Here is a 57,671-nt window from a genome sequence, read left to right on the forward strand (position 1 = left end):
GTTCTGAATTTCTCATTCAAAGCTGTTCAAACACAGCTTATTATTAGAATTTTCAGGGTTTTACATACTGTTCAATCTTCTGTTTTCAAAGTGCTTTTTGTTGTTATCTTTCTCAACAGCAACCCATTTAGTATATCATGTTGCCGTTTCTTTGTCAACAACTTTTTTTATTTTCTTTTTTTGATTTCTTTCACTGTTTTTCGACAGCTGGTATATAATACCATGGTTTTTTTTAACTGTCAACCACTTTTTTCACTGTCTAAGAGAAAAAAATAATCATTTGGATTTGAGCGGAGAAAGAGGGATTTGAACCCTCGCGCCGGTCACCCGACCTACACCCTTAGCAGGGGCGCCTCTTCGGCCTCTTGAGTATTTCTCCGTAGTTCTTAATCTCCATATGATTCGTCTATCAAGTATATCTTTTCCAGACGCATTGACAATTATACAAAATATAATTCGACTTGTCAACCCATTTTTTGATTTATTTCTTCCTGTATTTTATCATGCACCAATTCTGCAATCTGAGTGGTCTTTAACTTCTGATAATCCTCGTAATACAGTGGTTTTAGAAAGCAGACCTCCACCTTCTGTTTTCTGGAGGAATTCTCATCAAAGGGTTTAAAACTGTCAATTAATGCAACTGGTACAATGGGACAGCATGCATTTACCGCACTTTTAAATGTGCCTCCCTTAAATGGCAGCAATTGGTTTCCCTCCCTGCTACGGGTCCCCTCTGCAAAGATAACAAAGTTCTTCTTCTCTTTTACCTCTGCGGTCATTCTGGATATAATATCTAAAGAAGCTTTAATATCCTGGCGGTCTATATAGAAACCATCCAGAGCCTTTACCACTTCCTTAACCAAAATCAGATTGGCGGCCTCTTTTTTAACAACTACGCTTAAAGGTTTCGGACAGGCTTCCATAATTGCCAGCATATCAAATAATCCCTGATGGTTTGGGAAGAGTATAAAACCGTTCTCGGAAGGTATATTCTCAACACCATGGACCATGACTTCCACACGTCCTGATTTATTTACTTTCTTTACTACATTACGAATATATTCATAACGTTCTTTGTGAGGATAATATTCTTCCTTAATCCCCATCTTCCTTATCTTATAATACCATAGGGGTACACGTAAAAAATTTCTTACTACCATATAGAAAATTCGGTTCATGGACTGGTCTATTCCTCTCTGTATTGTGTAAGTGCAGTTTCATATAGATTATTGCCTTCGCTGTCAATTACTACGATTACGGGGAAATCTTTAATTTCCAGACATCTGATTGCCTCTGTTCCCAGATCTTCATATGCAATTACTTTGGATGAAACAATACATTTGGAAAGAAGAGCACCTGCTCCACCTACTGCAGCAAAATAAACAGACTGATTTCTTATAATTGCATCAATAACTTCTTTACTCCTTTTTCCTTTTCCAATCATGGCACCAAGTCCCAGATCCAGAAGCTGTGGAGTATATCGATCCATCCGGCTGGCTGTTGTGGGGCCTGCTGATCCGATGGGGCGCCCTTCTCTTGCGGGAGATGGACCCATATAGTAAATTACATTTCCTTTTATATCGAAAGGAAGATTTTCATTCTTATCAAGAGCTTCTTTCATTCTTTTATGTGCAGCATCTCTGGCTGTGTAGATGGTGCCAGTAAGATAGACGTAATCCCCTGCTTTCAATTTTTGTGCATTTTCGTCACTGACTGGTGCATTTATATGATATTCCATGGTTTTCTCCCTTATATAATCCTATATGATTCGGTGAGCATGCCGGTTTACATGGCAACAAATGTTAACTGCAACAGGAAGACCAGCTATGTGAGTAGGGTAGGTTTCAATATTAACAGCAAGCGCAGTAACGGTTCCACCTAAACCTCCTGGTCCGATTCCCAGTTTATTAACTTTTTCAAGCATCTCTTTTTCCAGTTCTCTTACATATGGAATGGAGGGCTCTTCATTTAAGTCTCTGGTAAGTGCATGCTTTGCCATCTGAGCACATTTTTCAAACGTACCTCCAATACCAACGCCCACAACCATGGGCGGACATGCATTGGGTCCTGCATCCTTTACGGCGGTTAAAATAGATTCTTTTACTCCTTCCAGTCCGTCTGCTGGCTTTAACATAAATATGCGGCTCATATTTTCGCTTCCAAATCCTTTTGGTGCCACAGTTATATCAATCTGATCTCCCGGCACAATCTCATAATGGATGATTGCAGGCGTATTATCCTTTGTATTAATTCGTTCGATAGGTTCAACTACGGATTTTCTTAAATATCCTTCTGTATAGCCTTCCCTCACTCCCTGATTCACTGCATCAGACAATCCAGCTCCTTCTATATGTACATCCTGTCCGATTTTTAAAAATATGACCGCCATTCCAGTATCCTGACAAATGGGAATCAAATCTTCTCTGGCTATGTCTAAGTTCTCCTTCAGCTGACAAAGAATTTGTTTTCCTAATGCCGATTTTTCTTTTTCGGCTGATTGTAAAAATACTTCTTCCATGTCCTTTGACAGGATATGATTTGCTTCTATACACATTTCCTTAATATTCTCTGTTATTTCTTCTGCTCTTATGGTTCTGATCATGATCTCCTCCAGACAAACGGTTACTACCTTTCCTTACTTAATCATATACGAATCAAATGATGAAATCAAGAAAAAAAAAGGGGAATGGCATACACCATTCCCACTAACTTTCTTTCACTATATAATAAGCCGGCTCCGGATTAATTTTTCACGAATATCCTTTATGGTTATCTGCTCCATTCTCTCTCTGCATAACTCATTCAGTTCACCGTAAATTTCATCCATCACTCCCGCCATACCGGAAGCAACCATGCAGGGATTGTTTTCATCTCCTGATTTCCAGGAAGATGATACAAATGCCACATCAAGTGCATCGCTTATTTGTTTCAGACTTATTGTGTCCGGATCACCTATCAGATGATAGCCTCCCTCCAGACCTTCTTTTGTCGCAATAATACCTGCCTTTTTTAACTTCGCCATAACTTTTCTAACGCGGGCAGGATTGGTGCAGACATTGGAAGCCAGTTCTTCGCTGGATGTAGTAATCTTCCTTTGATCCAGATATACCAGTCCGTGAACGGCAACTGCAAATTCACTTGTCATGCTAATCCCCCATTCTACTAAATCTTGCATCATCATCTGTAATAATTGTTGTTTCAGTTTGTATCTTACCAATTTGTATGCTGAATGTCAAGGGCATGAAGGGGAAATAAGGACCTATTCATTCTTATCTTTTATACGGATTATTACTTTTTTTATTACCCTGTCTTCTACTTCAAGAATGGAATAGTGATTTGCATCATCTTCAAGCTCCATGGGAATCTGGGATTTCATAGGAATAAAGCCAAGCAATTCAATTAAATATCCGGACAATGTATCACAGGAACTGTCTATTTTTTCATGAAGAACCTCATCAAGATCGTAGAGAGAAATTCCTCCTAAAGCCCGAAACACAAAAGGTTCCAGTTCTGTAAGCAACGGCTCAGATTCTTCATATTCATCATGAATATCTCCCACAATCTCTTCAATCAGATCTTCCAGAGTGATCAAACCTGAAACCCCTCCGTATTCATCAATTAAAATTGCCATCTTCAGCTTATTTTTCTGCATCTCAAGAAACAGATTATCCGTTTTTTTATTTTCCGGTATATAATACGGTTTTTGAAGGATCGCTCTAATATCAATGGCTTCAGGTTCCATCTTACTCATTTCAATTGAAAAATCCTTCATGGATAATATTCCGATTATATTATCGATATCACCCTCGTAAACAGGAATTCTGGAATGTCTGGTATTTAGAATATCATTCAGGACCTGTTCTACAGGCTGCTCAATATTGATGGTTACCATGTCCTGTCTTGGAGTCATGATCTCTCTTGCTCTTTTATCATCAAAGAGGAAAATAGACTTAATCATTTCCTCCTCTATTTTATTAAATACGCCACTTTCCCTACCGGTCTGCAGCATGGTTCTTATTTCTTCCTCGGAAACTTCTTCTTCCAGATTTTCCGTCTTCATACCAAGTAACTTTAATACACCGTTTGTGGACACAGATAGAAGTTTGATAAATGGACCCAGCACTTTTGAAATCGCATAAATGGGACTGACTGCAAACAGACTGAATTTTTCCGCCTTTTGCAAAGCAATCCTCTTGGGAACCAATTCACCAAAGACCAGATTAAAATAAGAGAGTAGGATGGTTACTGCCACCATAGCTAAACTTTTGCTATAAGGTACTCCAAGTAAGTAAAGCTTCGCCCCCAGAACCTGGGAAATTCCAGTTGCCGCTGAAGCACTTGAAAAGAATCCTGCAAATGTAATTGCTACCTGGATGGTTGATAAAAATCCCGTAGAGTCTTCTGAAAGCTTTTGAATCAAAATTGCTTTTTTGTTTCCGCTGTCTGCTAACATGCGGATCCTGTTTTTATTAACTGATACAACAGCCATTTCTGCCCCTGAAAAAAATGCGTTCATTATGGTAAGGGCTATGAGCAATAAAATCTGTGCGGATATCTGCGCCGCGCCTGGGTCAGTTTCCAAGCTTAATTTCCTCCTTTAATATGGATCAAAGAAAAAGTCTCAGGAAGCAGTAAAATAAAAATTGCTGCAGCCTGAGCCTTTTCACTGTCCTTTATTGTTGATTGGTATTATAAAATAAAGAACAATATTTTGCTATATCGTTTGTGTTAAGATTTATTCTTCGGTCTCTGTTATATCTTCCGTCTCCGGAGCATCTTCCGTTTGAACAGGTTCTTCTACATCCTCAAGATCCAGTTCATCCAAACCTTCTCCTTCAGATTTGCTTCCGTCATCCCGGACTTTTGCAATACTTGCAACCATGATATCGGAATCCTGATCAATGTTCATTAATTTTACACCAGAAGTATTTCTTCCAATAACGGAGATATCATTAACGGAAATTCTGATTACAATTCCTTCTGTCGTGATAAGAAGAAGATCATGATCATCCTGAACCAGCTTGGCTCCTACTATATCACCGGTTTTTTCTGTGATCTTATAACACAGAACACCTTTACCGCCTCTTCTTTGAGGTGTGAATTCTTCAATAGGAGTTCTTTTGCCCATTCCATTTTCAGAAACGATCAAAAGCTTGGGTCCCTGGGAATCCATCTGCATTCCTACTACCTGATCATCATCATTTAACTTCATACCAATTACACCGATGGAGACACGGCCTGTAACACGTACATCCTTTTCATGGAAACGGATACACTGTCCTTTCTTTGTCACCAGGAATATATCATTGGTATCATCAGTAGCTTTTACTTCAATCAGTTCATCATTTTCACGCAGAACAATTGCCTGAAGACCGTTCTTTCTCACATTGGCATATTCCATCATCGGTGTTTTCTTAACCATACCGTTTTTGGTTGCCATAAATAAGAACTTGTCATCATCATATTCTTTCATTGGAATAATGGCTGTAATGTTTTCACCTGGAAGCATCTGAAGAAGATTTACAATGGCAGTCCCCCTGGAGGTCCGGCTTCCTTCCGGTATCATATAAGTCTTTAACCGGTAAACACGTCCTGTATTGGTAAAGAACATGAGATAGTGGTGGGTCGTTGTCATCATCAGATCTTCAATGTAGTCCTGATCAATGGTCTGCATTCCCTTGATACCTCTACCGCCACGATTCTGGTTTTTGAAATTGTCCACGGACATTCTCTTAATGTAACCAAGCTTTGTCATGGCAACGATAGTACTTTCATCAGGAATTAAGTCTTCCATTGACATATCAAACTCATCAAATCCAATGGAGGTTCTTCTATCATCTCCATATTTAGCAGAAATAATACTGATTTCCTCTTTGATTACTCCAAGAAGCTTCTTTTCATCTGCGAGTATGGCCTTTAATTCTGCAATTCTCATTTCCAGTTCTTTGTATTCGTTTTCCAGCTTCTCTCTTTCCAGACCGGTAAGAGCTCTTAAACGCATATCAACGATTGCCTGGGACTGGGGATCACTTAAACCAAACCGGCTCATAAGTTCTGCTTTTGCAATCTGGACATTTTGGGATGCTCTGATGATGTGAATTACTTCATCAATATTATCCAGGGCAATGAGCAATCCTTCCAAGATATGAGCCCGTTCCTCTGCCTTGTTCAAATCGTAACGGGTTCTTCTGGTTACAACCTCTTTCTGGTGCTCCAGGTAATAGTTTAACATCTGTACCAGATTTAACACTTTGGGTTCCAGCACTCCAGACTGATTCTTAACAAGTGCTATCATGATAACGCCAAAAGTATCCTGAAGCTGGGTATGTTTAAGCAGCTGGTTTAAAATTACGTTGGCATTGGCATCGCGGCGAAGTTCTATGCAGATTCTCATACCAGTACGGTCTGATTCATCCCGAAGGTCTGTAATACCATCGATTTTTTTATCTTTTACCAGCTCTGCAATTTTTTCAATCAGTCGGGCTTTATTAACCATGTAAGGAAGCTCCGTAACAATAATACGGCTCTTTCCATTGGGCATAGACTCAATATCACTGACTGCTCTTACACGGATCTTGCCTCTTCCTGTACGGTAAGCTTCTTCTATGCCACGTTTTCCCAGGATGGTTGCACCTGTAGGAAAATCTGGTCCTTTTATAATTTCCAGAATTTCTTCCATGGTAGTTTCTCTATCTTCATCAACCTGATTATCTATGATCTTCAGAACCGCCCCAATGACTTCTCTTAAGTTATGAGGAGGAATATTGGTTGCCATACCTACTGCAATGCCTGACGTACCATTAACCAGAAGATTGGGATAACGGGCTGGAAGCACATCGGGCTCCCTCTCTGTCTCATCAAAGTTCGGACTGAAATCAACGGTATCTTTATTAATATCTGCAAGCATTTCCATGGAGATTTTACTTAAACGGGCTTCTGTATACCTCATGGCAGCTGCGCCGTCTCCATCCACAGAACCGAAGTTTCCGTGCCCGTCTACCAGAGGATATCTGGTGGACCATTCCTGTGCTAAATTTACCAGGGCTCCGTAAATAGAGCTGTCACCATGTGGGTGATACTTACCCATGGTATCACCAACGATACGGGCACATTTACGATGTGGCTTATCCGGACCGTTGTTGAGCTCTATCATGGAATACAGGACTCTTCTCTGAACCGGTTTTAATCCGTCTCGGACATCCGGCAGTGCCCTGGAAGCAATGACGCTCATGGCATAATCGATATACGATTTTTCCATGGTCTTTTTTAAGTCCACGTCATGAACTTTATCAAAGATATTTGGTTCCATTTTATTTCCTCCAATTAAATATCAAGATTCTGTACGTATTTGGCATTCGCATCGATAAATTCACGTCTTGGTTCTACCTGGTCACCCATCAGGGTTGAAAATGTCAAATCCATTTCCGACTGGGAATCTTCGTCCATGTTAATTCTTAAAAGAACTCTTCTTTCAGGATCCATAGTAGTCTCCCAAAGCTGTTCCGCATCCATCTCTCCAAGACCTTTGTAGCGCTGAATCTTATTATTGTTATCTCGTCCAACCTCTTTTAAGATGGAATTAAGTTCTTCATCGCTGTAAGCATACCATACTCTTTTATTTTTCTCAATTTTATATAACGGCGGCTGCGCCAGATATACGTAACCATTTTTGATCAGTCCCGGCATGAACCGGTATAAGAAAGTTAAAAGCAGGGTGCTGATATGGGCACCATCCACATCGGCATCGGTCATGATAATGATTTTATGGTATCTTAACTTGGATAAATCGAAATCATCATGAATGCCGGTTCCGAACGCTGTAATCATGGCTCTGATTTCGGCATTTGCATAAATTTTATCAAGTCTTGCTTTCTCTACGTTTAAGATCTTTCCACGAAGTGGAAGAATGGCCTGGGTATTTCGGGAGCGGGCTGTCTTTGCAGAACCGCCGGCACTGTCTCCCTCTACGATGTAGATCTCACAGTTTTCCGGATTCTTATCAGAACAATCCGCAAGTTTTCCCGGAAGTGCCATTCCTTCAAGAGCTGTTTTTCTTCTGGTTAAATCTCTTGCCTTTCTGGCGGCCGCTCTTGCTCTCTGAGCCAGAATGGACTTATCACAGATCGTCTTTGAGATTCCCGGATTCTGTTCCAGGTAATAGGTCAGCTGTTCTCTGAGAAGACCATCCACTGCACCTCTTGCTTCACTGTTTCCCAGTTTCTGCTTGGTCTGTCCTTCAAACTGCGGTTCTTCAATCTTTACACTGATAATAGCTGTCATACCTTCCCGGATATCTTCACCGGACAAATTGGCTTCGCTTTCCCTTAACAGCTTATTTTTTCTTGCATAATCGTTTAAGGTGGTTGTCAGTGCATTCTTAAATCCAACCAGATGGGTTCCACCTTCGGGCGTGTTGATGTTATTTACAAAGCTGTAAATATTTTCTGTATAGGAATCATTGTGCTGCAGAGCCACTTCCACATACACACCGTCTTTTGTTCCCTCGCAGTAAAATACCTGATCGTACAGCGGAGTTTTCCCTTTGTTTAAATAAGTGACAAACTCTTTAATTCCACCTTCATAATGGAATACATGCTCATGGGAATCCTCCCTCTCATCACGAAGGACGATCTTTAAATTCTTAGTAAGGAAGGCAGTTTCTCTTAACCGTATTTTCAGTGTATCATAATCAAAGATTGTTTCCTCGAAAATGTCCTTATCAGGAAGAAATGTAACCGTGGTTCCATGATCTTCCGGATCACAATCACCGATTGTTTTTAACGGGTACATGGTTTTACCCTTCTCATAACGCTGCTTATAGATCTTTCCTTCTGTACGGATCTCAACTTCCAGCCACTGAGAAAGAGCATTTACAACAGATGCTCCAACTCCATGAAGTCCGCCGGATACCTTGTATCCTCCGCCGCCAAATTTTCCGCCGGCATGGAGGATGGTAAATGCTACCTCAACTGCAGGAATACCTGCTTTCTTTTGAATACCTACGGGGATTCCGCGCCCATCATCCACTACTGTTATGGAGTTGTCACTATGAATGACTACTTCTATGCTGTCACAGTATCCTGCAAGAGCTTCATCCACCGCATTATCCACTATTTCGTATACCAGATGATGAAGTCCTCTGATGGATGTACTGCCGATATACATACCGGGTCTCTTTCTTACTGCCTCAAGCCCCTCTAATATCTGGATTTGATCTGCACCATATTCTTGACTCATATTCGTACGCTTCCTCCTGAATCGTTAATTTTCATTGTCTACGGTACCGTTTATTACCTTAAATATTTTATCAATATGGAACCGGTCATTTACAAAATCCTCCAGTCCCGTACAGGTAATTACAGTCTGTATATGATTAATTCCTGCCAGTAATTGATTCTGTCTGCTGTTATCCAGTTCAGACAGTACATCATCCAGCAAAAGAATGGGATAATCATGCACAATGTTTTCTACCAGTTCTATTTCTGCCAGTTTTAAAGATAAAGCTGCAGTCCGTTGTTGCCCCTGAGAACCAAACCGCCTGATATCAATGCCATTCACCATGAAACTTAAATCGTCCCGATGGGGGCCTGTCAGAGTAGTTCTCTGTTTCAGATCCTGACTTCTGCTTCGTCTTAAGGTTTCTTCAAAAGAATCCGCCTCTACATCTGGTTCATAAAGAATATGCAAGGATTCTTTATCCCCGGATAACTTTCGGTGGATGGGTTCAATAATCATTCCAAGTCTCTCTACAAATTCTTTTCTGTACAGAATAATTTCTTTCCCATACTGCACCAGCTGCATGTCCCAGATATCCAGTGTTTCTTCGTAATCCGGGCGAAATGCAAGATCTTTTAATAATTTATTACGCTGTGTCACAATCCGGTTATACTGGACTAATGAGTGTACATACAGCTTATTAAGTTGACATAATTCCATGTCAACGAACCGACGCCTTTCTGCCGGTCCGTTTTTTATGAGATTTAAGTCTTCCGGAGAAAAAAATACAACGTTGACAATTCCAAATAATTCGCTGGCTTTGCGGATGGGCACGCCATTAACCGCTACGCCTTTGGCTTTATTCTTTTTCAAATGCATGTCAATCCGGTATGGAATGTCATTCTTTCTGACGTTTAGCTTGATATGCGACTCATCCCTGTCAAACTGTATGATTTCCTTGTCCTTGCTGCCTCTGTGGGATTTTGTCGTAGCACAGACATAGATAGCTTCTAAGACATTTGTTTTCCCCTGGGCATTGTCCCCATAGAGTATATTGGTTCCCTGACTAAAATCCATATGTAATTCATCATAGTTGCGATAATTCTTAAGCTCTATCGATTCAATGATCATGGATGTTGTAATTTCCTCTCTATTGTCCATGCTTTCTGGACATAAAGGTATGCCCACAGGGCGTTCCTCTCTATTGTCCATGCTTTCTGGACATAAAGGTATGCCCACAGGGCGTTCCTCTCTATTGTCCATGCTTTCTGGACATAAAGGTATGGCTGTTTAGTATCACTCAATTTTAATGCTCTTACCATCGAATGTAACCATATCTCCGCTTCTTAATTTCTTCCCTCTCTGATACTCAGGCTGTCCATTAACGGAAACAAGACCATCCTCGATAACAAACTTGGCATCAACACCGGAGCCTACCAGACCGGCAGCTTTTAACGCCTGTCCTAACTTAATATACTCATCCCTTAATTTTATTGTTTCCATGGTTTCCTCTTTCTTGTCCACGCTTTTTGGACATAAAGGTATGTCCGTAAGGACGCTCCTCTTTCTTGTCCACGCTTTCTGGACATAAAGGTATGTCCGTAAGGACGCTCCTGCAGTTAGTTTAAACAGATGCCGCGTTAAAGTTTACAGGAAGAATCAGATAAATGTATTTTCCTTCCTCATCCCGGATAAAGCAGGGGGATTTGGGATTTAACATATAAATTGTCACTTCTTCGTCATCAATGATCCTTAATGCATCAATGAGGAATTTGGGATTAAATCCAATCATGATGTCACTTCCGGTTTTATGGGTTGGAACCTGGGCATTCATGGATCCAAAACTGGAATTCATACGAAGTTCCATCTCCTGATCTTCAATATTGATGATCAGAGGTTTTTTGTCATTTTCTCTCACCAGGATGGTTGCCCGGTCAAGACAGTCTAAAAGCTCTTTCTTATTTACACTGACTTTTGTTTCGTAATCACTGGAGAGCATCTGGTCAATACGGAAATAATCTCCTTCAATCAGACGGGATACAACGATTGTATGATCAAATTCAAAGAGGATGTGGTTTGTGCTGAAGAAAATAAGAACCTCTTTTTCGTTATCTCCGCCAAGTATCTTGCTGATTTCATTTAGAGTCTTGCCAGGAACAATGACTTTTATATCACGATAGGTATCTTTTAATTCAATATTTCGAATGGATATTCTGTGACCATCCAGAGAAACCACTTTTAACTGGTTACCTGTAACCTGAAACAGTTCTCCTGTCATCATCTTATTACTGTCATTGGGTGCGATGGAAAAAATAGTCTGCCTGATGACTTCTTTTAAGGAAAACTGGGATAAGCAGATATAGTGATCACGCTCAATATAAGGTAAGTATGCAAATTCTTCCCCATCCCGGCCCTGTATATGGAAAATAGAGTTGTCACAGGAAATGGTTGTTGTAAATTTTTCATCGCTTTCAATTGTTACCATGGAATCACCGGAAGAGGACAGCTTTCTTACAATTTCTGAAAGAAGTTTGGCTTCTAAAGCAATCTTTCCCCGCTCCAGGATGGTTCCTTCCACCTTTGTTTCAATACCAAGCTCCATATCATTGGCAGTGAGTTTAATTTCAGAGCCGCTGGCATCGATAAAGATGCACTCCAGGATGGACATGGTTGTTTTGCTGGGAACTGCTTTTAATACAATATTAATACCATTTAAAATGGCATCCTGCTTAAATGTCAGTTTCATAATTGTTGATAACTCCTTTGCTCTCAAAATAACAATAAATAGATAAATAATATAGATTAATTTCGTCGTATTAGTAGTAGGGGCTGTGGGTTTGTGTAAAAGCCCTGATAACCGTTATAAAGCCTAAAGTTGTCCTGTTCATAACAATGTGAATAACGTCCACAAAACGTGAGGAAAAATGAAAGGTTATCCACAGACTGATCAGAACCCTTTTGAGCCGCTTAATTATCCACATGAAATTAACAGGTGATTCACACCCTATTGTGGATTAATTTTCTTCTTTAATATCTCAATGGTGTTGTTTAAGGTTTCGTTCTTATTCACATCCCCTGAGATCTTCTCAATCCCATGAATTATGGTGGTATGATCTCTTCCGCCAAGGAATTTTCCAATCATCTGCAGTGGAGTTCCAACCATCTCTCGGCAAAGGTACATCACAATCTGGCGTGGATATACGATTTCCTTGTTACGCTTTTGAGAACAGATATCAAGAGGCGTAATACCATAATGGTCAGCAACAACCTGAATCACCAGTTCTGGGGTTACTTCCCGTTTATCATTAGGTGATATAATATCTTTTAAGGCTTCTTCAGCCAGCTCAACGGTGATTTCCTTATTATCAAGGCGTGAGAGTGCTACGATTTTTGTCAGGGCGCCTTCCAGCTCCCGGATGTTGGATTTGATGTTGGTAGCTATGTATTTAATAACTTCGTTGTCGATATTGTAACCTTCCATTTCTTCTTTTTTGCGAAGAATGGCCATTCTGGTTTCGTAATCGGGAGACTGTATGTCCACTGTTAAACCCCATTCAAAACGGGATCGGAGACGTTCTTCCAATGTCTCGATTTCTTTTGGCGGTTTATCAGATGAAATAATAATCTGCTTTTTTGCTTCATATAATGCGTTAAATGTATGGAAGAATTCTTCCTGTGTACTTTCTTTACCAATGATAAACTGGATATCATCGATTAGCAGAACATCGTTATTTCTGTACTTTTCCCTGAATTCAGTAGGAGAGAAGTTGTTCTTGTTTCGAATCGCATCGATCAGCTCGTTGGTGAACTTTTCACTGGTGACGTAGAGAACCTTTGCATTCGGATTATTCTTTAATATGAAATGACCGATGGAATGCATTAAGTGAGTTTTCCCCAGTCCCACACCTCCATAGATGAAAAGAGGGTTGTAAATTTCACCGGGGGATTCTGCAACTGCCAGGGATGCCGCATGTGCCAGATTATTATTGGCACCTACAACAAAGGTATCAAAGATGTATTTCGGATTTAAATTCGCGTTTATGATTGCGGACTGACTGACCGAATTTACCGTATTGGTTATCAGTGTATTTCCTGCAGGAGCGGGAGCTGCTTCTTTTTGAATCTGATTTTCCACAACAAAATCAACGCTGCATTCAAAGCCAGTTACTTCTTCTATGGTGATTTTTAGAAGAAACCCGTATTTTTTGCGGATGTATCCTAGAAATTCTACATCCGGTACCGTGACAATTACCTTTTCTCCGTCAACGGCATAAACTTTAAGCGGGAGAAGCCAGGTTTTGAAAGAAACATCTGTAATTTCGTGCTCTTCTTTTAAATTCAATAAGATTTCGTCCCATTTTTCTTTTAACTTTTCTAACATTGTATGTCTCCTACATCTATTAAAATGCAAATATGCGCATTAGCCCAATCTACTGTTCATTCTATACTATTTTGTAATAATTTTCAATGATAATAGTAAAAAATTGTGGATAAGTGTGTGAAAGGGCTGTGAATTAGCTGTGTATGGATTGTTGATAAGCATCCAGAGGGAAAGTTGTCCACAAAAAAACCGATTTTAAAACTCTGGTTATTCACATCCGGGAAATATAGATTTTATCAAAATCTTTCGGACAGGCATGTGTACAAAAAAAGGTTATCAAGATACTATCCAGAGAGTTTTCCACAAGTTATCCCCATAATGTTGATAACTTTATGTAAATTAACAAAGAAATGTCGATTTAATAGACAGGATTGACGGATAAAGTTCAGTTATGTATAATGCAGTTGTAACCAGATGCATTGTATCTTATAAAAGAACAGTAGCACAGGAGGAAAAATATGAATACTGGAAACAAAACACGCGACATGGTACTGGCTGCAATCTTTGTTGCCCTTATCATCATCATGGCGTTTACGCCCTTTGGATATATTCCTTTGGGATTTATGAACGCCACCATCATTCACGTTCCGGTCATTATTGGAGCCATAATACTTGGACCAAAATATGGCGGATTTCTGGGAATGATTTTTGGGCTGACAAGTCTGTGGAAAAACACCAACATGCCCAATGCAACCTCATTTGTATTTTCACCATTTGTAAAGATGGGAGAGTACGGAGGCAATTTAGGAAGCCTGATTATCTGTATGGTGCCAAGAATTCTCATTGGAATCGTGGCATATTATGTATTCAGGGGAGTATTAAAAGCTTTAAAGGGAAGTAAGATGAAAACAACTGTGGCACTTGCAGCGGCAGGCGTTGCCGGATCATTAACCAACACATTGCTGGTAATGAATCTGATTTATTTTCTTTTTGGCAAAGAGTACGGCCAGGCTGCCAAGGGGCTGACTGAGGGAATCTATTCTGTAATTATTGGTATCATCTGTATGAATGGGATTCCAGAGGCGATTGTAGCAGGAATTTTAACGGTTGCCATCACTCAGGCACTTTTTAAAGTTATGAGAAATTAAATAGATTACATTGGTATGCTTCATAATATATGAATAAAAAAGTCTCCGGCAATTGAATGATGCCGGAGACTTTTTTTTAAGGGGATATTTTAAATGTTTTTATGCTCCTGATATCAGCGTCAGCGGTAAATTGCTTAATATAAAGAAGATTACCGGTAAGATCCGTTATAATTTTTAAGTCTTTTCCTGATTCGAAAACTTTTTTTCCGTCAACAAAGGCCTGAGCTGTTTTTTCATTATTTATTATTTTAAATGAATGATTACCCCAGATCTGTTCATAGTCACTTTCATATCCTTTGCATGTTCCCCAAAAAATGTGATCCTGCTCTATATGGATTCCTAACATACGGGAGGTATATTCCATAACAGATAACATGGCAGGGCCATAGGAATCCTGGAGACCATCCAGAGATATCAGGGAAGGTGAGCCGGTAAAAGGATCATATTGCTGCACAAATACGCAGGAATCTCCTATGGCATGAAATAGTTTTTTTCCCAGTTTGGGAATCAGATCATCATAGTCATAATTTTCAAGAGCCCGTATGGCTCTCTGGTAGGTGAGGGCTTCACATTGTCCGCTCCAGTTATTTGTTTTTATGTTACGGAAGAGAGGATCATTTACCGCAACGGAGGGGAGGGGCATATACGTCCAGAATTCTTCAGGGTTTAATAAGTGTTTTTTGACAAAACGTTCTGCCATGGGCTTTGTTAAACTGTTCCAGTACATAGCTCTTAAATTGTTGTGATATAAAACATCAATCGTTTTATGATCTTTATTCCGGTCAAAGCAGGCATCTTTTGATTCGATCCAGAGATAATCTTGTATGGTTTTCTGGATGGCCAATGCTTTTTGTTTCCAATGGTTTTTACGGTCTTCATTACCTTGTATTGAGCTGATAATGGACAGGGTCTCTCTGGCAGAGTAGGAAAAACTCATAATATCCAGAGAAGCCATGGGAACTGCTGTACAATTTTGGGGAGGTGTTTCTTTACTCCAGGAGTCGGGAGCATCCTGGTAGCGAAGTGCATGATCTTCCCCTGTATCATACTTGCACCAGCTTTCCAGGCAGCCATCGCCGTCTGAATCTCTGGTTTTCCATAAATAGGAATCAAATTTTTCCAGAGTGAGGTAAAGAAGTGTTAAATATTCTTTATCTTTTCCCATTAAGTAATACATGTTAAGGGCAGAAGAGGGGAAGCAAAAGCCCTGGAATTTATCAAACTGGGGAGTGATCCGGTTGTTAATTAAGGCAATGCTTCCGGGGATGCGGCCATCCGCTCTCTGGTGCTCCATAAAAAGGAGATGGTTATTAATTCCGGCCTTCATGTTGCGTTTGGCATACATTTCTCCGCCCATGGGCTGGGTTTCCAGCCATATTTTTTCATATCCGCCTCCTTCGATCAGAACGAGCCGGTTCTCAAACATTTTTAAGTTGTTTAACGTTTTCCTCTGTGCTGAATCCATTAGTTTTTGCAGAAGTTCGTTAGAAGTCTGAAATGATACACTGGTTTGGATATTCACGTTTTTTCCTCTCTGTATGTATATTAACCTTTAATCCCACTTCCACTGATCCCTTCCACCAGATAACGGTTAAAAAATAAGAAGATCAAAAATACTGGTATTAATGAAAGTGTGGACATGGCAAACATTGCTCCATAATCGGTTGTGGAGGTGGAATCTGCAAAATTTTTTATTGCCACAGATGCGGTATACATCCGGGGTTTGCTTAAATAAATCATGGGAGACATGAAATCATCCCATTTCCAGTAAAACTGAATGATGATGGTGGTTACAATGGATGGTTTCAAAAGAGGTAAAAAAATCCTGGTAAATATTGAATATTTACTGCACCCATCAATAATTGCAGCTTCATCAAGGTCTTTTGGAATTCCAGCACCAAATTGCATCATCTGATAGATGAAAAATGCCTGACCGAAAAAATGGGGCAGTATGAGTGGGAGATAGGTTCCTACAAAACCAAGCTTGTTATAAATAATATACTGAGGCACCAGAATTATCTGGGATGGGAGCATCATGGTGCAGATCATAGACATAAACCAGATGTTTCGACCCTTAAAACTCACCCTGGAAAAGGCATAGGCAACACAGGATGAAGACAGAACCGTTGCAAGCGTGGAGACAGATGCAACAAAAAATGAATTGGAGAAAAAGGTTTGAAAGGTTATGCCGCCAAAACCCTGATAGCCAGTGGAAAAGTTAGAAAATCTCCATTGGGGTGGAATTAAGTTCATACCTCCATTTAAGATCTCTGCATTATTTTTAAGTGAGCCGCTGACCATCCAGAGAACCGGATAAATCATCATCAATCCAAGAACACAGACGAATAAATGATAGACAGAAGCCTGTATTTTATGTTTGTTTGTCATGTTATGATCCTCCTTATTGGTCTGCTTCTGTAAATACCCAGAATTTTGATGTCTTAAAAAGCAGGAATGTAATAATGCTTATTAAAGCCAGCATGACCCAGGACATGGCACTGGCGTATCCCATATTGGACCATTTAAAGGCATGATTGTAAACGTAAAGAGCATAGAAATTAGTGGAATCGTTGGGGCCGCCCTGTGTGATGACGAAAGCCTGGGTAAATGCCATGAAGGCAGTTATGGTTTGCATAATCAGATTATATAAAATAATGGGAGAAAGGCATGGGAGTGTAATTGCTTTAAAGCGCTGCCATTTGTTTGCACCATCAATTTCAGCTGCTTCGTAATAAGTTGGAGATATTTCTTTTAATCCGGCAGCAAAAATAATCATAGATGATCCGAATTGCCAGACGGACATGAGGACAAGTATTCCCATTGCCAGATGGGGTTCACCCAGCCAGGATAGTTTTGGAACACCAAAAGAGGCAAGAATGGTATTTGCCAGTCCTTTTCTTGAAAATATGGTTTTCCAGACAAGTGCTACGGCAATGCTTCCTCCAATCAGGGAAGGAACATAATAAAGAGACCGGTAAAATGTTACACCACTGTGTTTCTGCGTCAGAAGATATGCAATAAAAAGGGCAAAAATCAGTTTGGATGGAACGGAGGTGATGACATAAATAAGGGTGACTTTTACTGAATTTAAGAAACGGTCATCTGAGAATAGGTTTTTATAGTTTTCAAGTCCTATAAATACCGGACTTTGACCCAATTTATAATTGGTCATGGAATAATATACGGATACCAGAACTGGAATCAATGTAAATGCGAAAAATCCAAATAGAAAGGGAAAGGAAAAAATATAACCTACGGTATTGTTATGATAGAGGATTTTTTTCCAGTTGGTTTTTAGTTCGTTCATTGCTTATTACCTCCTTTTTTCCATAGGAAAGGCAGGCAAAGAGAATCCTTACCTGCCTCTTAATGATCCTTAATGCTGGAATTTTGACTTGGAAAAATCCAGCAATTGTTTTGCAGCATCTTCTGGTGTTACATCACCATATTGTACTTTTTCAATCAGAAGCTTATATTGATCTTCAATTTCAGCTTTTGGATCAGGGCTTATAACATTGCTGTCTTCTTTTGGAAAATTTCCTATTTTATCTACAAAGTCATAAATAATTTTACCGGAGTCATCTGCCTGAGAAACGACAGCTTCTCTTACCTTTGACATAATAGGAACGCCCCGTTCTCCGTTTAAAATTTTATTTGCTTCTATGTCATTGACAAAAAAGTTAATGAATTTAGCGGCTTCTTCCTTTGTTTTGGAATTACTGGAGATACAAAGCTGCTGGGAGGACTGGACACCCATTCCATAAGGCCCATTTTTCGTTAATCTTGGTACCGGTGCAATTTTAATGCTTCTGCCAGAGGCATGAACAATGGAAGAAACCTGATTGGAGGAAACCCAGGTCATTGCTGCATCCCCGGTTACCAGATAATCCCCTTCTATGTCTTTGATTTCTTTTATTGCTCCGGCATCGGGATAGGCGCCGTCATCTGTCAGTTCTTTGATCATTTTTAAGTAATCAGCAAAGGGTGCGGGATCTTCTGATTCGATGCCATCATTGGTTTTCTTAAAGAAATTTGCATCTTTTTCTGCCTGAGAGGCACGCATGGTCACACCTGCTATAAAATGGTCGATCTTTGAACTTCCGTAGATACCGAGTTTTTCTTTTATGGTAATACAGTCTTTTTTCCAGTCATCCCACGTCCAGTCATTTTCAGGCTCGGCTAAGCCGGCTTTTTGAAATAACTCCGGATCGTATGCAATTCCATAAGTGTTAGTGCCAATGGATATTCCAATCTGAGAGCCGTTGTTGTCCTTTGTTGTTGCCAGAAAATTTTCGGTGGTATCACTGGTATTAATAATTCCGTCTTTGATGTAACCATCCAGTGGTTCTATATTTTTGATGTATTTTGGAAAATTCCCTCCCAGTTGAAAGATATCCCACACATCGTCAGCGGCTACCAAAGTATCGAGCTTGGTAAAGTAACTGTCAAAATCGTAAAATTCTGCTTCAATATGCACATTGGGGTTTTTTGATTCGTAGAGTTCAATAACCTTGTTCGTGGCATCATGTCTTGTCTGGGAACCCCACCAGGCCATTCGAAGAGTGATCTGTTTTCCTGTATCCTTAGAAACGGTCTCTGCAGAAGCGGCAGGTTTGCTTCCGGAACAGCCGGCAAGAGAAAAAGTCATCATGCCAGATAAAAACAGTGCAGTAAGCTTTTTGATTTTCATAGTTCCTCCTAATTGTGATTGCATTATAAAATATTGTGTAAATGTACCAATTATAAAATCCGGATTTGTTTTTGTATGGTTACATTTTACTATTAATCAGAAACAATCACAATACATTTGGAAGAAAGCCCCAATACATCAAAAAAAACCTTTAATTTGCACTAAATTGACTAAACGTCATTATATTTCTTGGATTTTCTGTATTGCAGAGGGGATAAACCCGTATATTTTTTAAAAACACGGTCAAAGTAAGACAACCGTTCATAACCCAGTTTCTGTGAGATGTCTTCCATGGTAAGTTTCTCGTCAAGAAGGAGAATTCTGGCTTGTTCAATTCTCTGACAGTTGATAAATTCATTGACAGTAAAATTGGTAACTTCTTTGAATATACGGCTTAAATAGCTTTTATCTAAATAAAATATGTTGGCCAGATCTTCTAAACCAAAGATTTCTGAATAATGAATCATAATATACTGTATGATTTCTGCGACTTTTACGTAGCGCATCATTTTTCTCTTTGGCATATAATAGACCTCAGGTTTGATACCGGCTCCATTTAGTATCATGAGAAATAAAGACAACAGCTGATTTTTAACCTCTGTTGCACCGTATATTTTCTGGTTTCTCAATGCAGATTCCATACGGAACAGTTTTTTTTCCAGAATACTTTGCTGCTTTTCGTCCAGCTGCAGAACACCGTGATTATTTTGAAAAAATTCCAAAAGATTAAGTTCCATTGCATTGCCTGCAAGACGAAGCCAGGACTCTTCCAGTTCAATCAGAATCCGTTCATGATAATTCCCTCCGATTACGTTGGTAAAAGGGATGAGTTTCTTATCAATAAAGGTCAGCGTGCCTTTTCCCATCCGGTAGCTTTGGTTACCATAATAAAAAAAACGCTCTCCATTTAAGATATAGTAAATCTGATATTCATTTTTATAGAATCCGATGGTTTCAGCCAGATCACAGTCTCTGGACACATGGCTGATTCCGATGCCCTGACATTTTCCAGCAAAAATAACTTCTTTCATTGATGTAGTCCTTTAACAGTCAGAGTGTTATTCTGTTCTTCCAGCCGATAAAAAACGGGGTGCTCTTTTTTGTGCTCATTGGGTGTATGGAGGGTAAGAATGAGCGCTCCTTTTTTGTCTTTAAAAATCATGCCGTGACCTCCATCTTTTTCAAAGAGCAATTGATCCTGCTGTATCCATTTGCCAGTAATATCTCCATTATCAGAATAAGCAATGGCCTGGGTATAACCTTCGTTTCCAAAACTTGACCACAGCATAAGAAGGCGGCCGTTTGTTGTCCGGTAAAGGAATGGACCGTCCGTAACATAATGTTTTCCTGGTCTGTTTTTATTTTCAATTGTTACGACCCAGCTTTTGGCTTCCGATGCATGAAACAAAAGTTCAGGCTCCGATACGGCATGGCTTAAATCGCTGCTTAACTTTACTGCACAAATGGAACCATCCGATATCTGAACCCATTCATGAACAAAAACCATATAAGGAGTTCCATCAGAACTTACATAAAAGGTTCCGTCAATGCACTCCCAATCAGGGGGAGTTATTTGTTTCTGACTGTATAAGGTGAATGGTCCCAGTGGATGGTCTGCTTTTAAAATGGCAGTTCCGCCATGATTTTTAGTATCTTTAAATGTAGCAAACATATAATAGGAATCCTGATAGCAGTGAACTTCAGGGGCCCAGCAGTTTCGGTCTGCAAAAAAGTTCTCAGGCTTGTGAAAAACTTCATAAGGGCCATCCCATTCAATTAGGTCAGTACTGGTATAACAATCAAAGCCGGTGGCGGCCATCCAGCAGGTTTCTGCTCTGGTTCCGTACATATAATAGACACCGTCAGACAGCAGTACGTAAGGATCTCTGATATTGATTTGTTCACTTTTCATTGTATTACCCCATCCTTTTTTATTCTTTTGTGAATCCCCATTGGGAAATTAAATAGTTTTATTTATTATACTGCATAATCGGGGAATGTGGAAAATATTAGAAGTATGATGAAAACTTATATTTTTCCCTTGACGAACCATGGTTTGTTCTATATAATTGGTATGATGTTTAATTAAAATAGTCTCAATATGTTTCATCATATTGCCTATGATAAGCTATTGTAACAAGAGGAGGTGTCCGTAGATTATGAAAATGACGTTCCAGCCAAAAAAGAGACAAAGATCAAAAGTTCATGGTTTCAGAGCCAGAATGAGCACTCCCGGCGGAAGAAAAGTTTTAGCTGCCAGAAGAGCAAAAGGAAGAGCAAAATTATCAGCTTAATGGACCAGGCCGCAAGTAATTGTGGCCTTTTCTTTTCTCAAATTCCAGAAAAACGGAAAAGGAAAGAGTTGAATGAAACATTTTAATTCGATTAAAAAGAACAGGGATTTCAAGGAAGTATATCAGAGTGGAAAATCCCTTGCTAACAGACTTCTTGTTATGTATGTTTTAAAGACGGACAGGCCGGATACAAGAATCGGTATCTCGGTGAGCAAGAAGGTAGGAAACAGTGTTATCAGGCATCATATAACCAGATTAATCAGAGAAAGCTTCAGGCTTCATGAAGATATGCTTGAGACAGGGTTAGACATCGTGGTCGTTGTGAGAACAGCGGCAAAAGAAGAAAAATACAAGACAATCGAAAGTGCATATCTGCACTTGTGCGGACTTCATAACATTTTAAAAAAAGAATCGAAGTGATCTTATGGTAAAAAAAATCATGATTTTAATGATCAGAGGATATCAGAAATATTTATCTCCTCTGAAGATAAGAACTCACTGTATATACACACCTACGTGTTCTCAATACGCCATTGAGGCACTGCAAAAGTATGGTGTGTTTAAAGGTACGTTTTTGGCTTGCATAAGAATTATTCGTTGTAATCCTTTTGCAAAAGGCGGTTATGATCCAGTTCCGTAAATGATGAGGAGGTAGTTCATTGGAATTCTTAGTACTCACTAAGGTAGGAGGCGTTCTGGGACCTTTTGCAACTGTTCTGGGTGTAATCATGGATTTGCTATTCCAGATGACATCTGCAGTTGGAATCCAGAACATTGGTTTATGTATTATTTTGTTTACTCTTGTGACAAAGCTTTTAATGTTTCCGCTGACATTACAACAGCAGAAATCATCAAAACTGATGAGCGTTATGCAGCCGGAAATTTCCGCCGTACAGGCAAAGTATAAAGGGAAAACTGACCAGGAATCCATGAGAAGACAGAACGTGGAAATGCAGGCAGTTTATGAGAAATACGGAACATCCATGACTGGAGGCTGTGTACAGCTGGTAATCCAGATGCCAATTCTGTTCGCTCTTTATCAGGTAATTTATCATATTCCTGCTTACGTACAGAGTGTTAAGGCTGTTTTTGTTAATGTAGTGACTGCAATTACTTCTCTTGGTGGTGATCATGTTGCACAGCTGACACAGTTTGCAGCTGATCATAAGATCACATTATCAAGAATCGGAGATTTAAATACCAGTAATGGAATGGTGGATTTTTTATACCAGTTAAATCCGGATCAGTGGAATGCTTTAAAAAATCTTTATCCAACCATCCAGGATACCATTACTACCAATGCTGCTCAGATTGAGCATATGAATTCCTTCCTTGGTATTAACCTGGCGTCTACACCAGCCAGTGTTATTTTCCCAACTGGCGGCGGTTTTCATTTAAGCCTTGCACTCCTGATTCCTGTTCTTGCTGGTGCCAGCCAGTGGTTTAGTACAAAGCTTATGACGGTGAATCAGCCTAAGAGTGGAGCAGATGAGAATAATGCTATGGCACAGTCTATGAAGAGCATGAATACCGTCATGCCTTTAATGTCCGTATTCTTCTGCTTTACATTTGCGTCTGGTATTGGTATTTACTGGATTGCTTCCAGTGTTTTCCAGATCATTCAGCAGGTTTTAATTAACCGTCATTTAAACCGCATTGATATGGATGAGATGATTAAGAAGAATCTGGATAAAGCAAATAAAAAGCGTGCGAAAAAAGGTCTTCCACCTCAGCGTGTTTCTCAGAATGCTACTGCAAACCTTAAGAATCTTCAGGCTAACAATGAGAAAGCAGAGCAGGAACTGAATGCTAAAATAGAAAAAGCAAAGGAGCAGGTAAAGGCTTCTAACGATTACTATCAAAGCACAACTTCAGATCCCAACAGCATTTCTGCCAAGGCACGTATGGTTTCGAAGTACAATGAAAAGCACAGTAAATAGGAGGGGTGACCTATGGATATGATTACAGTTTCAGCAAAAACCGTTGATGAGGCGATTACAAAAGCATTAATCCAACTGGAAACAACCAGTGATAAACTGGAGTATGAGATTGTTGATAAAGGTAGTAATGGTATTCTGGGATTTATCGGTTCAAAGCCTGCTGTCATCCGCGCAAGGAAGAAAGAAACCTTGGAGGACATGGCAATGACCTTTCTTTCCGATGTATTTAGTGCAATGGATTTAGGCGTTTCTATGGAAGCCGCATTTGATCAGGGAGAGCGTGAACTTTCCATCAATATGTCTGGTGATGACATGGGAATCCTGATTGGAAAAAGAGGACAGACTCTGGATTCTTTGCAGTATCTGGTAAGTCTTGTTGTTAATAAGGAAAGCGAAGATTATATTCGCGTGAAACTGGATACGGAAAATTACAGAGAGCGCAGAAAAGAAACTCTGGAAACACTGGCAAAGAATATTGCTTACAAAGTGAAGCGTACCAGAAGACCGGTATCTCTGGAGCCTATGAATCCGTATGAAAGAAGAATTATTCATTCCGCACTTCAAAATGACAAATTTGTTGTTACCAGAAGTGATGGGGAAGAACCATTCAGACACGTGGTAATATCCTTGAAAAAGGAACATGTAAAAAAAGAACGATATCAGGATAGAGATAAATAGTCAAACAACAATGAGGGTTGGGGCTGTCGGAAGGCACCCTCAACCCTTTTCTCACGCCAGTGTATTGACTGGCGTAAAACAGGTGATAGAATATGAAGATGAATACAATAGCGGCGATTGCCACAGCGATGTCCAGTTCCGGGATCGGAATTGTAAGGATCAGCGGCGAGGAGTCATTTCAGATTATAGACAGGATTTTTAAAGGAAAAGGGAAACGTGTGAAACGGCTCTCTGAGGAGAAATCTCATACGATTCACTACGGATATATTTATGATGGCGAGGAACTGATTGATGAGGTTCTGGTTCTGCTCATGAGAGGACCGGGCAGTTATACGGGAGAAGATACCGTTGAGATTGACTGTCATGGAGGAGTTCTGGTTACTAAAAAGATACTGGAGACTGTGTTAAAGTACGGAGCCAGACCAGCTGAACCAGGGGAATTTACCAAGCGGGCATTTTTAAGCGGAAGAATAGATCTAACACAGGCAGAGGCAGTTATTGATGTGATTAATGCGAAAAATCAATATGCTTTAAAGTCTTCCGTCAGTCAGCTGGATGGTGCTGTTTCCAAGCGTGTCCGTGCACTTCGAGAGACGATTATTTATCATATTGCCTTTATCGAATCGGCACTTGATGATCCGGAGCATATCTCTCTGGATGGTTATCAGGAAACTCTGCTTCAGGGAATTATGCCTATAAAGGAAGAACTGAAGCGGTTGATCCGTTCTTCAGAGAATGGAAGAGTGCTTTCAGAAGGGATTGAGACTGTCATTATGGGGAAACCCAATGCCGGTAAATCCTCTCTTCTTAATGTTCTTGTGGGGGAGGATCGGGCGATTGTTACAGATATTGCCGGAACCACCCGTGATACATTAAAGGAGCAGATCATGCTGGAAGATTTAAGCCTGAATATGATAGATACCGCTGGAATCCGTGATACAGAGGATGTAGTTGAAAAAATAGGGGTTGAAAAAGCAAGGCAGGCAGCTGAAGGCGCTGATTTAATTATCTATGTGGTGGATGGTTCCTGCCCCCTTGATGAAAATGATGAAGACATTTTATCTTTTATTGAAGGCAGGAAAGCAGTGATTGTTTTAAATAAATCAGATTTATCCATGGTTGTTACACCGGATTTATTAAATAAAAGAACCAGTCATAAAGTTATTACAATTTCTGCCAGAAACCGTTCTGGCATTGAGGACCTGGAGCATGAGATTAAGACCATGTTCTATGAGGGTGAAATTGATTTTAACGATCAGGTTTATATTACGAATGTAAGACAGAAGAATGCACTGGAAGAAGCATTTAAAAGTCTTGCTATGGTGGAGCAGAGCATACATGACGGGATGGCTGAGGACTTCTATTCCATTGACTTAATGGATGCGTATGAGCAGCTTGGAATTATACTGGGAGAATCCATAGAAGATGATCTGGTCAATGAAATATTCAGTAAATTCTGTATGGGTAAGTAAGGATCAGAAAAGAGGAGATAAAAATGCAGTATTTAGAGGAGTCTTATGATGTAGTAGTAGTCGGCGCTGGTCACGCTGGCTGTGAGGCTGCCCTGGCATGCGCCAGACTGGGCCTTGAGACAATTATGTTTACTGTCAGTGTAGACAGTATTGCACTGATGCCCTGTAATCCCAATATTGGTGGTAGCTCAAAAGGCCATCTGGTGAGAGAGCTGGATGCCTTAGGCGGAGAGATGGGGAAAAACATTGATAAGACATTTATTCAGTCAAAGATGCTTAACCAGTCTAAGGGTCCGGCTGTCCATTCATTAAGAGCTCAGGCTGACAAACAGGACTATTCAAGATCTATGAGGAGAATCTTGGAGAATACAGATCATCTGACCATACGGCAGGCAGAAGTATCTGAAATCATAACAGAAAATGGGATTCTGACCGGGGTTAAAACTTATTCCGGTGCTGTGTACCACTGTAAGGCCGCTGTATTAGCGACTGGAACCTATTTAAGAGCAAGGTGCATTTACGGTGATGTAAGCAATTATACAGGCCCCAATGGGCTTCAGGCGGCCAATCACTTAACTGATTCCTTAAAGGCCAATGGAATCGAAATGAGGCGCTTTAAGACAGGTACTCCCGCCAGAGTGGATAAAAGAAGCATCGACTTTTCTAAAATGGAGGAGCAGCTGGGCGATGAGAGAGTAGTGCCGTTTTCCTTTTCAACGGATCCGGAATCCATCCAGAAGGAACAGATATCCTGCTGGCTCACTTATACAAATAGCAGCACACACGAGATTATCAGGAATAATCTGGATCGTTCTCCTTTATACTCCGGTGCAATTGAAGGTACAGGACCAAGATATTGCCCATCCATCGAGGATAAAGTGGTGAAATTCCCGGATAAAGACCGCCATCAGGTATTTGTGGAACCAGAAGGACTTTACACCAATGAAATGTATCTGGGAGGAATGTCAAGTTCCCTTCCTGAGGATGTCCAGTATGCCATGTACAGAACCGTTCCTGGGCTGGAACATGTTAAGATCGTAAGAAATGCATACGCGATTGAATATGACTGTATTAATTCCAGACAGCTGTATGCCACTTTGGAATTTAAAGCGGTCAGCGGTTTATTCAGCGGTGGACAGTTTAATGGAAGTTCAGGTTATGAGGAAGCAGCTGTTCAGGGATTTATGGCAGGAGTAAATGCTGCCATGAAAATTCTTAAAAGAGAGCCAGTCGTTTTAGATCGTTCACAGGCGTATATTGGTGTTTTAATTGATGATCTGGTTACCAAGGAGAATCTGGAACCTTACCGTATGATGACATCAAGAGCAGAATACAGACTTCTTCTTCGTCAGGACAATGCAGATCTGCGTTTAATGGGAATTGGACATCAGATTGGTTTGATCAGTGATGAAAGATATAAAGAATTATTAAAAAAAGAAGAAGCAATTGAATTAGAAATCAGACGTCTGGAATCAACCAATATCGGAGCATCCAGTAAAGTACAGGAGTTTTTGGAGAAGCACGGGAGCACGCCGTTAAAAACAGGAACAACTTTGGCTGAATTAGTGCGCAGACCAGAACTTGATTATATTATGTTAACTGATATAGATGCCAATCGGTTGCCACTTCCAAATGATGTAATGGAGCAGGTAGATATCAATATTAAGTATGAAGGATATATACGCAGACAGAAGCAACAGGTCTCACAATATAAAAAACTGGAAAACAGAAAGCTGCAGGCAGAATTTGATTATGCAGAAATAAAAGGATTGAGAAGAGAAGCCATCCAGAAACTAAATTTATATAAGCCTATGTCTATTGGACAGGCATCCAGAATATCAGGTGTTTCTCCAGCAGACATCTCTGTTCTTCTGGTTTACTTAGAGCAGATGAAGTTCCATAAAAATACAGATCAGAAGGAGTGAGGCAGGAAATATGACAGATGCTTTCTATGAGAAGTTCCAAAATGAATTGAGTCTATTATCTATTAATTTAGAAAAGAATCAATTGGAGCAATTTTATAAATATTATGAAATATTGGTTGAATGGAACAAGGTAATGAACCTTACTGCAATTACAGAGATGGAAGAAGTTATATCCAAGCATTTTGTTGATAGTTTATCTCTTATTAAGGTTTTAAATGATTTGAGTACTGAGGTCTATAACATAATTGATGTTGGTACAGGTGCTGGTTTCCCTGGGATTCCTTTAAAAATTGCATTTCCACAACTCAAAATTACATTGATGGATTCTTTGAATAAAAGAATAAATTTTCTCAATGAAGTAATTAATAATTTGGGTTTAAAAGATATTTGTGCAATTCATGGAAGAGCAGAAGATTTAGGCCGTGATATCAAGCATAGAGAACAATATGATATTTGTGTTTCCAGAGCAGTTGCAAATTTAAGCACTTTATCAGAATATTGCATGCCCTTTGTGAAAGTAGGTGGTTGTTTTATCCCATACAAATCTGGCAAGATAGAAGAGGAGTTAGGAGAAGCAAAACATGCGGTTTTTCTCTTAGGTGGAAAAATAGAAGATACAGAACGATTTTTACTGCCAGGTACTGAGGCAGAGAGATCATTGATTAAAATTAATAAAGGTAACGGTATTTCTAAAAAGTATCCGAGAAAAGCAGGGTTACCATCAAAAGAGCCGTTAAAGTAAAATGTTTCACGTGAAACATCCATTAGAGAATATTATCTCCGCAGGAATGTTTCACGTGAAACATTTTTTTATAAAAAGTACATTTGAATTATTTGGTACAGACTGTTAGGATTCTCCAATTGTGGTAGATATTTACTCTTAGGTACAAGTGAACTTTCAATAGCTGGATTATACTTTTGATATTCGGAAATAACTTCATTGATGCGATCCATTTCTTCTCCACCAGTAATGTAGATGCTGTTGTTGATTTTTTTCAGTGCATTGGTTACATTACATTTCGTATAATTACACTTCACACTGGCATACAGTGATTTTGGTGATTCTCCTAAATGAGCCGATTCATAATACGCGTCTATGATTGAGCTCTTTACGGAGTAAGGATTGAAGTAGTAATTTCTGCTAAATTCTTCTGTAATAGATTGCTTGCTCACTGATATATGATATAAAAGAGTACCTAATATGGGCAGATCCAGAATGAACTTATATACTTTGGAATGATTATTGGGTATCTGGCTACATGTCATTAGACTTTCCGGATTTATGAGCATAATCTGGTCAAACAATTCCGGAGCGTTATTACACGCCATAAGAGCCAATGCTGATGAAGCACCGGTAGCGATTACATTGGTTCGGTGACCAATTTCTGATTTTATAAAATCGGAGATCATCTGTACATAGAGATAATTAGTATAGGTAAGATCGGGTTTCTCTGAACGACCGCATCCCAAAAGATCAATGGTGTATACGGTATACTGTTCTTTCAGTAATGAAATCATGCTGTTCCATTCATAACCATTCGAGTATGCAGTCAGATCATGGATTAGAAGAAGTGGTTTCCCTGTACCAGATTTCGTATAATGGATATTACCGAATCTCCATTTGTAACATAAGGACTTTGCATCTGATAAGATATTTTTTGAAGATGCAGAGAGTTTAACAAATTTATTAATAACTGCGGTTGCGGCAGCTGTACTTGCTGAAAGGATTAGCAGAGTTAGTAATTTACTCTTAGTTTTCATTATATACCTCCTGAGTGCGGATAATCTCTTCTTATTATAATATAATCGATATGGACTTACAACGTCAAACATATTAATTTATTCTTAAACTTGGAAGAATGTTTCACGTGAAACATTTTTTGTAATTTCTGTATTTTTTTTACTTGAAACCATAGGAAAAAAAAATAAAGTATGTTATACTCTAATTTGAACTGCATTTCCGGACGTTGTAACAGGAGAAAATTAAAAATGGGAAGAATCATTGCGATAGCAAACCAGAAGGGCGGAGTTGGTAAAACAACGACCGCAATAAACCTATCAGCTTGTCTTGCAGAGTCAGGACAACGGGTATTAGCTGTGGATTTTGATCCACAGGGAAACGAAACCAGCGGACTTGGTATGGAAAAGTCAACAATTGAGCGTACAGTTTATGATCTGTTGGTTGGAGAATGTGAGATAGAAGAATGTTTGATACCTAACGTTCAGGAAAATCTGGATTTATTGCCATCAAACGTGGATCTGGCAGGAGCTGAAATTGAGCTGCTGGAAATTGAGAATAAGGAGATACTCCTTAAGTCATATCTTGAAAAAGTCAAGAAAAACTATGATTTTATTATTATAGATTGTCCTCCGTCATTGAGTCTATTGACAATAAATGCCTTAACAGCAGCAAATACCGTACTAGTACCCATCCAGTGTGAATATTATGCATTGGAAGGTCTTAGTCAGGTATTAAAGACAGTAAATTTAGTAAAAAAGAAATTGAATCCTTCCCTTGAAATGGAGGGAGTCGTGTTTACCATGTATGACGCAAGAACAAATCTTTCATTGGAAGTTGTTGAAAGTGTAAAAAATAATTTAAATCAAAATATCTATAAAACAATCATACCCAGAAATGTCAGACTGGCAGAGGCTCCCAGCCATGGAATGCCGATCAATTTATATGATTCCAGATCAGCGGGGGCAGAAAGCTACCGGTTACTGGCGGCAGAAGTTATCAGCAGAGGAGAAGAGATCTAGATATGGCAAAGAGAACAGGTTTAGGGAAAGGCCTTGGCGCAATTTTTGGAGATGAAGTAATGGAATCTGCAGCAGAAGAGCAGGAAATGAAGAATCATAAAGAAGCAGAACATACAACTCAAGTACCGGAAAAAGAGAAAGCTGAATCGGAAACTGGAAAAGAGATGTTTTTAAAGATTTCAATGGTTGAGCCTAACCATAATCAGCCGAGAAAGGAATTCCGGGAAGAAGCGTTAGTAGAACTGGCTGAATCCATGAAGGAGTATGGTGTATTACAACCACTTTTGGTTCAAAAAAAAGGCGAATACTATGAAATTATCGCTGGTGAACGTAGATGGCGGGCAGCAAAACTGGCTGGCTTAAAAGAAGTACCGGTTGTAATCCGGGAATATACAAAGCAGCAATCCATGGAAATAGCATTGATTGAAAATGTTCAGAGGGAAGATTTAAATCCCATTGAAGAAGCCAGAGCTTATTCTATCCTGATGCAGGAATTTGGTTTAAAGCAGGAGGAAATTGCAGCACGTGTAGCGAAAAATCGGGTTACCATAACTAATAGTATGCGATTATTAAAGCTGGACGAACGAATTCAGGAGATGCTTATACAGGATCAGATCAGCAGCGGTCACGCAAGAGCTTTACTGGCAGTGGAAGATGGAGATTTGCAATATCAGCTTGCTGGTAAAATTGTGGCTGAAAATATGAGTGTCCGGGAAGTAGAGAAACTTGTAAAATCCTTATCAAAAAAGAAAGAACCCAAGGAAGTAAAAGAAGAGGATGAAAGTATTTCACTGATATTCCGGGAGCTGGAAGATCGAATGAAAACTGCCATGGGTACCAAAGTCAGCATTAATCGAAAAGATAAAAATAAAGGAAGAGTAGAAATTGAGTACTATTCTGAGGCAGAATTGGAAAGAATAGTAGAGTTATTAGAATCCATAAGATAACATCATGGAAGTGAGGACGAAAGAATGGATAACAGTATATTAAATCAGCTGCCGATTGATCCAGCCTTTTTGATCATTGGATTATCCGCGCTTACACTAATATTACTTATTGTCGTAATTATTTGTATGATACAAATGAAAAAACTGTATCGCAGATATGATTTCTTTATGAGAGGCAAAGATGCGGAGACACTTGAGGGCATTATTATGGAACAGATGGAAGATATTGCCCAGTTAAAATCAGAGGATCGAGCGAATAAAGACTCTCTGAGAAATACGAATAAAAACTATAGAAGTGCATTCCAGAAGTTTGGTCTTGTAAAATATAACGCTTTTAAGGGCATGGGAGGTAATTTAAGCTTTGCTATGTCATTATTGGATTATACAAACAGTGGATTTGTACTGAACTCTGTTCATAGCAGAGAAGGGTGTTATGTATACATTAAAGAAGTAGAAAGAGGAGAAACGGAAGTGCTTCTTGGAAGTGAAGAAAAAGAGGCTCTGGAACGGGCATTGGGATATCATTCATAAAAAACACGGTTTTTACCGTGTTTTTTATATATACGTTTTATGAATCATTATAATTGAAAGAGGAGAAATCAATATGGAAGAAGTACTACAGTATTTAAAGGAATGTAAAACGTTTTATCTGGCCACCAGTGATGGGGATCAGGCAAGAGTACGCCCCTTTGGTGCAGTATGCCAGTTTGAAGGGAAGATTTATATTATTACCAACAATAAAAAGCCGGTATTTGATCAAATGATGAAAAACCCTAAAATTGAAATCAGCGGAATGAACCACGGGACCTGGATCCGGCTTCAGTGTGAAGCAGTATTAGATTCCAGAAGAGAAGCGAGAGTAGCAATGATGGAAGAGTATGGATCAGCTTTAAGCAGAATGTATTCGGTTGACGATAACTTAATGGAAGTATTCTATTTACAAAATGCCAAAGCTGTAATCCAGTCCCTTACCAGTGAAAAAAAAGAAATATCGTTTTAATTAACGGATCTCTGTCATCTCCATATGGTGCTCTTCTGTGAGAGCAGCACCGATGGCAGTACCGTATTCAGCCTGTTCCGGTATAATAAAGTGAACATCAAACATGGTCTCCAGGGATTGGAAAATCTCCCTGCACTGAGGAAACTTAGAAAGATTCCCCGTCATAACAAAGTCATTAATATTGCTGTTTAATGAAGAAAGAATGGCGGACTTTCCGATTACCTGGAGTACCATATGAATGATACCGATTGCAATATCTTCATCTGATACAAAACCCCTCACTTTTCCAAAGTTTGATGCTGTTGCAGATAATGGAAGCCCTGGAAGAGGAGTTCTTGAAATATCCTGAATCTGTAAGTCGATATTACTTAACGTTCCTCTGCTGGCCAGATCCATGATATGGGAGATATCCTGGGTTTTTAATAAAAGGCTTGAAAGTCCCAGGATGGTTCCTCCGCCGATTCCAATACCTCCGGTATGAACAATGGAGTCTCCATTCACCTGTACCAGTGAAGTACCGGTCCCCATACTTACCACGATTAAATCCTTTAATCCGGTAAAATACTGACCACCTAATCCATTGCAGGTAAATTCATTCACCTTAAAAGTTGGAATCCCATAAAGAGGCTGCTCTACATATGCACTTCCGACCCCTGTAATCATAATTTTTTCTATTTCATTTAACTGAATGTTGTTATCGTAAATAAATTTACCCAGAGCACCAAATAGAGAAGCAATGGGATTATCTGCTTTCACAAATGTGGGTATTTTCAGTTTATGATCCTGAAATCCAACAATCTTCGTTGTACTTCCTCCAAGATCAATTCCAATGGTTATTTTCATATATGTCCCCTTAAATCAATTTATCTGATTAACCTGCCCGGACCTTTTTGTAGCAGGTAGTAAGGCTAACTATACCATATTTATAGGTAAATGCCAAGTTCTTAAATGTGTTCATAAAAGCAGGGCAGAATCCTATAAGTTCTTAATAATATATGAGATAAAAATAAGAAAAAAACAGGATATAGCGGTTTATTGATTATTCTGTATCATTATTATCCCTTATTAACCCTTGTTTTATAAGATTTATAAGATTAAGATCAATCCTTATATAAGTAAAAAAATATTTATAAAAATTAGATAAAAAATATATCGATTGGTGTATATTTTTGTGAGTTATCACATTGACAAAAAAATAACGATATAATATAATAAGATCATAAAGATCGTTAAAAAAATATCGATCAAGTAACCAATGGGATTGATACTTATAAAATGGAGGAAATTCAAGATGGCAAAAAAAGAAGAACTGGTTAAGGTTCCCCAGATAATTGATAGTGTAGATACCCTGATCGCAAAAATGGAGGCAATGAGAGAAGCTCAGAGAGTATTCGCAACCTTCACTCAGGAGCAGGTTGATAAAATCTTTTATGAGGCAGCCAGTGCTGCAAATAAATTAAGAATCCCTCTTGCAAAGATGGCTGTCGAAGAGACAGGGATGGGCGTTGCAGAGGATAAAGTAATTAAGAACAATTATGCAGCTGAATATATCTATAATTCTTATAAAGATACAAAAACTTGCGGTGTGATTGAAGAGGATAAGGCATTTGGAATAAAGAAAATTGCAGAACCAATCGGACTGGTAGCAGCTGTTATTCCAACTACAAACCCGACTTCAACTGCTATATTCAAAACCTTAATCAGCTTAAAAACAAGAAATGCAATTATCATTTCCCCACACCCAAGAGCAAAGAACTGTACAATTGCAGCTGCTAAGGTAGTTCTTGATGCTGCGGTCAAAGCAGGTGCTCCAGAAGGAATTATTGGATGGATTGATGTACCGTCTCTTGAATTAACCAACGAGGTTATGAGAAGTGCAGATATCATTCTTGCAACAGGCGGACCTGGAATGGTAAAAGCAGCTTATTCCTCCGGCAAGCCGGCTCTGGGCGTTGGTGCAGGTAATACACCGGTCATCATTGATGATACAGCAGATGTTAAGATGGCAGTCAACTCCATCATTCATTCCAAAACATTTGATAATGGTATGATTTGTGCTTCTGAGCAGTCTGTTACTGTTCTTGAAAAGGTTTATGACGCAGTTAAGAAGGAATTTGCAGCAAGAGGCTGCTACTTCTTAAAAGGCGATGAGATTGAGAAAGTACGTAAAACCATTATTATTAATGGTGCATTAAATGCCAAAATTGTTGGACAGAAAGCTCATACCATTGCAAAGCTTGCGGGTGTTGAAGTTCCGGAATCAACGAAGATCTTAATTGGTGAAGTGGAAAGCGTACATCTTGAGGAAGAATTTGCACATGAAAAGCTGTCTCCGGTTCTGGCTATGTATAAGGCTAAAACCTTTGATGAGGCAATTGAAAAGGCAGAACAGCTGGTTGCAGACGGTGGTTATGGCCATACAGCTTCTCTGTATGTGAATGTGAATGAAACTGAAAAGATGGCAAAACATGCAGCTGCAATGAAAACCTGCCGTATACTGGTTAATACACCATCTTCTCATGGCGGTATCGGTGATATCTATAACTTTAAGTTACAGCCATCTCTGACTCTGGGCTGCGGTTCCTGGGGAGGAAACTCTGTTTCTGAAAATGTAGGTGTGAAGCATCTGCTGAATATTAAAACCGTTGCTGAGAGGAGAGAGAACATGCTGTGGTTCAGAAATCCGGAGAAAGTTTATTTCAAAAAAGGCTGTATGCCAGTTGCGCTTAGTGAGTTAAAAGATGTTTATAACAAAAAGAGAGCATTTGTAGTAACAGACTCTTTCCTTTATATGAATGGTTATACCAAAGCAATTACCGATAAACTTAATGAAATGGGAATCGTTTATACTGTATTCTCAGATGTTCAGCCTGACCCGACTCTTGCAAATGCTGAGGCCGGTGCTGCAGCTATGAAGGCATTCCAGCCAGATACAATCATTGCTCTGGGCGGCGGTTCCGCGATGGATGCTGCGAAGATCATGTGGGTTATGTATGAGCACCCGGAAGTGGATTTCCAGGATATGGCAATGCGCTTTATGGATATCCGTAAGAGAGTTTACACATTCCCGAAGATGGGTGAGAAAGCTTATTTTGTAGCAATCCCAACCTCTTCCGGTACTGGTTCTGAAGTAACTTCTTTCGCTGTTATCACAGATCAGAACACTGGAGTAAAATATCCGCTTGCAGATTACCAGTTAATGCCCAATATGTCCATCGTTGATGCAGACAATATGATGAGCCAGCCTAAGGGTCTGACCAGTGCTTCTGGTATTGATGTTATGACTCATGCTCTGGAGGCATATGCTTCTGTTATGGCTTCTGATTACACGGACGGACTTGCACTGAAAGCAATGAAGAATGTATTTGAGTATCTGCCAACTGCTTATAATGACGGAACCAATGTTGAAGCAAGATGCAAGATGGCTGATGCTTCCTGTATGGCTGGTATGGCATTTAACAATGCATTCTTAGGAGTTTGCCACTCTATGGCTCATAAATTAGGAGCTTACCACCATATTCCTCACGGTGTGGCAAATGCACTGTTAATCACTCTGGTTATGGAGTTTAATGCTTCTGAAGTTCCGACCAAGATGGGAACATTCCCGCAGTATCAGTATCCCCATACACTGGCCAGATATGCAGAATGCGCACGCTTCTGTGGAGTGGAAGGCAAGGATGATGCGGAAGTATTTAAAAAATTCCTTGTTAAGGTTGAGGAATTAAAGAAGGCAGTAGGCATTAAAGCAACTATTAAAGATTACGGCGTAGATGAGAAGTATTTCTTAGATACACTTGACGAGATGGTTGAAAATGCATTTGATGATCAGTGTACCGGTGCAAACCCAAGATATCCGCTGTTCAGTGAAATTAAGGAAATGTATTTAAAGGCTTACTACGGTAAATAAATATAAATCAAGGACAATTAATAAAAGAGAATGGATTTGGAATTTATCAAATCTGTTCTCTTTTTTTATGCCACAAAATATTAAGTAGATTTTCTTAGAACCAGAGTGGTGCTGATTTCAACTTTTACAGGGTATGAGGATTTCGTATGGATAAGTTCTGCCATACGCTTTGCCGCCATCATTCCCATATACTGTTTGGGAACATGGATGGTTGTAAGGGGCGGGTCCAGGAACGTACATAAAGGCATATTATCAAAACCAATTACGGCCACATCCTGTGGAACCCGGTAACCATATTCCTTCAGTGCTTTAATAGCTCCGGCTGCAATGAGATCATTGTCTGCAAAATAACAGTCTGCCGGAGTTTCTCCCTGCTTTAAAATAGCCGCCATGTCAGCATAGGAACCATCCATGGATGGAGATAGTTTATGAACTTTTGAATTGGAAACTGACATGCCGTTCTTTCTGACTGCCTGGTAGAAGCCGTCAGATCTTTGCTCGAAATTCTTAATGGGATAAGAGGATTTAAGATATCCAGGCTGTGTTTTCCTTTTTCTAATCAGATAATTTGCTGCAAAAAATGCGCCCTGCACATTATCTATTATGACACAGTCGGTGCTTCGGTTTTCAAAGCAGGTATCGACTACCACAACTGGTACGGGAAGATTTAAAAACGGTTTAAAGTCTTCTTCTGCCATCTCTGTTCCAAGAAGCAGAATTCCCCTGCAGCCTAACCGTACCATTTCGGAAACCTTAGCTGGAATATCATCTTCTTCATAAAGATAAGAGATGTTCAGATAATAACAGGCCTCTTTGCAGCCGGCATCGATTCCTTCTGATAACTGGGAAAAGAAGGGGGTATCTGAAACAACAGCTCCATTTTTCCGATATATGATAAATTGGATCATGCCGTGAGGGCTGGTGCTCAGAGAGGTTTCTTTTATTTTTGAAAAATCAAAATCATGTTCTTTTGCAGCCTCTATGACCTTCTTTCTTGTCTGAGTGCTGACTCCTGGTTTATGGTTAAGAGCCATGGAGACAGCAGCCTCTGACAGATTAAGCAGTTTAGCAAGTTCCTTTGCTGTTATGGACATCGAAATGAGCTCCTTTCTTACTGACAGACTTCTTAATTAACAAAGTAACAGATTAAGTGAATTAAGTCAATAAAATACTATATTTCACTTAACTATTAATTGTAATTAAGTTGTCTCCAGTAAATAATATGGGTAGCAGTTAAATAAAAGGAGACATGTGTATGACAAATGTAGTATTGGGATTCGCACCGACGAGAAGGAGTATTTTCTCTGCGCCGGATGCAGTTAAGTATGCTGATTTGACCAGAAAAAAGCTGGAGGAGATGGGAGTTACTTTCGTAGATATTACAGATATCTCAGAGGATGGTCTGCTGCACAGTGAAAATGACAGAATAAGAATTGCAGAAAAATTCAAGGCAGAAAAAATTGACGGTCTGTTTATTCCCCACGGTAACTTTGGAACAGAGTATGAGGTAGCCAGACTTAGCAGGGAATGTGATGTACCAGTACTGCTTTGGGGACCGAGAGATGAACGGCCGGATGAAAACGGAATCCGTCTCAGGGACAGTCAGTGCGGGCTTTTTGCAACAGGAAAGGTTTTGAGAAGATTTAAAGTTCCATTTACTTATTTATGCAATTGCCGTCTGGAGGATGAGGCATTTTACAGAGGGGTCACTAATTTCCTGGCTGTATGTAATGTGGTAAAGGCATTTAAAAATACCCGGATCCTCCAGATTGGACCAAGGCCCTTTGATTTCTGGTCCACTATGTGTAATGAAGGGGAACTTCTTGAGAATTTTAATATTCAGCTGGCACCTATTCCCATGCCGGAACTGACAAGAGAAATGAAGCGGGTAAGAGAAGATGAGGATAAAATTCAGGAGATTATAAGTTACTGTAAGGAAAATTTTGAGGTGAACATAAAGGATGAGGATCTTAAGACTGTGGCAGCGCTAAAAGCGGCTATGAGAGCTCTGGCAGACCGTTATGGATGCAATGCAATTGCCTTGCAGTGCTGGAATGAACTGCAGGAAGAAATTGGAATTATGCCCTGTGCAGCTAACAGTCTGTTAAACGAAGAGGGACTTCCTGTTGTATGTGAGACTGATATTCATGGCGCGATTACAGCAGTCATGTGTGAGGCGGCAGGACTTGGGGAAGCAAGGACATTTTTTGCTGACTGGACGGTCCGGCACCCTGATAATGAAAATGGAGAACTTCTGCAGCACTGCGGTCCATGGCCTCTTTCCTGCGCATCCTGTAAACCATCAATTGGATATCCACTTGCTTTCAGCCATCCGGGAGCTGTGGAAGCACAGGCAAAACTGGGAGAGATGACCCTTTGCCGCTTTGATGGGGATAACGGAGAGTACAGTCTGCTGCTTGGCAATGCAAAAGGAATCGAGGGGCCTTATACCAAGGGAACTTACGTATGGGTGGAGGTAGAAAATTTAAAGAGGCTGGAAGCTAAAATTGTGGAAGGACCTTATATCCATCACTGCGTAGGGATCCATAAAAATGTAGTGCCGGTTCTTTATGAGGCATGTAAGTATATTGGTATTTCACCGGATCTGTATGATAACAATGATGAAGAAGTAAAAGCCTGGATACGGGGAGAATAAGAAAGGAAGTGAACGGACATGGACAGACTCACCAGGAAGGCTTATGAACTTCGAAGAGATATAATTAAGGAAGTATATCAGTCGAAAGCCGGTCATATTGGCGGGGATTTAAGTGTGATTGATATCTTAACCGTACTTTATTTTGAAGTAATGAATGTGAATCCGGAAAGCTGGAAATCTGCAGACAGAGACCGCTTTTTGCTTAGTAAGGGACACTGTACTGATGCACTTTACATAACTCTTGGAGAGAAGGGCTTTTTTGACAAGCAGAAGGCCATAGACACATTCAGCAGTTTTGGTTCTGTTTTTATCGGACATCCCAACACAGAGGTACCTGGAATTGAGATGAATTCCGGATCATTAGGGCACGGACTTTCGTTGGGAGTAGGGATGGCACTGGCAGCCAGAATGGATGGACGGTCATACAGAACCTATGTTGTTCTGGGAGATGGTGAAATGGCTGAGGGATCAAATTATGAAGCTATGATGGCAGCCGGACATTACGGTTTGGACCAGTTGTGTGCAACCGTCGATTTAAATGGCCTTCAAATCAGCGGTACTACTGGGGAGACCATGAAAAGTGATGATCTGGGTGAGAAATTCAAGGCGTTTGGGTGGAATGTTATTGAAGTAGAAGATGGAAATAATTGTAAGCAGCTTCTTGCCGCTTACCAGGAAGCTGAGGCTAAAAAGGGTCAGCCTTCAGTGATTCTTGCCCATACCACAAAAGGAAAAGGGGTGTCATTTATGGAAAACCAGAAGAAATGGCATCATGGTGTCATGACAGAGGAGCAATACAGGAAAGCAGTAGAAGAAATAGAGGGGGTATTGGCATGAATCAGATAACCAACCGTCAGGTGATTTGTGAGACTCTTTTGGCTGCAGCAGAGAAAGACAGGGATATTGTGGTCGTATGTTCAGATTCCAGAGGATCCGCCTCCCTGGCACCGTTTGCAGAACAGTACCCCAACCAGTTTGTTGAAGTGGGAATTGCGGAGCAGAATCTGGTCTCAGTATCTGCGGGCTTAGCTTCCTGCAATAAAAAGGTTTTCGCAGCATCGCCAGCAAGCTTTTTGTCTACCAGAAGCTACGAACAGGTAAAGGTTGATGTGGCTTACTCAAAGACCAATGTAACCTTAATCGGAATCAGCGGAGGTGTCAGCTACGGAGCACTGGGGATGACCCATCATTCCTGTCAGGACATAGCCGCCATGGCAAGTCTGCCTGATATGCGGGTTTATCTGCCTTGTGACCGTTTTCAGACAAGAAAGCTGATTGTGGCACTTCTTGAGGATGAAAAGCCTGCTTACGTAAGAGTCAGCCGTTCTGCCACTGAGGATGTATATGAAGAAAATATGGATTTTAAACTGAATTGCGCCAATGTGATTCGGGAGGGAGCAGATGCCGTCATTATTTCCTGCGGAGAATTGGTTCCTTATGCTGTGAAAGCAGCTAAAGAGCTGGAACGTGAGGGGTATTGTGTTGGAGTCATTGATATGTATTGTTTAAAGCCAATGGATGAGAAAGCTGTAATGAATGCGGCAGAAAAGGCTGATCTGATTGTGACAGCAGAGGAGCATTCTCCTTATGGGGGGCTTGGGAGCATGGTGGCACAGATTGTATCCGCCAGCTGTCCTAAAAAGGTAGTGAACCTGGCGCTTCCTGACGGACATATTATTGCAGGTACAAATCATGAAATATTTCAATATTATGGACTGGACGATCAGGGTTTAAAAAGGGCTGTTATAGCCGGATTGAGTCAGGGGCTGGTAAAATGAGATGTGTGATTGCTATCGATCAGAGTACACAGGGTACGAAGGCAGTACTTTTCGATGATAAGGGAAAATTAATTGGCAGGGCAGATAAAAAGCATAAACAGATTGTCAATGAAAAGGGTTGGATCTCCCACGATTTAAAAGAAATTTATGAAAATACAATTTTAGCCGTAAGGGAAGTACTGGATTGTTCCGACATAGGAAAAGAGAGCGTGGCAGCGGTAGGAATCAGTAATCAGAGAGAATCAACTGCCATATGGAGCCGGAGCGGGGAGCCGCTTGCCGATTCCGTTGTCTGGCAGTGTAACCGGGCGGCAAGGATCGCTGACCGTTTTAAAAACTGCAGTAATGATATTTATGAGAAGACAGGGTTACCGCTTTCTCCCTATTTTCCGGCGGCTAAAATGACATGGCTTTTAGAAAATGTCTCGCCAAAGGAATCTTATTGTCTGGGAACAATGGACAGTTATCTGGTTTACAGGCTTACAAAGGGATGTGGTTTTTTTACAGATTACTCCAATGCATCCAGAACCCAGTTATTTAACCTCCATACCTTAAAATGGGATGAAGAGCTGTGCCAGTTGTTTAGGATACCCGTAAAGGCACTGCCTGAGGTCTGTTCCAGTGATGCCTGCTTTGGTTATACTGATTTTGAGGGGTATCTTGATGTGCCGGTACCTGTATACGGAGTAATGGGAGATTCCCATGCCGCCTTGTTTGGGCAGGGATGCCATATGCCGGGGCAGGCAAAGGCAACCTATGGAACGGGATCCTCCATTATGATGAATGTCGGGAACTCATTTGTAAAAAGCAGTACAGGTCTTGCCACATCTCTTGCCTGGGGAATGGGAGACCGTGTAGAATATGTTTTAGAGGGGAATATTAATTATGCAGGAGCAGTTATTTCCTGGCTGAAAAATGAGATGGGTCTTATCTGCTCAGAGGAAGAAGCGGAAGAACTGGTTTATCATGCAAATCAAAAGGATACAGCTGTATTAATTCCGGCATTTTCCGGACTTTCAGCACCTTACTGGATGGATAATGCCAGAGCCATGATTTTAGGTATGAGCCGGACAACAGGAAAAGCAGAGCTGGTAAAGGCAGCGGTTGAAAGCATTGCCTTCCAGGTAGCTGACATACTGACTGCCATGGAAAAGGACAGTAATAAAATGCTTAGTGAGTTGTGTGCAGATGGGGGACCTGCTAAAAACCGCTATTTAATGCAGTTTCAGTCTGATATATCAGATATCCGTATGCGGGTATCAAAACAGGAAGAACTTTCTGCCATTGGAGCAGCATATATGGCAGGAATCGCGGCAGGGGTATATGACAGGAGCAAAATATTTACCAATATAGATTATGAAATATATAACAGTCACATGGACAAGGGTAGCAGAAATGAGAGAAAAAACCGCTGGAAGGAGGGAATTAATCTGGTCTGCTTAAATGCCGGTGGCGAAAGACCATAAAAGAAAGGATACGGCTATGCGGCTGAAAGCAAAGGATGTTGCGGCGGCGCTGGGAATTTCACCGGCGACCGTCTCTCTGGCATTAAATAATAAGCCCGGGGTTAAACCCTCAACAAGAAAGCGGATTCAGAATTATATTCTGATGGAAGAAGAGAAGAATAACAGCAGGTTAAGGGCAGAGTATACCGAAAGTAAGGGAACTGTGCTGATGCTTAACTATATTAAGCATGGAATTATTTTAAAGCAGAGGGAAAATAAACGGAACCCTCTGCTTTTTGATGATTTTGAGTACATCTGTAATAAAGCGGGATACCGGTTTGATTACCAGGAGTTTTATGAAAAGACAGGAAGTCTGGAGAAATTGCTGGATAAATGCAGAAACGGAACTATAAAGGGAATCTATATGATGGCAGCGGAAATGAATTACAGTGATATTTATCCGTTTGGCCAGCTTAAGATTCCTGTAGTGGTGGGAGACAATCTGTTCTATGAACAAGGGATGGACAGCTTTCTGATTGATAATAAAGAGGGAATCTGCAGAGCGGTAGATTATCTCGTTGATAAAGGGCACAGCTATATTACCTATCTTGCAGAAAAGGTTGATATCTTTAATTTTACAGAGCGCAGAGAAGCATTTGCAGAGGAAATGGAGAAACGCCACTGTGGAGACGGAAGCAGCCGCATCATCCGCTTAGGAAATCAGATTGATGAAGTATATGAAGCTATGAACCGGTATCTGGATGGAGGTCTCAGAAAAACAACTGCGTTTGTTCTGGAAAGCTCTGTGGTATCCCTGGGAGTAAGCAAAGCTCTTTTGGAACGGAATATACGGGTACCTAGAGAGATTTCCTTAATCGGGTTTGATGCACTTCCCAATCTTAGCATACCAGGAATAAATCTTACACTGATAAAGGGAACCCATACAATGAGGCATAAAGCAGCCATGAGTCATCTGATCAGGCATATGGAAAGTGAAGAAGGGGAGATGGTTCGGGTTTATTACAAAACCAGACTGCTGGAGGGAGAAAGCGTATTTGATAAAAACAAGTACATTTACAAATAATAGTTTTTAAATAAAATTTAAAAATTTATCATAAATGCATAAAAAATATGGAAAAACGTGGCGGTTTTCTAGGGTGTTTTGATTGATACGGAGAAATGTCCGAGGGGGATTGATTGAGAAAAAAGCGGGTGTTAGTATGAGTTTACAAAACGAGATACAAAGAAGGTATGAAAGGTATGACTCAATCTCAGGAGGGATAATCATGGCTAAGAAAAATTACGATGAGCTGGCAAAACAGATTGTGGCCAGCATAGGGGGAGCGGGTAATGTTAATTCCCTGGTACACTGTGCAACCAGACTGCGATTCCAGATTAAAGATCCGGCTAAAGTTGATAAAAAAAGGCTGAGCCAGACGGAAAAAGTTATAACGGTGGTGGAGGCTGGCGGTCAGCTTCAGGTGGTGATTGGAAATGCAGTAGGGGATGTGTATGATGCTATATTAGCAACGTCATCCATTAAGGCCGGGGATATGGATCGGGATGATAAAAAGAGTGGTGATAAAAATATCATTAACATGTTCATGAGTACAGTTTCCGGAATCTTTGCGCCAATACTGGGAGCAATGTCGGGAGCCGGTTTACTAAAGGGACTCCTGATTCTTTTTACAACAATGGGCTGGATGTCAACGGATATGGGAACCTACCGGATCTTATTTGCCGCGGCAGATGGGGTATTTACATTTCTTCCGGTTTTCCTTGCATATACATCAGCAAAAAGATTTAAGGCAGATCCGTTTGTGTCAGTGGCAATTGCTTCGGCACTGATGTATCCCAACATAACTGCTGCGTTTGCAGCAAAGGAGTCTCTGACATTTTTAAATATTCCGGTGGTCCTTGTAAGTTATACTTCATCTGTAATTCCAATTATTCTTTCCGTTTATGTACTTTCTAAGCTGGAAAGAGGGCTTAGGAGTATTCTTCCGGATATAGTTAAGAATATCTTTACACCTTTATTATCGCTTGTCATTATGGTTCCTTCTACCTTCCTGGTAATTGGACCGGTTTCTGATTTTGCGGGAAAAATGCTGGCAGGAGGTTATACAGCTCTTGTTTCTGTCAATCCGATTATTGCAGGCTTTATTCTGGGACTTGTATGGCCGGCTGCGGTTATGTTTGGACTTCACTGGGGATTTATTCCCATTGTTATTAATAACATTTCACAGTATGGAAGAGATACGCTGTTTACTATAACTGGGCCCAACAATTTTGCTCAGGCGGGAGCTGCGCTGGGAGTATTTCTAAAGACTAAGAATAAAAAAGTGAAAGATATTGCCGGACCGGCAGCACTTTCAGCAGTACTTGCGGGTATTACAGAACCAGCCATTTATGGAGTTACATTAAAATACAAAAAGCCGTTCTTTATCGGGGCATTTTTCTCCGGTATTGCAGGAGCAATCACTGCAGCAGTTGGTGCAGGAGCTCCTACCGTTTTAGGAACCAGCCTTCTAACCTTAACCGGTTATATTGGAGTGGGGTTTGCAGGATTCTGTGCGGCATGCGCGATCGCCTATTTTGGCTCTGCCATATGTACGTATCTGTTTGGATTTAGCGACGATATGCTTCTTGAAGAAACAATAACAGAGACTTCAGCCGATGTGGTTAAACAGGAAGAGGAATTAGCAGCACCTGTAAACGGAACCATCCTTTCATTATCTGAAGTAAAGGATCCTGTATTTGCAGGAGGCGGATTAGGGAAAGGCAGTGCAATTTTACCGGATGACGGCACATTTTATGCTCCTTGTGATGGAACAGTTGAAACTGCATATCATCATGCAGTTGGGATGATGACGGATCAGGGGGCTGAGGTATTTATTCATGTTGGTTTAGACACGGTGAAACTGGAAGGTAAATTTTTTGAGCTTTTCGTAAAAACTGGTGACAGGGTTAAGAAAGGCGATCTTCTTATCAAGGCGGACTTAAACAGTATCAGGCAGGAAGGTTACGATGTAACTACTATGGTTTTGGTAACAAACAGCAATGATTATGCAGATATTTTAACTACAGAGGAAAAAAAGGCTGTGGCAGGAAATTGTATGATTCGTTGTATTCCCAGGTAATAGAAGATTTGGAGGTTTTCCATGAGCAGACTTAAGATACATGAAAACAAGAGGGGTTTTACACTGGAGGGTCGGAATTTCTTTTATCTGGCAGATACGGTATGGAGCGCATTTACCTCAATTACATTGGAGGAGTGGGAAGATTATCTGGAAAGACGCTGGGTTCAGGGATTCAATGTGCTGCAGATTAATACAATGCCGCAATGGGACAGATGTATGTCCGATGTGGGGGTATATCCGTTTTACACAGAGGATGGTCAGAAATTTGATTTTACCAAGTGGGATGAAGCGTATTATGAAAGAGCACGACAGATGTGCCGCATGGCTGTTGATAAAGGATTTCAGCTGGCACTGGTGGTATTGTGGCTTAATTATGTTCCAGGAACCTGGGGAAGCAGACTGGTGGATTTAAATGTAATGCCGGAGGAATTTGTCAGTACTTATGCAGAAAAAATAGTGGACGTATTTGATGAGTTTGATCCTATCTATGTTGTCAGCGGGGATACGGATTTTGATACGGAAGAGGCAGTTTCTTATTATGAAGCAGCGCTTAAAATGGTATGTGAGAAATCTCCCCAATCATTAAAAACCATGCATATTAAAAGGGGATATGATTATATACCGGAACAGTTTTTAGACCGCCTGGATTTTTATATGTACCAGTCAGGGCATTTTGCAGAAGGACAGGATATGGCTTATCTTCTTGCTGAAAAATTCTACAGGGATTATCCGGTAAAACCGATTGTAAACGCAGAACCCTGTTATGAGCAGATGGGATACAGCCGGAAGATGTACGGACGTTTTCAGCCTTATGACTTACGTAAGGCGGCGTGGAGCGGAATTTTGTCTGGAGCCTGTGCCGGGGTTACGTATGGTGCCCATGGAGTCTGGAACTGGAAAAAAACAGGAAAGAAAGCCAATCCTGTATTGGGTGAAGGGTTTGATGAAGCGTTCCCTGCCTGGGAGGCAATTCATTTTCCAGGTGCCTGGGATTACGGGTTTATTGCTAATTTTCTGGAAGCCAATGGTATTGAAGAGTTAATCCCTGCACAGAAGCTCTTAGTTGAGAAATCAGAGCAGATTCGGATGGCTGTAACCAATGATGAGCGGTATCTTATCTATGTTCCTTATACAACAAAGCTTGTGATCGGAAAGGAACTGAACGGATATTACGGCAAAGCGGTGGATCTGGTTACTGGAAGAACCGCCAGAGTCAGGCTGACGCCTGAGGTCGGAGAAACCTCTGTGTCCATGCATGATTTTAAAGGTGACGGGTTGATTGTACTTGAAAGATATTAGAACATAGTATTAACATTGTTAGAACCAGGCTGCCGGACGGCTTAAATTGTCAGGCAGCCTGGTGTTTTTATTTCCGATTGCAGAGTTGATCTGCATCTGTGTTAAAAAGATACTCTCACTTAAATCCGTATCTTTAACGTTGGCATCACGGATGTCGGCACCTAAAAAATTGGTTTTCTTTAAACTGCACCCTGTAAAATTGGAGGCAATCATCAGTGACATACTAAAATCTTTTCCGTCCAGATTTGCTTTTTTAAAATTTTTCCCCAGATACATCATGTCTGAATGCCTGCTTGTTGATGTACTGATTGATATAGCGCTGCTTATTTGTTTTAAAACGGTATTTACTTTTAACCGGTATGCTGAAAGGTCTGTCTTTGAACAATTTTCTGGAAGCATTTCTGCTATCTGTTCATTTTCCTGTATCAGTTGATCTATGGTTGATTCCAATTTATTATCGGATGTTAACTGAAATGCTTCCATCAAATACCATAGCATCTGATGGAGCTGAAATACAATCATAAACGTTTCAAATATTATGTCTGCCTGTTTGGGATTTGTTTTCCAGGTGCCATTTGTGAGACAGAGTTGAGTGGCTCTTTGTCCCGCGCCGAAACAGTCATAAGCAATACAGCCTTTGTAATTCTTTTCGCTTAGCTTGGAATGTATGTTACATCCATAATCAGAGTTGAGATATGCGCACGGAATTCCGGCCTCTTTATCTGCAGGAAATCCATCTGTCTTTATGCAGTATAAAGAAACACAGCATAAACCGCTGCAATTTTTACAATCTATTTTTAGTTTTAACGCGTAATCAGCGTATTTGTTTTCTGTTTTTTTATTTGTCAATTTGTCGCCGCCTTAAAAAATCTTTTTGTATTGGGTATTTAATTTACTGTCTTTTGGTGGATATTATATCATAGGTACCAGTCTATTACCATTCTCTTCATACCATAAAAAGAAGAATGAGAATGGATAAGGACATTCAGCTTTATACTTTGTTGAAATTTTCACTTGATTTATATATCAATATGATATATCATTATGCTATATAAACCCAGGAGGAATACAAATGAAGGAAAACACTGGAAAGTCAAAATATGTAATACTGGGAATGCTTGCCCGTATGCCGCTGACCGGTTACACTATTAAAAAATGGCTGGAAAATGAATACAGTCATTTTTGGCAGGAAAGCTATGGACAGATATATCCCACTTTAAAGGTACTGGTTGCCCAGGGACTGGCTGTGTGCTCTGACAAGGGAGAACATGGTAACGGACGGGGACAAATCGTTTACAGCATTACCGATGAAGGCAGAAAAGAACTTTCAAAATGGCTGCGCGAAAAACCGGAGATCGAAAAGCTTCGTTATGAAATACTACTTAAGATCTCTTTTGGAGAGAATACTGAATCGGAAGTGTTAATCGGACATCTGGATGATTTCATCAGGAGAAATGAAGAACTGGTAAAAGAAATGAAAGATTGTATGGAGAATCTTAGCCAGTTAACGGGTGAGGGGATCGATTTTACTTATAGCCATCTGACTGCGCTGTGTGGTGTACATGTTTATTCTGCGATGAAGGATTGGGCTGTAGAAGCAAAGAAAATTATAATTGAGAAAGGGGAATCATTATGAAGAGTGCTTTAGTTGTATATTTTTCTTTTGATGGTAATACAAAATTGATAGCGGAAAAAATTGGAGAGACCTTAAATGCGGACGTTATTGAGTTAAAGACAAGTAAGAAGTATCCCACAGAGGGGATTGGAAAGTATTTCTGGGGTGGTAAAAGTGTTGTTTTTGGAGATAAGCCGACGCTGACAAACAAAAGCATTGATCTGAGCGGTTATGATACAATCATCATTGGAACACCGGTTTGGGCGGGATCATTTGCTCCACCTATCAGAAGTTTTGTTAACGATTATAAGATTGTTAATAAAAAGATTGCAATATTTGCAAGCCATGGCGGGGGAGGTGCAGCAAAGTGTTTTGCAAAGCTAAAGGAGGCATTGCCTGAGAATAAATTTGTGGGTGAGATAGCATTTGTGGAACCTAAGAAAAACCCCGAATGCATTGAAAGCGCGGCAAAATGGGCTGCAACGCTGTCGTAAGTCAAATGTTAAATCGTGATTGTTAGTCCAGCACCCACTTCATGGATGGGGATGTGGTTGTTTATTTCGGCTTTAACCTTAAAAGAGACGCAATGGCAAGGGTATAATTCCTGAATGTTATTATCGAGAAAATACTGAATTGTCTGCTCAAGCCTTGTGCCTGTTTGAAAAAGATGAAAACCTCCAATTACTCCTAAGACGGTTTCGGTTTTACAAACGATTTTAGCGTATTCGATAATATTACAGATACCGCTGTGAGAACAGCCTGTAATAATAAAGATCCCCTTGCTGCATCTATAAACAAGGGCAGAATCGTCCATCACGTAATCATCGAGATAACAACTATGGGATATTTCTTTCTCCCCTATGGGAGCTCTTGCCTCAAAAGAGTGAGTTATGGGTACTTCTCCTAAGAAAACAATATGATTGCTGATAGAAAACGGACGTTTTGTGACAGATAAATGACAGATTTTATTTACCGTATTTTCTGTAAGATTAGAACCGATATTTTCACCAGACTCTATCTTTGACTTAAAAACGTCCGGATGGGATAAAAGTTCAACATGAGATAAATCATATTGATCAATTAAGAAGTGAAACCCACCTGTGTGATCATTATGACCATGAGAAAAAACGATTTTTGTGATATCAGCTAAATTTATATGTAGTTTTTTTGCATTATGGATAAACACATCAGAATATCCTGTGTCAAACAGTATTTTTTCATCATCATTTTCGATATAATAACTGACAGCAGGCTCTCCTAAAAGATATTGATCAATTAATGTATTGTTATCAACTAAAACGGTTAATTTCATAAAAAACTCCTTTGTTATTGAAATTATATACGTTAAAAATTCGGGAATATCACTGTTTAATATTGTTGCAAAGCGATATATAATATATAAGAACTATTATGCAATAATTGAGGTGACAAACTATGAAATTTATTAAGAAAATACCACTGGAGAATGAAGACAAAACCAGGGAGCTGAAAGAGCAAGGCTGGTCTCGTTTAAAAGAACCAAGGTCTGTATCGGGAGCAATATTATGGTCTATGCCAATCAGTCTGATTCTGATGTTATCCGCAACGGTATGGTGTTATTTTTTATATCCGCCATTTAAGAATCTGCTTTCCGGACAGCAGGGGTTTTCCCTGGAAATTACCATAGGCATCGAGATTTTATATTATCTCTTAGGAATGATTTTATATCTTTTCATTCATGAGTTGATTCATGCGGCATTTATACCAGGAATAAGGAAGTCAGATAAGACTTATTGGGGATTTAATGGACTGTTTGGTTTTGTATTTACCGAAGAAATCCTTACCAGAAAAAGAATGGTAGTCATATCACTTATGCCGCTTTTTATTCTCTCATTTGCAGTACCATTTCTTTTAGCTGTTTTCGGTGGATTAAGTGGTTATCTCATTTTTTTAAGCGTTTTCAATGCTGGAGGCGCGTGTGTTGATATGCTAAATGTAATACTAATTCTTTCACAGGTTCCTAAAGATGGAATTCTTATTGCAAATGGATATGCAACCTTTTACAGAAACCCAGGAAGGAAAGCCTGATCAGGCTTTTTCCTCCTGGGTTTCATTTATTTTACCATTTTTAAACAATAGAATCATCTCATGGGTCAGGCTGATATTGGTAAAATCATCGGGGATATCCTCAGGAGCCATCCAGACAGCTGTGGATAATTCTGTTTCATCCAGCGTGACTTGTGGAGAACCATCCAGCTCGGCCCAATAGCCCATCAAAATGGAATCTGAAAAGCCCCATGGCTGATTTTTATAGTACCGTATATTTTTTACACGCAGACCCACTTCCTCCATGACTTCCCGGTTTACCGTATCCTCTAAGGTTTCACCAAACTCTGTGTAACCAGCCAGAAGTGCATAGCGTGTATATTCCCTGCCTGCATATTTCGTAAGCAGCAGCTTTCCGTCGTGAATAATGCCGACAATGACAGCGGGTGCAATCTTTGGATAGACGGTGTTACCGCAGGAAGAACAAACCATAGAACGTTCTTTTTTGCTTTTAATCATCTCTGATCCGCAGCAACCACAGTAGCGGTTAGATGAGTAGAAGCGGTGAAGCTGGGAGGCACACACAGCTGAGAAAGAAACCCACATGGGGGTTAATTCCCGCAATATGCTGCTTTTGAAAAGACTGATTCCGGGGGTATCAGTCAGTGATACGCTGGTTTCGTCTACCAGAAAAAAATCCATCTGATCGATGGAAAATAAATAATCACAATGGGACATGAATCGGTTTCGAACCTCATCTTCTAATGCGGAGAATCGGGGAATTGTATTGGATTTGCCTTCTGTCAGACAGATGCTCCCTTCTGAAAAATAGAAAAAACAGCTGTCTTCAGCAGGTGATTTTACTTCAAATTCGTTATGAAATACGTGGGGAAAAATATCTTGTATCATATGTTTAAGACCTTCTTTTTTGTAATTAGAAATTAGTCAGTTGGATCTATTTTAGAATTAATCAGGCGTTCTGTCAAGATGGCAGCTTTAATAGCAATTCTCATTTTTTCTTCAACAGTCATGACATCTCCTTATAATATCCCCGTGTTTGGTAATTACCAAACTAAAAGAACAACTTATATGTTATTTTTATCACACAGAACAATAAATGTAAACAACATATATTTGTTAAGTTAACAGTTAGAATCAAGTTATAATTTTGTGTTAAAAAGTGATAAAAATTGTACTTGATTTAAGGAAAAATACATACAAAGTAGTGAGAAAATAAGCATAAAAATTAATTGGTTAAAAATGATTATGTAACCAAAAATAACTGGCTTGTAACCGGTCTCATGTATACTGAGAAAGAGGGAAATATTGCCATCTCATGGCTTAAAATAGAAGACGAATTTAGAAAGAGTAAAAAATATATAGGAGGGTGTGAAAATGAAGGGAGCAATGAAAAAAATACATCGCTTTAAGCGGGTACTTGCCTGGTTGTTAACAATTGCCATTGTCTCGGGAAATGTATCACAGCTTACCGCAATTACGGTTTATGCGGGAGAGTATACAGAACGAAATACGGCAAGTCCATCCAATGCATCCAAGGCATCTCCGTCAGAAGCAACGCCATCACAGGCAAAACAGGTTATTGATGTCAAAGTCACCCAGTCTGCCATAGAAAAAATCCTTAAAAAGGATGCTGACAGAAGACCTGAGTTAAAAGAAGATCTGATTCCGTTTAAAGGGGAGCAAAAAGATCTGGTTACGGAAAAATTGTATGAAGAGCTGGAAGGAAAAACCTTAATTCTCCAGAGAAAAGAAGGAAGGGCCATGTACCTTGTGGTTGTTTCCGATGTTCTTGGTGATGAGCCCTTTTCTGAGACTGATGAATCAGACCGTATTAAACAGGAATCTATTCTTCAGAGCGTTCAGATTATTGGTGTGAATGGTTATAAAGATCGGGAATGCGAATTCCGTCTAAGGATAGTAAGTGATAATTTTGTTGTCACTGATGCCCAGATGGATGAATATGCGGTTGTGGGAGAGAATTCAGAGGAAGCCACACTGCAGAATGGTTTGAATAATTCAACCGGAGGCTCTACAGGAGCAGCTGCGGCAGCAGGAACAAAAGCAGAGACAATAGAAGAAACGGCTGCTGAAACACAGGCTGCTGAAACGACTTCCGGTACTAAGGAGGACAGCAGTACTGAAAATTCAGAAACCGGAGCTGATTCCTCAACGGAGAATGAATCGGAAGCTGTAGAAACACAGACAGGTAAATATGAATCTCAGGAATCCATCTCAGGAGAGACTGGAGAAGAAAAGACAGAGGATGTGAAACAGGAAGAGGTAAAAACAGAAAAAGCTGAGCCAGAGGAAGAAAGTAATGATTCTGGTAATTCCGTATCTGGTAATGAGCTGACTGTTAGCAAAAATGAGATAAGTGGTCAGCAGCTCTCTATCTCAAGACATCAGGTTCCAGTGCTTTCAGAAGCACAGGAGACTGTTGCCACTCCTTCAGAGGCTGCTTCTGAGCCGGAACAATTTGACAGTGCAGATATTGTGTCTATTGGTGATGGAAAGGTATTATCAGGTGATGAAAAGTCTGCCTTAATGGGAGTTAGCAGTGAAGAAGACAATGGTTTTAGCCTGACTTCCTTATTTGTTCAACCTTCGTTCTCTATGGTAGTTCCAAGCTATGGAATCACATTGTTGAATATGGAAGTAAGTGATGAGGCGAAGCTTTCACCCTATGAAACAGCATTAAGCTATTATGGAGAAGATGCGACTGATAAAAAAGATACGGTAGAAATTAATCTTGATCAGAGTATGACAGGAGAAATAAAGGCAGGGGAACTTTTTACTTATACCATCACTTATACCATGCAGGCTGCACCTCTTTATGAATATGCAGCAGGCGGAAAACTGTCTTTGTTTGAAACTTATGAAAATGCTGTCATTTATTTTACTGTTCCTGCTGGAATCACCCTGGAGGAGCAGAGCGGAAAAGTGGAACTGGATACCTCAGACAGTGAGAAAAACGTATATAAAATTCAGGTGGGAGACGAAAATCATTCCATACGCCCTGGTAAATCAGATAATATTATAATTAACGCATACATAGACGGAAATGGTAAAAGAGCGGTAGGAGAAACCTTTACCCTTCCAGACAACAGCGTTGCATTTCATGCTGATGTTAAGGTAGAGGATAAAACGGATAAAGATAAAGTTACTTATCCGGGAAATATTCCAACCGTTACTTATGCCACACAGCCGTCACAGACCCAGCTCCAATTAATATCCGATGATCAGTGGCATATTAAAAAGAGTGTAACACCTGAGGATCATGCTTACTCAATCATAAGGGATGATGAAGGAAATCCTCAGTATGTTGAAATCACTTATCTGATTGAGGTGGGTATGTATGGAAATCCGGGAGTGATTTCCAGAGATTCGGCCGGGACCATTTATCAGACTTATGGACGTACTGGATTCAAGGAAGGCTCCTTCCATATTACAGATAAACTCTCTATTACAACACCGGATTCTCCTGTAGAGATGAAGCCTGTATCTGTCCGTGTAACATGGGGCGATGGAAACAGCATTCCAGTCGATCAAAAGGAAGATGGTTCTATTGTTATAAACAGTTATAAGACACAGGGGCAAAATGGGGCTGATCATATTTATGTATCGGATCTGGCACCTACCTACAGTTCCTATCTGGTTACAGCCAGGTATCCATTTAAACCCTTTGTTTTAAAATACAATGATCCTCGTGTGAATGAATCGTCTGTATTTACTGTTTTAAACCAGGCACATCTGGAATATGTAAAGCTGGGAACCAGCCAGGTTATGAAAGATGATTCTGAAGCTGCGGTAGCGGTTCATGAGGTTAATAAACCAGCAGTCATTCAGATAGCCAAATTGCTGGATGAAGGAATTGGAGTTTTAAAACCGTATGATCTGACAATGGAAAAAGAATATCCCGGATCTGCTGAATTTGAGATTTATTCCGTAGATGCCCAGGGAAACCAGACACCTTATGACAACTATACGGTGTTAGATCCAAACGGTAAAAGTATTCAAAAAGGAACTATAGCTGTTAATCCATCCAGTGAAGCTGGTGAAACAATCTCATATACAACCGGAGACAGAGGATCTATTCAGATTCAGGCTGATCCTGGTACTTATGTGATTAAGGAAGGAAAGAAGCCTGCAGGAACAGAATACAGTTATGCAGTTGTGGATTCTAAGACCTTTAAAGACAGCCAGGAGATTCAATTTACCATTAAGGCTGGAGAGAATAAAGAAGTTAAAGTCGTTAATAACGTTGTAGGAAAAGGTGCAATTGAATTTTATAAGAAGGCACGTACCTGGGACAGCGTAGACGCAAAAGAAAGCGATTTAAATGCCTTAAAAGGTGCGCAGTTTACACTTTACACAAAGGATAACGGTACATTAACTGAGGTAACAACAGTTCAGTCAGATGAAAATGGTCTGGTACGTTTTAAGCCTGTTACTCCCGGAGAATATGTAATTAAGGAAAAGAGTGCAAACGGGTATATCATAGACACCAGAGAGTATCCGGTTACTGTTAAAAGAGGGGAAACATCTGTTTTAAAGGAAGGCAGCAATTACCTGGTTAATACTTTAAATCAGGCAAAGGTTCAGGTAACAAAACTGCTCCAAAAGGATGATGGGACTTATCAGTCTGTTCCACAGCAGTATAAAGGGAATTTTGATAACCATTTTTGGTTCGAAACGACTGTGGATGGCAGCAGCTGGACCAGGGTTTCCGTAAATTCAAGGGAAACCTATTCACTGGATGGTAACAGTGGTTTTGAAGCAGTTCTTCCTGTTTATGATAATGGTAACCGCGTGATCCGTTACCGGGTAGTGGAAGAACTTCCGGATGGTTATTCGGATGGAAATCCTGCAGAAAGCGGTTTTACTACTGAAACAAAAAACAGCAAAACTTATCTCTGTAAAGAATTTACACTGGTGCCATTAAAAACAGCTTCAGTTGAAATAAAAAATAACAGACAGGCGATTCTTAAGCTTCAGAAAGAAACCTGGTCCTTCGGAAACCAGTGGTCATCCGGCTGGATTAATACAGGTAATTCCAATGCCGGTTACCAGTTTAAGCTGTATGCTGCTGATAAGAATCAAAAAAATTACAGCGAAGTAACTCCTGGAAAAATCTATGTCACAGATCAAAATGGTATCATTACTGCTGGCAATCTGGATATTACCAAAGATTATTACTGGAGTGAATCAGGAAGTGCAGATCGCCTGGAGGCAGATGAGGCAGAGAAAAATATTGATGACGCAGTTGTTAATGGCATAAAAACACCTCTCATTGGTCCTTATACTGTCAGCCGGGAGTCTGATGCCAATGTAAAGGCATATAACATACCTCAGAAAGTGCCCTACTGGCTTCAGAAGTATGACGTAACGGATAACAGTAAAAAAATAACAGCAACATTTCGAATTACCAGGGTTACTGATGGTGTGGAAGTATTTAAGGGAGACGTTACCCTGGATGGTACTTTTATCTCTCTGGATCCAGGAACAAAGTACCGGGTAGAAGAAGTAAAGGCGCCGGATAATTATGTTGGATCAGAAATCAGTGAGTTTACAACTCCCAATGGCCCCATAAACAGAGAACTGCTGAAAGAATGGTTCTGGTATCCGGCCACAACCACTCATTTAAAATTTTATAATAAGCCTTTTAAAACCGTTAATCTTAAAAAGGTAAAATATAATTCCAATGGAAGTGCCGATAATAGTGTAAAGATCACATTTGAAGTGTATCAGAAAGATGGAGATCATTTTACAGCGGTTACGCTTCCAGACAGTAAAAATACAATCGTATCCAATACAGATACGGTTATGGCACCGGGAACCTATTACTTTAAGGAAATTCTGAGTTCTGATATTATTAATCCTCTGTTTCTGATGAACAACAAGGCAGATGGACAGTATGAGGGTTATATTATTCAGAATGGGACGGTTTACTACGGCCCTGCGACTGTAACAGCAGCAGAGACAACAGCTGAAAAAAATTCAAATATTTATTTGAATGGAAGCAAGTCTCTGGAAAATTATCAGAATAGTGGCAGAGTAATGGTTACCAAACGAGATGCTTTAAGAAAAACACCGGTAAGTGGTGCTGTTTTTGGGATCTATTTAAGATCTCAGTTCCGTGAAGCTGACTGGGCAAACAGTATTAAAAACCCCATTCAGACAAAGACATCCGGTACTAATGGGCAGGTGACTTTTGACAGCAGTAAACTGCGTATTTTTGATGACAGCGGCAACCGGATTCCTTACGTGATTGCCGAAATCACTCCACCTTCAGGATATCTACCATCTTATGATGTTCTGACCACCACTTTAACAGAGGGGAAAACTATTTCCACTGTAAACGGAGATCCATCAGGCACACCTCTTATTATTGAAGATGAGCCCAAATTGACCATTCGTACTCAGAAGTATTGGCGTGATGGCTGGAATGATCAGTTCTATGAGGTGAACAGGGCGTTAGGAAATGTAAACCTGGCTCTTTATAAAGTGAACCGGGATCAGCCGGGTATTGCAGATTTTGTGCAGACACAGGTAACAAATGAATTTGATGGTATTGCCACATTCAACGATATTGATCGTAAAGATACGTATTATGTGGCTGAAGTGCGGGTTCCTACAATGAGTGAATCCAAATTGTCTTTTGAATTAAATATGGGCAATAAAGAACCGCTTCCACTAGAGAATGGTCAGCCAGCAAAGAGCCTTTCTGTTGCAGATTTACAGACCCGGTATAATGCAGTTTCATTTAGTGGTAAAGACCTTCCGGCAAATGTAGATTCACTGGTCAGATATACGGATCCAATTTTCAATTATAAATCCTGGGTTCAGTTTAACGTATGGAAAACCTGTGATGGGATAACGTTTGGCGGAGGAACCCATGATGAGCGCCACATGGTTAACGGTGCAAGATTTACTCTCTATAAAATGCTTGATGACACCAGGAATTTAGCCTCCATCCAGATGAAGGATTTAGCAGATGGAAGCAGATTTGAGACAGAGGGCCAGTATGAGAGCGGCACCCGTATTGATCCCCAGACAGGTAAACGTCAGGATGGACAGTTTGATACTACGATTCTGGATGACGGATATGTATACTGGCTGGTTGAGGATCAGGCCGCACCAGGATATGTTCTGGAAGAAGGCGGAAAAATCGCTGCCGTATTTGTACCGGATCATTGGGGATATAGCGGATATGATGAAATCCGTCATTCTTATCAAAGCGGAAGAAATGAAAAGATAGCAGTCATTACCAATCAGCATTCTGGCGGAGGTACGGGACTTGAAAATTATCATTTTCAGGTAGCCTTAAATAAATGGCTGGAAACTGCTGAAAAGCAATATAGCCTGCTTGGCGGAGCAAAATTCCAGATATGGCT

At 40.1% G+C, this 57,671-nt stretch carries 48 protein-coding genes and 1 tRNA gene (1 of these 49 running past the window's edge); 25 read left to right on the plus strand and 24 right to left on the minus strand.

Features of this window, described 5'->3' with window-relative positions; translation table 11 throughout:
* Nucleotides 1-291: 291 nt before the first annotated feature.
* The 12 genes from BXY41_RS24485 to dnaA form a co-directional block, all read right to left on the minus strand.
* Nucleotides 292-379: transfer RNA gene (locus tag BXY41_RS24485), tRNA-Ser, on the minus strand.
* A gap of 85 nt (nt 380-464) precedes the next feature.
* Nucleotides 465-1,178 carry a lysophospholipid acyltransferase family protein gene (locus BXY41_RS24490; RefSeq protein WP_104439506.1) on the minus strand — a complete coding sequence of 238 codons (714 nt, stop codon included), beginning with the start codon at nt 1,176-1,178 and terminating at the stop codon, nt 465-467.
* Nucleotides 1,179-1,186: 8 nt separating this feature from the next.
* Nucleotides 1,187-1,738 carry a Fe-S-containing hydro-lyase gene (locus BXY41_RS24495; RefSeq protein WP_104439507.1) on the minus strand — a complete coding sequence of 184 codons (552 nt, stop codon included), beginning with the start codon at nt 1,736-1,738 and terminating at the stop codon, nt 1,187-1,189.
* Between the two features lie 21 nt (nt 1,739-1,759).
* Nucleotides 1,760-2,602 (minus strand): fumarate hydratase, encoded by an 843-nt coding sequence (locus tag BXY41_RS24500; protein ID WP_104439508.1) that lies wholly within the window; start codon nt 2,600-2,602, stop codon nt 1,760-1,762.
* Between the two features lie 117 nt (nt 2,603-2,719).
* Nucleotides 2,720-3,145, minus strand: a complete 426-nt coding sequence (locus tag BXY41_RS24505) for an RrF2 family transcriptional regulator (protein WP_104439509.1) — start codon at nt 3,143-3,145, stop codon at nt 2,720-2,722.
* A gap of 114 nt (nt 3,146-3,259) precedes the next feature.
* Entirely contained in the window at nt 3,260-4,582 is a 1,323-nt protein-coding gene (locus BXY41_RS24510) for a hemolysin family protein (protein ID WP_104439510.1), read from the minus strand.
* A gap of 153 nt (nt 4,583-4,735) precedes the next feature.
* The gene (gyrA, locus tag BXY41_RS24515) at nt 4,736-7,309 is read right to left on the minus strand and encodes a DNA gyrase subunit A (RefSeq protein ID WP_104439511.1); all 2,574 of its coding nucleotides are present in this window, start codon (nt 7,307-7,309) and stop codon (nt 4,736-4,738) included.
* A 14-nt stretch (nt 7,310-7,323) separates the two neighbouring features.
* The gene (gene gyrB, locus BXY41_RS24520) at nt 7,324-9,237 is read right to left on the minus strand and encodes a DNA topoisomerase (ATP-hydrolyzing) subunit B (protein WP_104439512.1); all 1,914 of its coding nucleotides are present in this window, start codon (nt 9,235-9,237) and stop codon (nt 7,324-7,326) included.
* Between the two features lie 24 nt (nt 9,238-9,261).
* Nucleotides 9,262-10,347 carry a DNA replication/repair protein RecF gene (recF, locus tag BXY41_RS24525; protein ID WP_104439513.1) on the minus strand — a complete coding sequence of 362 codons (1,086 nt, stop codon included), beginning with the start codon at nt 10,345-10,347 and terminating at the stop codon, nt 9,262-9,264.
* 165 nt (nt 10,348-10,512) lie between these two features.
* The gene (locus tag BXY41_RS24530) at nt 10,513-10,719 is read right to left on the minus strand and encodes an RNA-binding S4 domain-containing protein (RefSeq protein ID WP_104439514.1); all 207 of its coding nucleotides are present in this window, start codon (nt 10,717-10,719) and stop codon (nt 10,513-10,515) included.
* A gap of 121 nt (nt 10,720-10,840) precedes the next feature.
* Complete coding sequence (gene dnaN, locus BXY41_RS24535; RefSeq protein ID WP_104439515.1) at nt 10,841-11,962, minus strand: DNA polymerase III subunit beta; 1,122 nt, start codon at nt 11,960-11,962, stop codon at nt 10,841-10,843.
* A 258-nt stretch (nt 11,963-12,220) separates the two neighbouring features.
* Nucleotides 12,221-13,597 carry a chromosomal replication initiator protein DnaA gene (gene dnaA, locus BXY41_RS24540; RefSeq protein ID WP_104439516.1) on the minus strand — a complete coding sequence of 459 codons (1,377 nt, stop codon included), beginning with the start codon at nt 13,595-13,597 and terminating at the stop codon, nt 12,221-12,223.
* 458 nt (nt 13,598-14,055) lie between these two features.
* Between dnaA and BXY41_RS24545 the strand changes: the two genes are divergently transcribed.
* Nucleotides 14,056-14,685 (plus strand): ECF transporter S component, encoded by a 630-nt coding sequence (locus BXY41_RS24545; RefSeq protein ID WP_104439517.1) that lies wholly within the window; start codon nt 14,056-14,058, stop codon nt 14,683-14,685.
* A 76-nt stretch (nt 14,686-14,761) separates the two neighbouring features.
* On the opposite strand, the gene BXY41_RS24550 is transcribed toward BXY41_RS24545, so the two are convergent.
* From BXY41_RS24550 to BXY41_RS24575, 6 genes are all read right to left on the minus strand, one after another.
* Nucleotides 14,762-16,207: an MGH1-like glycoside hydrolase domain-containing protein gene (locus tag BXY41_RS24550; protein ID WP_104439518.1), complete on the minus strand. Its 1,446-nt coding sequence runs from the start codon at nt 16,205-16,207 to the stop codon at nt 14,762-14,764.
* A gap of 23 nt (nt 16,208-16,230) precedes the next feature.
* Nucleotides 16,231-17,073 (minus strand): carbohydrate ABC transporter permease, encoded by an 843-nt coding sequence (locus BXY41_RS24555; RefSeq protein ID WP_104439519.1) that lies wholly within the window; start codon nt 17,071-17,073, stop codon nt 16,231-16,233.
* A gap of 13 nt (nt 17,074-17,086) precedes the next feature.
* Nucleotides 17,087-17,992 (minus strand): carbohydrate ABC transporter permease, encoded by a 906-nt coding sequence (locus tag BXY41_RS24560; RefSeq protein WP_104439520.1) that lies wholly within the window; start codon nt 17,990-17,992, stop codon nt 17,087-17,089.
* A gap of 69 nt (nt 17,993-18,061) precedes the next feature.
* Nucleotides 18,062-19,375 (minus strand): ABC transporter substrate-binding protein, encoded by a 1,314-nt coding sequence (locus BXY41_RS24565; RefSeq protein ID WP_104439521.1) that lies wholly within the window; start codon nt 19,373-19,375, stop codon nt 18,062-18,064.
* 170 nt (nt 19,376-19,545) lie between these two features.
* Nucleotides 19,546-20,406 (minus strand): helix-turn-helix domain-containing protein, encoded by an 861-nt coding sequence (locus BXY41_RS24570; protein ID WP_104439522.1) that lies wholly within the window; start codon nt 20,404-20,406, stop codon nt 19,546-19,548.
* On the minus strand, nt 20,403-21,287 hold the full coding sequence (locus tag BXY41_RS24575; RefSeq protein ID WP_104439523.1) for a glycoside hydrolase family 43 protein: 885 nt from the start codon (nt 21,285-21,287) through the stop codon (nt 20,403-20,405). Before BXY41_RS24575 ends, BXY41_RS24570 begins: the two co-directional genes overlap by 4 nt.
* A gap of 247 nt (nt 21,288-21,534) precedes the next feature.
* Between BXY41_RS24575 and rpmH the strand changes: the two genes are divergently transcribed.
* The 8 genes from rpmH (at nt 21,535) to rsmG (ending at nt 28,426) form a co-directional block, all read left to right on the plus strand.
* On the plus strand, nt 21,535-21,669 hold the full coding sequence (gene rpmH / locus BXY41_RS24580) for a 50S ribosomal protein L34 (RefSeq protein ID WP_013274848.1): 135 nt from the start codon (nt 21,535-21,537) through the stop codon (nt 21,667-21,669).
* Between the two features lie 72 nt (nt 21,670-21,741).
* Nucleotides 21,742-22,089: a ribonuclease P protein component gene (gene rnpA, locus BXY41_RS24585; protein WP_104439524.1), complete on the plus strand. Its 348-nt coding sequence runs from the start codon at nt 21,742-21,744 to the stop codon at nt 22,087-22,089.
* Nucleotides 22,090-22,093: 4 nt separating this feature from the next.
* On the plus strand, nt 22,094-22,309 hold the full coding sequence (gene yidD / locus BXY41_RS24590; RefSeq protein ID WP_104439525.1) for a membrane protein insertion efficiency factor YidD: 216 nt from the start codon (nt 22,094-22,096) through the stop codon (nt 22,307-22,309).
* A 19-nt stretch (nt 22,310-22,328) separates the two neighbouring features.
* Entirely contained in the window at nt 22,329-23,609 is a 1,281-nt protein-coding gene (locus tag BXY41_RS24595) for a YidC/Oxa1 family membrane protein insertase (RefSeq protein ID WP_104439526.1), read from the plus strand.
* A gap of 12 nt (nt 23,610-23,621) precedes the next feature.
* Nucleotides 23,622-24,287: an RNA-binding cell elongation regulator Jag/EloR gene (gene jag / locus BXY41_RS24600; RefSeq protein WP_104439527.1), complete on the plus strand. Its 666-nt coding sequence runs from the start codon at nt 23,622-23,624 to the stop codon at nt 24,285-24,287.
* 92 nt (nt 24,288-24,379) lie between these two features.
* Nucleotides 24,380-25,759, plus strand: coding sequence for a tRNA uridine-5-carboxymethylaminomethyl(34) synthesis GTPase MnmE (mnmE, locus tag BXY41_RS24605; protein WP_104439528.1), 1,380 nt, complete (start codon nt 24,380-24,382; stop codon nt 25,757-25,759).
* A gap of 23 nt (nt 25,760-25,782) precedes the next feature.
* Entirely contained in the window at nt 25,783-27,684 is a 1,902-nt protein-coding gene (gene mnmG, locus BXY41_RS24610; protein ID WP_104439529.1) for a tRNA uridine-5-carboxymethylaminomethyl(34) synthesis enzyme MnmG, read from the plus strand.
* Between the two features lie 10 nt (nt 27,685-27,694).
* Complete coding sequence (rsmG, locus tag BXY41_RS24615; RefSeq protein WP_104439530.1) at nt 27,695-28,426, plus strand: 16S rRNA (guanine(527)-N(7))-methyltransferase RsmG; 732 nt, start codon at nt 27,695-27,697, stop codon at nt 28,424-28,426.
* A 68-nt stretch (nt 28,427-28,494) separates the two neighbouring features.
* Here rsmG and BXY41_RS24620 read toward each other — a convergent pair whose 3' ends face one another.
* Nucleotides 28,495-29,445, minus strand: a complete 951-nt coding sequence (locus BXY41_RS24620) for an alpha/beta fold hydrolase (RefSeq protein WP_104439531.1) — start codon at nt 29,443-29,445, stop codon at nt 28,495-28,497.
* Between the two features lie 228 nt (nt 29,446-29,673).
* Here BXY41_RS24620 and BXY41_RS24625 point away from each other — a divergent pair, with 228 nt between their 5' ends.
* The 4 genes from BXY41_RS24625 to BXY41_RS24640 all read left to right on the plus strand — a co-directional run bounded on the left by BXY41_RS24625 (nt 29,674) and on the right by BXY41_RS24640 (nt 32,391).
* Nucleotides 29,674-30,444 carry a ParA family protein gene (locus tag BXY41_RS24625; RefSeq protein ID WP_104439532.1) on the plus strand — a complete coding sequence of 257 codons (771 nt, stop codon included), beginning with the start codon at nt 29,674-29,676 and terminating at the stop codon, nt 30,442-30,444.
* Nucleotides 30,445-30,446: 2 nt separating this feature from the next.
* Nucleotides 30,447-31,391, plus strand: a complete 945-nt coding sequence (locus tag BXY41_RS24630; RefSeq protein WP_104439533.1) for a ParB/RepB/Spo0J family partition protein — start codon at nt 30,447-30,449, stop codon at nt 31,389-31,391.
* A gap of 24 nt (nt 31,392-31,415) precedes the next feature.
* On the plus strand, nt 31,416-31,922 hold the full coding sequence (locus BXY41_RS24635) for a DUF4446 family protein (protein WP_104439534.1): 507 nt from the start codon (nt 31,416-31,418) through the stop codon (nt 31,920-31,922).
* A 73-nt stretch (nt 31,923-31,995) separates the two neighbouring features.
* Complete coding sequence (locus tag BXY41_RS24640; protein WP_104439535.1) at nt 31,996-32,391, plus strand: pyridoxamine 5'-phosphate oxidase family protein; 396 nt, start codon at nt 31,996-31,998, stop codon at nt 32,389-32,391.
* Here the strand turns inward: BXY41_RS24640 and coaW are convergent, their stop codons facing one another.
* Complete coding sequence (gene coaW, locus BXY41_RS24645) at nt 32,392-33,234, minus strand: type II pantothenate kinase (protein WP_104439536.1); 843 nt, start codon at nt 33,232-33,234, stop codon at nt 32,392-32,394.
* Between the two features lie 448 nt (nt 33,235-33,682).
* On the opposite strand from coaW, the gene adhE reads away from it, so the two are divergent.
* Complete coding sequence (gene adhE, locus BXY41_RS24650) at nt 33,683-36,298, plus strand: bifunctional acetaldehyde-CoA/alcohol dehydrogenase (protein ID WP_104439537.1); 2,616 nt, start codon at nt 33,683-33,685, stop codon at nt 36,296-36,298.
* Between the two features lie 80 nt (nt 36,299-36,378).
* Here adhE and BXY41_RS24655 read toward each other — a convergent pair whose 3' ends face one another.
* Nucleotides 36,379-37,392, minus strand: coding sequence for a LacI family DNA-binding transcriptional regulator (locus BXY41_RS24655; RefSeq protein WP_104439538.1), 1,014 nt, complete (start codon nt 37,390-37,392; stop codon nt 36,379-36,381).
* 161 nt (nt 37,393-37,553) lie between these two features.
* Between BXY41_RS24655 and BXY41_RS24660 the strand changes: the two genes are divergently transcribed.
* The 7 genes from BXY41_RS24660 to BXY41_RS24690 all read left to right on the plus strand — a co-directional run bounded on the left by BXY41_RS24660 (nt 37,554) and on the right by BXY41_RS24690 (nt 46,616).
* The gene (locus BXY41_RS24660) at nt 37,554-38,954 is read left to right on the plus strand and encodes an L-fucose/L-arabinose isomerase family protein (RefSeq protein WP_104439539.1); all 1,401 of its coding nucleotides are present in this window, start codon (nt 37,554-37,556) and stop codon (nt 38,952-38,954) included.
* 18 nt (nt 38,955-38,972) lie between these two features.
* Nucleotides 38,973-39,791, plus strand: coding sequence for a transketolase (locus tag BXY41_RS24665; RefSeq protein WP_104439540.1), 819 nt, complete (start codon nt 38,973-38,975; stop codon nt 39,789-39,791).
* A complete protein-coding gene (locus tag BXY41_RS24670; protein ID WP_104439541.1) occupies nt 39,788-40,732 on the plus strand; it encodes a transketolase family protein in 945 nt (314 codons plus the stop codon). Before BXY41_RS24665 ends, BXY41_RS24670 begins: the two co-directional genes overlap by 4 nt.
* Nucleotides 40,729-42,198, plus strand: coding sequence for an FGGY-family carbohydrate kinase (locus tag BXY41_RS24675; RefSeq protein WP_104439542.1), 1,470 nt, complete (start codon nt 40,729-40,731; stop codon nt 42,196-42,198). The genes BXY41_RS24670 and BXY41_RS24675 overlap by 4 nt, the downstream gene beginning before the upstream one ends.
* 16 nt (nt 42,199-42,214) lie before the next feature.
* Nucleotides 42,215-43,261, plus strand: a complete 1,047-nt coding sequence (locus tag BXY41_RS24680) for a LacI family DNA-binding transcriptional regulator (RefSeq protein WP_170072589.1) — start codon at nt 42,215-42,217, stop codon at nt 43,259-43,261.
* A gap of 202 nt (nt 43,262-43,463) precedes the next feature.
* Nucleotides 43,464-45,317, plus strand: a complete 1,854-nt coding sequence (locus BXY41_RS24685; protein ID WP_104439544.1) for a beta-glucoside-specific PTS transporter subunit IIABC — start codon at nt 43,464-43,466, stop codon at nt 45,315-45,317.
* A gap of 21 nt (nt 45,318-45,338) precedes the next feature.
* Nucleotides 45,339-46,616: a glycoside hydrolase family 140 protein gene (locus tag BXY41_RS24690; protein WP_104439545.1), complete on the plus strand. Its 1,278-nt coding sequence runs from the start codon at nt 45,339-45,341 to the stop codon at nt 46,614-46,616.
* Between the two features lie 18 nt (nt 46,617-46,634).
* On the opposite strand, the gene BXY41_RS24695 is transcribed toward BXY41_RS24690, so the two are convergent.
* Nucleotides 46,635-47,465 (minus strand): pentapeptide repeat-containing protein, encoded by an 831-nt coding sequence (locus BXY41_RS24695; RefSeq protein WP_104439546.1) that lies wholly within the window; start codon nt 47,463-47,465, stop codon nt 46,635-46,637.
* 223 nt (nt 47,466-47,688) lie between these two features.
* Here BXY41_RS24695 and BXY41_RS24700 point away from each other — a divergent pair, with 223 nt between their 5' ends.
* Both BXY41_RS24700 and BXY41_RS24705 read left to right on the plus strand, forming a co-directional pair.
* Nucleotides 47,689-48,252, plus strand: a complete 564-nt coding sequence (locus tag BXY41_RS24700; RefSeq protein ID WP_104439547.1) for a PadR family transcriptional regulator — start codon at nt 47,689-47,691, stop codon at nt 48,250-48,252.
* Nucleotides 48,249-48,725, plus strand: coding sequence for a flavodoxin family protein (locus BXY41_RS24705; RefSeq protein WP_104439548.1), 477 nt, complete (start codon nt 48,249-48,251; stop codon nt 48,723-48,725). Before BXY41_RS24700 ends, BXY41_RS24705 begins: the two co-directional genes overlap by 4 nt.
* Nucleotides 48,726-48,733: 8 nt before the next feature.
* On the opposite strand, the gene BXY41_RS24710 is transcribed toward BXY41_RS24705, so the two are convergent.
* Nucleotides 48,734-49,543, minus strand: coding sequence for an MBL fold metallo-hydrolase (locus tag BXY41_RS24710; RefSeq protein WP_104439549.1), 810 nt, complete (start codon nt 49,541-49,543; stop codon nt 48,734-48,736).
* Nucleotides 49,544-49,665: 122 nt separating this feature from the next.
* Here BXY41_RS24710 and BXY41_RS24715 point away from each other — a divergent pair, with 122 nt between their 5' ends.
* Nucleotides 49,666-50,298: a DUF3267 domain-containing protein gene (locus BXY41_RS24715; protein ID WP_104439550.1), complete on the plus strand. Its 633-nt coding sequence runs from the start codon at nt 49,666-49,668 to the stop codon at nt 50,296-50,298.
* Here the strand turns inward: BXY41_RS24715 and nudC are convergent, their stop codons facing one another.
* Nucleotides 50,299-51,165, minus strand: a complete 867-nt coding sequence (nudC, locus tag BXY41_RS24720) for an NAD(+) diphosphatase (protein ID WP_104439551.1) — start codon at nt 51,163-51,165, stop codon at nt 50,299-50,301. It lies immediately after the preceding gene.
* Between the two features lie 486 nt (nt 51,166-51,651).
* Here nudC and BXY41_RS24730 point away from each other — a divergent pair, with 486 nt between their 5' ends.
* Nucleotides 51,652-57,671 carry the 5' portion of a doubled motif LPXTG anchor domain-containing protein gene (locus BXY41_RS24730; RefSeq protein ID WP_104439553.1) on the plus strand. Its footprint extends 9,361 nt past the window's final position, so 6,020 of the gene's 15,381 nt are visible here — the first part of the coding sequence; its start codon is at nt 51,652-51,654; its stop codon lies off the right edge, out of view.

The sequence above is a fragment of the Lacrimispora xylanisolvens genome, assembly GCF_002934545.1.
Lineage (GTDB): Bacteria > Bacillota > Clostridia > Lachnospirales > Lachnospiraceae > Lacrimispora > Lacrimispora xylanisolvens.

Excerpts from the sequence above, each read along its gene's own strand:
- BXY41_RS24490 (WP_104439506.1), bottom strand. The coding sequence starts at position 1,178 with ATGAACCGAATTTTCTATATGGTAGTAAGAAATTTTTTACGTGTACCC.
- BXY41_RS24495 (WP_104439507.1), bottom strand. The coding sequence starts at position 1,738 with ATGGAATATCATATAAATGCACCAGTCAGTGACGAAAATGCACAAAAA.
- BXY41_RS24500 (WP_104439508.1), bottom strand. The coding sequence starts at position 2,602 with ATGATCAGAACCATAAGAGCAGAAGAAATAACAGAGAATATTAAGGAA.
- BXY41_RS24505 (WP_104439509.1), bottom strand. The coding sequence starts at position 3,145 with ATGACAAGTGAATTTGCAGTTGCCGTTCACGGACTGGTATATCTGGAT.
- gyrA (WP_104439511.1), bottom strand. The coding sequence starts at position 7,309 with ATGGAACCAAATATCTTTGATAAAGTTCATGACGTGGACTTAAAAAAG.
- gyrB (WP_104439512.1), bottom strand. The coding sequence starts at position 9,237 with ATGAGTCAAGAATATGGTGCAGATCAAATCCAGATATTAGAGGGGCTT.
- recF (WP_104439513.1), bottom strand. The coding sequence starts at position 10,347 with ATGATCATTGAATCGATAGAGCTTAAGAATTATCGCAACTATGATGAA.
- BXY41_RS24530 (WP_104439514.1), bottom strand. The coding sequence starts at position 10,719 with ATGGAAACAATAAAATTAAGGGATGAGTATATTAAGTTAGGACAGGCG.
- dnaN (WP_104439515.1), bottom strand. The coding sequence starts at position 11,962 with ATGAAACTGACATTTAAGCAGGATGCCATTTTAAATGGTATTAATATT.
- dnaA (WP_104439516.1), bottom strand. The coding sequence starts at position 13,597 with ATGTTAGAAAAGTTAAAAGAAAAATGGGACGAAATCTTATTGAATTTA.
- BXY41_RS24545 (WP_104439517.1), top strand. The coding sequence starts at position 14,056 with ATGAATACTGGAAACAAAACACGCGACATGGTACTGGCTGCAATCTTT.
- BXY41_RS24555 (WP_104439519.1), bottom strand. The coding sequence starts at position 17,073 with ATGACAAACAAACATAAAATACAGGCTTCTGTCTATCATTTATTCGTC.
- BXY41_RS24560 (WP_104439520.1), bottom strand. The coding sequence starts at position 17,992 with ATGAACGAACTAAAAACCAACTGGAAAAAAATCCTCTATCATAACAAT.
- BXY41_RS24565 (WP_104439521.1), bottom strand. The coding sequence starts at position 19,375 with ATGAAAATCAAAAAGCTTACTGCACTGTTTTTATCTGGCATGATGACT.
- BXY41_RS24570 (WP_104439522.1), bottom strand. The coding sequence starts at position 20,406 with ATGAAAGAAGTTATTTTTGCTGGAAAATGTCAGGGCATCGGAATCAGC.
- BXY41_RS24575 (WP_104439523.1), bottom strand. The coding sequence starts at position 21,287 with ATGAAAAGTGAACAAATCAATATCAGAGATCCTTACGTACTGCTGTCT.
- rpmH (WP_013274848.1), top strand. The coding sequence starts at position 21,535 with ATGAAAATGACGTTCCAGCCAAAAAAGAGACAAAGATCAAAAGTTCAT.
- rnpA (WP_104439524.1), top strand. The coding sequence starts at position 21,742 with ATGAAACATTTTAATTCGATTAAAAAGAACAGGGATTTCAAGGAAGTA.
- yidD (WP_104439525.1), top strand. The coding sequence starts at position 22,094 with ATGGTAAAAAAAATCATGATTTTAATGATCAGAGGATATCAGAAATAT.
- jag (WP_104439527.1), top strand. The coding sequence starts at position 23,622 with ATGGATATGATTACAGTTTCAGCAAAAACCGTTGATGAGGCGATTACA.
- mnmE (WP_104439528.1), top strand. The coding sequence starts at position 24,380 with ATGAAGATGAATACAATAGCGGCGATTGCCACAGCGATGTCCAGTTCC.
- mnmG (WP_104439529.1), top strand. The coding sequence starts at position 25,783 with ATGCAGTATTTAGAGGAGTCTTATGATGTAGTAGTAGTCGGCGCTGGT.
- rsmG (WP_104439530.1), top strand. The coding sequence starts at position 27,695 with ATGACAGATGCTTTCTATGAGAAGTTCCAAAATGAATTGAGTCTATTA.
- BXY41_RS24620 (WP_104439531.1), bottom strand. The coding sequence starts at position 29,445 with ATGAAAACTAAGAGTAAATTACTAACTCTGCTAATCCTTTCAGCAAGT.
- BXY41_RS24625 (WP_104439532.1), top strand. The coding sequence starts at position 29,674 with ATGGGAAGAATCATTGCGATAGCAAACCAGAAGGGCGGAGTTGGTAAA.
- BXY41_RS24630 (WP_104439533.1), top strand. The coding sequence starts at position 30,447 with ATGGCAAAGAGAACAGGTTTAGGGAAAGGCCTTGGCGCAATTTTTGGA.
- BXY41_RS24635 (WP_104439534.1), top strand. The coding sequence starts at position 31,416 with ATGGATAACAGTATATTAAATCAGCTGCCGATTGATCCAGCCTTTTTG.
- BXY41_RS24640 (WP_104439535.1), top strand. The coding sequence starts at position 31,996 with ATGGAAGAAGTACTACAGTATTTAAAGGAATGTAAAACGTTTTATCTG.
- coaW (WP_104439536.1), bottom strand. The coding sequence starts at position 33,234 with ATGAAAATAACCATTGGAATTGATCTTGGAGGAAGTACAACGAAGATT.
- adhE (WP_104439537.1), top strand. The coding sequence starts at position 33,683 with ATGGCAAAAAAAGAAGAACTGGTTAAGGTTCCCCAGATAATTGATAGT.
- BXY41_RS24655 (WP_104439538.1), bottom strand. The coding sequence starts at position 37,392 with ATGTCCATAACAGCAAAGGAACTTGCTAAACTGCTTAATCTGTCAGAG.
- BXY41_RS24660 (WP_104439539.1), top strand. The coding sequence starts at position 37,554 with ATGACAAATGTAGTATTGGGATTCGCACCGACGAGAAGGAGTATTTTC.
- BXY41_RS24665 (WP_104439540.1), top strand. The coding sequence starts at position 38,973 with ATGGACAGACTCACCAGGAAGGCTTATGAACTTCGAAGAGATATAATT.
- BXY41_RS24670 (WP_104439541.1), top strand. The coding sequence starts at position 39,788 with ATGAATCAGATAACCAACCGTCAGGTGATTTGTGAGACTCTTTTGGCT.
- BXY41_RS24675 (WP_104439542.1), top strand. The coding sequence starts at position 40,729 with ATGAGATGTGTGATTGCTATCGATCAGAGTACACAGGGTACGAAGGCA.
- BXY41_RS24680 (WP_170072589.1), top strand. The coding sequence starts at position 42,215 with ATGCGGCTGAAAGCAAAGGATGTTGCGGCGGCGCTGGGAATTTCACCG.
- BXY41_RS24685 (WP_104439544.1), top strand. The coding sequence starts at position 43,464 with ATGGCTAAGAAAAATTACGATGAGCTGGCAAAACAGATTGTGGCCAGC.
- BXY41_RS24690 (WP_104439545.1), top strand. The coding sequence starts at position 45,339 with ATGAGCAGACTTAAGATACATGAAAACAAGAGGGGTTTTACACTGGAG.
- BXY41_RS24700 (WP_104439547.1), top strand. The coding sequence starts at position 47,689 with ATGAAGGAAAACACTGGAAAGTCAAAATATGTAATACTGGGAATGCTT.
- BXY41_RS24705 (WP_104439548.1), top strand. The coding sequence starts at position 48,249 with ATGAAGAGTGCTTTAGTTGTATATTTTTCTTTTGATGGTAATACAAAA.
- BXY41_RS24710 (WP_104439549.1), bottom strand. The coding sequence starts at position 49,543 with ATGAAATTAACCGTTTTAGTTGATAACAATACATTAATTGATCAATAT.
- BXY41_RS24715 (WP_104439550.1), top strand. The coding sequence starts at position 49,666 with ATGAAATTTATTAAGAAAATACCACTGGAGAATGAAGACAAAACCAGG.
- nudC (WP_104439551.1), bottom strand. The coding sequence starts at position 51,165 with ATGATACAAGATATTTTTCCCCACGTATTTCATAACGAATTTGAAGTA.